At 70.4% G+C, this 57,671-nt stretch carries 40 protein-coding genes and 2 rRNA genes (1 of these 42 running past the window's edge); 20 read left to right on the top strand and 22 right to left on the bottom strand.

What is annotated here, in order from left to right; genetic code table 11:
* Both prfB and ACIOEW_RS00205 read right to left on the bottom strand, forming a co-directional pair.
* Window positions 1-148 carry the 5' end (the start) of a peptide chain release factor 2 gene (gene prfB, locus ACIOEW_RS00210; protein WP_362543498.1) on the bottom strand. It extends 962 nt beyond the left edge of the window, so 148 of the gene's 1,110 nt are visible here — the first part of the coding sequence; the start codon lies at window positions 146-148; its stop codon lies off the left edge, out of view.
* 148 nt (window positions 149-296) lie between these two features.
* On the bottom strand, window positions 297-743 hold the full coding sequence (locus ACIOEW_RS00205) for a hypothetical protein (RefSeq protein WP_401960022.1): 447 nt from the start codon (window positions 741-743) through the stop codon (window positions 297-299).
* Here ACIOEW_RS00205 and ACIOEW_RS00200 point away from each other — a divergent pair.
* From ACIOEW_RS00200 to ACIOEW_RS00185, 4 genes are all read left to right on the top strand, one after another.
* The gene (locus ACIOEW_RS00200; protein WP_401960019.1) at window positions 742-1,827 is read left to right on the top strand and encodes a hypothetical protein; all 1,086 of its coding nucleotides are present in this window, start codon (window positions 742-744) and stop codon (window positions 1,825-1,827) included. The two genes, ACIOEW_RS00205 and ACIOEW_RS00200, sit on opposite strands and share 2 nt — an antisense overlap.
* 1,044 nt (window positions 1,828-2,871) lie before the next feature.
* On the top strand, window positions 2,872-4,569 hold the full coding sequence (locus ACIOEW_RS00195; RefSeq protein ID WP_401960017.1) for an RHS repeat-associated core domain-containing protein: 1,698 nt from the start codon (window positions 2,872-2,874) through the stop codon (window positions 4,567-4,569).
* Complete coding sequence (locus ACIOEW_RS00190; protein ID WP_401960014.1) at window positions 4,566-4,997, top strand: DUF6896 domain-containing protein; 432 nt, start codon at window positions 4,566-4,568, stop codon at window positions 4,995-4,997. The genes ACIOEW_RS00195 and ACIOEW_RS00190 overlap by 4 nt, the downstream gene beginning before the upstream one ends.
* Before the next feature lie 103 nt (window positions 4,998-5,100).
* On the top strand, window positions 5,101-5,244 hold the full coding sequence (locus tag ACIOEW_RS00185; protein ID WP_401960012.1) for a hypothetical protein: 144 nt from the start codon (window positions 5,101-5,103) through the stop codon (window positions 5,242-5,244).
* 60 nt (window positions 5,245-5,304) lie between these two features.
* Here ACIOEW_RS00185 and ACIOEW_RS00180 read toward each other — a convergent pair whose 3' ends face one another.
* Both ACIOEW_RS00180 and ACIOEW_RS00175 read right to left on the bottom strand, forming a co-directional pair.
* On the bottom strand, window positions 5,305-6,558 hold the full coding sequence (locus ACIOEW_RS00180) for a serine/threonine-protein kinase (RefSeq protein WP_401960009.1): 1,254 nt from the start codon (window positions 6,556-6,558) through the stop codon (window positions 5,305-5,307).
* A gap of 194 nt (window positions 6,559-6,752) precedes the next feature.
* Window positions 6,753-8,447: a serine/threonine-protein kinase gene (locus ACIOEW_RS00175; protein WP_401960006.1), complete on the bottom strand. Its 1,695-nt coding sequence runs from the start codon at window positions 8,445-8,447 to the stop codon at window positions 6,753-6,755.
* A gap of 606 nt (window positions 8,448-9,053) precedes the next feature.
* Between ACIOEW_RS00175 and ACIOEW_RS00170 the strand changes: the two genes are divergently transcribed.
* The 5 genes from ACIOEW_RS00170 (at window position 9,054) to ACIOEW_RS00150 (ending at window position 19,416) form a co-directional block, all read left to right on the top strand.
* A complete protein-coding gene (locus ACIOEW_RS00170) occupies window positions 9,054-13,001 on the top strand; it encodes an FHA domain-containing protein (RefSeq protein ID WP_401960003.1) in 3,948 nt (1,315 codons plus the stop codon).
* A gap of 243 nt (window positions 13,002-13,244) precedes the next feature.
* Window positions 13,245-14,618 carry an ABC transporter substrate-binding protein gene (locus tag ACIOEW_RS00165; RefSeq protein ID WP_401960000.1) on the top strand — a complete coding sequence of 458 codons (1,374 nt, stop codon included), beginning with the start codon at window positions 13,245-13,247 and terminating at the stop codon, window positions 14,616-14,618.
* Window positions 14,619-14,811: 193 nt separating this feature from the next.
* Complete coding sequence (locus ACIOEW_RS00160; protein WP_401961458.1) at window positions 14,812-16,098, top strand: carbohydrate ABC transporter permease; 1,287 nt, start codon at window positions 14,812-14,814, stop codon at window positions 16,096-16,098.
* Window positions 16,095-17,018: a carbohydrate ABC transporter permease gene (locus ACIOEW_RS00155; protein WP_401959997.1), complete on the top strand. Its 924-nt coding sequence runs from the start codon at window positions 16,095-16,097 to the stop codon at window positions 17,016-17,018. Before ACIOEW_RS00160 ends, ACIOEW_RS00155 begins: the two co-directional genes overlap by 4 nt.
* 229 nt (window positions 17,019-17,247) lie before the next feature.
* Window positions 17,248-19,416: a CDP-glycerol glycerophosphotransferase family protein gene (locus ACIOEW_RS00150; RefSeq protein WP_401959996.1), complete on the top strand. Its 2,169-nt coding sequence runs from the start codon at window positions 17,248-17,250 to the stop codon at window positions 19,414-19,416.
* A gap of 64 nt (window positions 19,417-19,480) precedes the next feature.
* On the opposite strand, the gene ACIOEW_RS00145 is transcribed toward ACIOEW_RS00150, so the two are convergent.
* The 5 genes from ACIOEW_RS00145 to ACIOEW_RS00125 all read right to left on the bottom strand — a co-directional run bounded on the left by ACIOEW_RS00145 (window position 19,481) and on the right by ACIOEW_RS00125 (window position 27,449).
* Window positions 19,481-19,855, bottom strand: a complete 375-nt coding sequence (locus tag ACIOEW_RS00145; RefSeq protein ID WP_401959994.1) for a hypothetical protein — start codon at window positions 19,853-19,855, stop codon at window positions 19,481-19,483.
* 70 nt (window positions 19,856-19,925) lie between these two features.
* Window positions 19,926-21,440, bottom strand: a complete 1,515-nt coding sequence (locus ACIOEW_RS00140; RefSeq protein ID WP_401959992.1) for a methyltransferase domain-containing protein — start codon at window positions 21,438-21,440, stop codon at window positions 19,926-19,928.
* 93 nt (window positions 21,441-21,533) lie between these two features.
* A complete protein-coding gene (locus ACIOEW_RS00135) occupies window positions 21,534-22,775 on the bottom strand; it encodes a glycosyltransferase family 39 protein (protein ID WP_401959990.1) in 1,242 nt (413 codons plus the stop codon).
* 257 nt (window positions 22,776-23,032) lie between these two features.
* Entirely contained in the window at window positions 23,033-26,704 is a 3,672-nt protein-coding gene (locus tag ACIOEW_RS00130; RefSeq protein WP_401959987.1) for a CDP-glycerol glycerophosphotransferase family protein, read from the bottom strand.
* Window positions 26,705-26,843: 139 nt separating this feature from the next.
* Window positions 26,844-27,449, bottom strand: coding sequence for a TetR/AcrR family transcriptional regulator (locus ACIOEW_RS00125; protein ID WP_351002091.1), 606 nt, complete (start codon window positions 27,447-27,449; stop codon window positions 26,844-26,846).
* A gap of 163 nt (window positions 27,450-27,612) precedes the next feature.
* On the opposite strand from ACIOEW_RS00125, the gene ACIOEW_RS00120 reads away from it, so the two are divergent.
* Window positions 27,613-28,551 carry an ABC transporter permease gene (locus ACIOEW_RS00120; protein WP_401959985.1) on the top strand — a complete coding sequence of 313 codons (939 nt, stop codon included), beginning with the start codon at window positions 27,613-27,615 and terminating at the stop codon, window positions 28,549-28,551.
* On the top strand, window positions 28,544-29,323 hold the full coding sequence (locus ACIOEW_RS00115; protein ID WP_401959982.1) for an ABC transporter ATP-binding protein: 780 nt from the start codon (window positions 28,544-28,546) through the stop codon (window positions 29,321-29,323). Before ACIOEW_RS00120 ends, ACIOEW_RS00115 begins: the two co-directional genes overlap by 8 nt.
* A 179-nt stretch (window positions 29,324-29,502) precedes the next feature.
* On the opposite strand, the gene ACIOEW_RS00110 is transcribed toward ACIOEW_RS00115, so the two are convergent.
* Window positions 29,503-34,539 (bottom strand): NAD-glutamate dehydrogenase, encoded by a 5,037-nt coding sequence (locus ACIOEW_RS00110; protein ID WP_401959980.1) that lies wholly within the window; start codon window positions 34,537-34,539, stop codon window positions 29,503-29,505.
* Window positions 34,540-34,937: 398 nt separating this feature from the next.
* Here ACIOEW_RS00110 and ACIOEW_RS00105 point away from each other — a divergent pair, with 398 nt between their 5' ends.
* Entirely contained in the window at window positions 34,938-35,516 is a 579-nt protein-coding gene (locus ACIOEW_RS00105; protein ID WP_362543548.1) for a DJ-1/PfpI family protein, read from the top strand.
* A 61-nt stretch (window positions 35,517-35,577) separates the two neighbouring features.
* On the opposite strand, the gene ACIOEW_RS00100 is transcribed toward ACIOEW_RS00105, so the two are convergent.
* Together ACIOEW_RS00100 and ACIOEW_RS00095 are read right to left on the bottom strand one after the other, a co-directional pair.
* The gene (locus ACIOEW_RS00100; protein WP_362543551.1) at window positions 35,578-36,249 is read right to left on the bottom strand and encodes an HAD family hydrolase; all 672 of its coding nucleotides are present in this window, start codon (window positions 36,247-36,249) and stop codon (window positions 35,578-35,580) included.
* Between the two features lie 70 nt (window positions 36,250-36,319).
* Window positions 36,320-36,826, bottom strand: coding sequence for a DUF6912 family protein (locus ACIOEW_RS00095; RefSeq protein ID WP_401959978.1), 507 nt, complete (start codon window positions 36,824-36,826; stop codon window positions 36,320-36,322).
* 290 nt (window positions 36,827-37,116) lie between these two features.
* Here ACIOEW_RS00095 and ACIOEW_RS00090 point away from each other — a divergent pair, with 290 nt between their 5' ends.
* A complete protein-coding gene (locus ACIOEW_RS00090; protein ID WP_362543557.1) occupies window positions 37,117-37,536 on the top strand; it encodes an Rv3235 family protein in 420 nt (139 codons plus the stop codon).
* 682 nt (window positions 37,537-38,218) lie between these two features.
* Here the strand turns inward: ACIOEW_RS00090 and secA are convergent.
* A complete protein-coding gene (gene secA / locus ACIOEW_RS00085) occupies window positions 38,219-41,035 on the bottom strand; it encodes a preprotein translocase subunit SecA (RefSeq protein ID WP_362543560.1) in 2,817 nt (938 codons plus the stop codon).
* Between the two features lie 240 nt (window positions 41,036-41,275).
* Here secA and ACIOEW_RS00080 point away from each other — a divergent pair, with 240 nt between their 5' ends.
* Both ACIOEW_RS00080 and ACIOEW_RS00075 read left to right on the top strand, forming a co-directional pair.
* Window positions 41,276-41,863, top strand: a complete 588-nt coding sequence (locus ACIOEW_RS00080; protein WP_362543563.1) for a GNAT family N-acetyltransferase — start codon at window positions 41,276-41,278, stop codon at window positions 41,861-41,863.
* Between the two features lie 48 nt (window positions 41,864-41,911).
* Complete coding sequence (locus ACIOEW_RS00075; protein ID WP_362543566.1) at window positions 41,912-43,087, top strand: DNA glycosylase AlkZ-like family protein; 1,176 nt, start codon at window positions 41,912-41,914, stop codon at window positions 43,085-43,087.
* Between the two features lie 34 nt (window positions 43,088-43,121).
* Here ACIOEW_RS00075 and ACIOEW_RS00070 read toward each other — a convergent pair whose 3' ends face one another.
* The 7 genes from ACIOEW_RS00070 to mtnA all read right to left on the bottom strand — a co-directional run bounded on the left by ACIOEW_RS00070 (window position 43,122) and on the right by mtnA (window position 51,622).
* Window positions 43,122-43,877: a response regulator gene (locus ACIOEW_RS00070; RefSeq protein WP_401959974.1), complete on the bottom strand. Its 756-nt coding sequence runs from the start codon at window positions 43,875-43,877 to the stop codon at window positions 43,122-43,124.
* Window positions 43,878-44,062: 185 nt separating this feature from the next.
* A complete protein-coding gene (hpf, locus tag ACIOEW_RS00065; protein WP_326661614.1) occupies window positions 44,063-44,752 on the bottom strand; it encodes a ribosome hibernation-promoting factor, HPF/YfiA family in 690 nt (229 codons plus the stop codon).
* Window positions 44,753-45,073: 321 nt separating this feature from the next.
* Window positions 45,074-45,802, bottom strand: coding sequence for a ComF family protein (locus tag ACIOEW_RS00060; protein WP_401959972.1), 729 nt, complete (start codon window positions 45,800-45,802; stop codon window positions 45,074-45,076).
* Window positions 45,803-45,901: 99 nt separating this feature from the next.
* The gene (locus tag ACIOEW_RS00055) at window positions 45,902-47,674 is read right to left on the bottom strand and encodes an LpqB family beta-propeller domain-containing protein (RefSeq protein WP_362543627.1); all 1,773 of its coding nucleotides are present in this window, start codon (window positions 47,672-47,674) and stop codon (window positions 45,902-45,904) included.
* An 85-nt stretch (window positions 47,675-47,759) separates the two neighbouring features.
* On the bottom strand, window positions 47,760-49,784 hold the full coding sequence (gene mtrB, locus ACIOEW_RS00050; RefSeq protein ID WP_401959970.1) for an MtrAB system histidine kinase MtrB: 2,025 nt from the start codon (window positions 49,782-49,784) through the stop codon (window positions 47,760-47,762).
* 1 nt (window position 49,785) lies between these two features.
* Complete coding sequence (gene mtrA / locus ACIOEW_RS00045) at window positions 49,786-50,475, bottom strand: two-component system response regulator MtrA (RefSeq protein ID WP_187740742.1); 690 nt, start codon at window positions 50,473-50,475, stop codon at window positions 49,786-49,788.
* Between the two features lie 4 nt (window positions 50,476-50,479).
* Window positions 50,480-51,622 carry an S-methyl-5-thioribose-1-phosphate isomerase gene (gene mtnA, locus ACIOEW_RS00040; RefSeq protein ID WP_401959968.1) on the bottom strand — a complete coding sequence of 381 codons (1,143 nt, stop codon included), beginning with the start codon at window positions 51,620-51,622 and terminating at the stop codon, window positions 50,480-50,482.
* A 140-nt stretch (window positions 51,623-51,762) separates the two neighbouring features.
* On the opposite strand from mtnA, the gene ACIOEW_RS00035 reads away from it, so the two are divergent.
* The 5 genes from ACIOEW_RS00035 to ACIOEW_RS00015 are packed head-to-tail and all read left to right on the top strand — an operon-like array spanning window position 51,763 to window position 57,250.
* Window positions 51,763-52,998: a glycerophosphoryl diester phosphodiesterase membrane domain-containing protein gene (locus ACIOEW_RS00035; protein ID WP_362543581.1), complete on the top strand. Its 1,236-nt coding sequence runs from the start codon at window positions 51,763-51,765 to the stop codon at window positions 52,996-52,998.
* 4 nt (window positions 52,999-53,002) lie between these two features.
* A complete protein-coding gene (locus tag ACIOEW_RS00030) occupies window positions 53,003-53,698 on the top strand; it encodes a DUF4129 domain-containing protein (RefSeq protein ID WP_401959967.1) in 696 nt (231 codons plus the stop codon).
* Window positions 53,695-54,921: a DUF4350 domain-containing protein gene (locus tag ACIOEW_RS00025; protein WP_401959965.1), complete on the top strand. Its 1,227-nt coding sequence runs from the start codon at window positions 53,695-53,697 to the stop codon at window positions 54,919-54,921. Before ACIOEW_RS00030 ends, ACIOEW_RS00025 begins: the two co-directional genes overlap by 4 nt.
* Entirely contained in the window at window positions 54,918-55,928 is a 1,011-nt protein-coding gene (locus ACIOEW_RS00020) for a MoxR family ATPase (RefSeq protein WP_362543589.1), read from the top strand. Before ACIOEW_RS00025 ends, ACIOEW_RS00020 begins: the two co-directional genes overlap by 4 nt.
* Before the next feature lie 11 nt (window positions 55,929-55,939).
* Window positions 55,940-57,250: a DUF58 domain-containing protein gene (locus tag ACIOEW_RS00015; RefSeq protein ID WP_401961456.1), complete on the top strand. Its 1,311-nt coding sequence runs from the start codon at window positions 55,940-55,942 to the stop codon at window positions 57,248-57,250.
* Window positions 57,251-57,402: 152 nt separating this feature from the next.
* Here the strand turns inward: ACIOEW_RS00015 and rrf are convergent.
* Together rrf and ACIOEW_RS00005 are read right to left on the bottom strand one after the other, a co-directional pair.
* Window positions 57,403-57,519 (bottom strand): 5S ribosomal RNA (rrf, locus tag ACIOEW_RS00010).
* Window positions 57,520-57,598: 79 nt separating this feature from the next.
* Window positions 57,599-57,671 (bottom strand): 23S ribosomal RNA (locus tag ACIOEW_RS00005); the annotation flags it as partial.

The following is a 57,671-nucleotide window of genomic DNA, read 5'->3' as shown; positions in this document are numbered from 1 at the left end:
CCGGGTCGTCCCACAGGGACGGAGCGGCAGCCTGCTCCTCGAGCACGGCGATGTCACCCCTCAGCGCATCCAGGTCCAGGACGGCCTCGATCGACCCCATGGTCGAGGAGAGGGACTTCAGCTCTTCGGAAATATCGACGACTGCCACGGGTCCAGCGTAACGGCTGTCGGCGCGGGCGTTCCTCGGACTGCATGATCACGATCGCGTACGGGCGGGCAGTGCCCCTCCCGGACCCCGTCGAACGGGGGCCGGGAGGGACGGGACAGCTAGTCCGGGACGACCGCCCCTCCCGGCACTAGCCGCCCGGGAGGACGTCCGGCACCAGGACCGAAGGCCCGAAGGCGGTGGTCGCCGCGCCATATCCGTTTCGGGTGAGGTTCACGTGATCGCCGGCGTCGAAGTCGGCCGGCGCTGCGCCGTTGCCGAGAAGCAGGGGAGGCGGATCCAGCGGACTCGTCGCATCCGGTACTGCGACTGCCGACTCCATATCCACGGTGTCGACATACGGAGCGGTGAAGCCCTGCTGCTCCGAAATCCAGCCGTTGACGTTCACACGGTTGGCGTCCACGACTGTCGTAACGGGGTGCACCCCATTACAGCGAGTCAGCGTCTCCGACGTCACGAGCACGACGTACACGGCCGCCACCGCGACCACGCCGGCCAGCACCAAGGTCACCCAGCCGAAGGTCACCGGCCAGACCGCGGGCTTCGCCACCACGACGACGTCGGATCCGCGCGGCATGCCGTTGAAGACGACGGACGCCGCCGGCTACTCGACGACCAGCTCGTACGACGCGCTCGGCCGCCTCGGCTCGGTCTGGAACCCGGGCTTCCCCACCACCAACGGCCCGAACACCAAGTACGCCTACAGCCTGTCGCGGACCGTCCCGTCGACCGTCACCACGCAGACCCTGAACGACGACGGCGGCTACCGCACCTCGATCACCCTGTACGACGCCATGCTCCGCGAGCGCGAGACGCAGGCGGAGACGGCCGACGGGGGCCGGGTCGTCGCCGACGCCGTGTACGACTCACACGGCTGGCCGGTGAAGTCGGCCGGCCCGTACTACAACACGGGCACGCCGAACGGCACGCTGGTCTACGCCCCTGACAACCAGGTGCCGACGCAGACCGGCACGTTCTACGACGGCGGCGGCCGGGTCACCGACGCGGTGGCGTACACCCGGGCGACCGAGACCTGGCGGACCAGGACCGTGTACGCCGGTGTGGACCGTACGGACGTGGTCCCGCCCGCCGGTGCGACCCCGACGAGCACGGTCACCGACGCCCGGGGCAACACGACCCAGCTGATCCGTTACCACGGCAGCACCGCGTCGGGCGCCTCCGACTCCGTCTCGTACGGCTATGACGCCGAGGGCCGGCAGATCCGTCAGGACGACGGCCAGGGCCACATCTGGACCAGCACCTACGACCTGCTGGGGCGCAAGACCGACCAGGTGGACCCGGACACCGGGGCGTCGCACTCCGAGTTCGACGCCGCCGGCCGTGTGACCTCCGCGACCGACGCCCGCAAGAGGACCCTCTCCTACTCCTACGACGAACTCGGCCGGCAGACCGCGAAGTACGACACCACCGGCGGCGTGGAGAAGTCGGACGCCAACCCCTTACCCCCACGGACTGTGCCGTTACGGTCATTGGGGGCAGGGACGCGACGTCAGGGCGTCGTGGGCGTACGACTCGCTGAAGAAGGGGCTGCCGACCTCGTCGACGAGCTACTCGGGAGGTGCCGCGTACGTCAGCAAGGTGCTGGGCTACGACTCGCACGGCTGGCCGCAGGCGTCCGCGCTGGTCATCCCGGCCGATGAGGGCAAGCTCCAGGGCACATACCTCACGCAGAACCAGTACAACTCGACGGGCACCCTGCACTCGTACACGGACACCGCGGCGGGGTACCTGCCGCAGGAGACCTTCACCTACGACTACGACAAGTTCGGCCGCCAGAAGAGCGTCGGTTCCGGGTCGCTGCTGGCGGGGCTCACATACACGCAGTTCGACGAGCCGCAGCAGTTCACGTACGGCACGTCCGGCAACTTCGCGCAGCAGACCCTCGTGTACGAGGAGCAGACGCACCGCCTGAAGTCGTCCTTCACGGTCACCGCGTCGGGCGCGAAGGTCACCGACCGCACCTCGTACGCGTACGAGCCTGCGGGCAACGTCACCGAGGTCGCTGACCTGTTGGGCGACGGACAGACCGACACCCAGTGCTTCGGCTACGACTGGGCGCAGCATCTGAGCACGGCGTGGACCGCGACGGACGACTGCTCGGCCCGGCCGACGGCCGGTGCGGCGTCGACGGTCGGCGGTCCGGCCGCGTACTGGCAGTCGTGGACGTACGACGCGACGGGCAACCGCAGGACGCAGACCGACCACGACCTGGCGGGCGTCGCGGCGGGCGACACGGTCTCCACGTACAGCACCCCCGCGGCGGCCCAGGGCCCGGCCCACGCGCTGGCGAGCGTCGTGAAGGACGCGCCGGGCGGCGCCGACACGGACACGACGACCGACTACACCTACGACGCCTCCGGCAACGTCGACACCCGCACCTCGCGCAACGGTACGGACGACTTCACGTACGACTCCGAGGGCAAGCTGACCCAACTGGCCACCACCGGCACGGCCGATCCCACGAAGTACGTCTACGACGCCTCGGGGAACCTGCTGATCCGGCGGGACGCGGGGGCGACGGTCCTGTTCACCGGTGACCAGGAGCTGACGCTCAAGGCGGGCGCGGACCAGGCGGAGGGCAGCCGGTACGTCGCGCTGGGCGGGCAGCAGATCGCCGTCCACACGGCGGACGCCAAGGGCGACCGGTCGACTACGTCGTCTCCGACCGCCAGAACACCGGCCAGTTGCAGATCGACGCGGGCACGCAGGCCGTCACGCGTCGCCAGTACAAGCCGTTCGGCGAGGTACGGACAGCGGCGGCCGACTGGCAGGGCACGAAAGGGTACGTCGGCGGTCAGCAGGACGACGCGACGGGTCTGACGAACCTGGGAGCACGGGAGTACGACCCGTCGGTGGGCCGCTTCCTGAACCCGGACCCGCTGATCAGCGCGGGCGACCCGGAGAGCTGGAACGCGTACGCGTACGCCAACAACAGCCCCGTCACCCTGAGCGACCCGTCGGGCCTGTGCCCGGCGGACCTGTGCGGCATCGGCACACCGTACGGCGACGGCTCCGGCCGGATCATCACGGACGGGCCGGTCGATCCCGGCGGCCCCAACCGCACCACCTGCCACAAGGGTCGGTGCTCCGACGGCCTCGCGGTCGGCGACGACAACGGCGGCCGGGGCCACATCGGCAACACGACGCAGAACGTGCAGGCGGAGGCGGCCAAGGCAGCCCAGGAGGTGAAGACGGCGAGCGCCGTCGCCGCGGCGGCCAAGAAGCAGCGGGAGGGCCTGACCCAGAAGGTCATCAGCCTGGTCGCTGACGTCATCGGCCTCACGGACGCGGTGAACTGCTTCACCAAGGGCGACGTGATGGGCTGCGTCAACACGGCCTTGAACGCCGTGCCCTGGGGCAAGATCGCGAAAGCGATCAAGGCCGGCTGGAAGGCGTTCAAGATCTGGCGGGCCGTAAAGAAGGCCGACAAGCTGGTCAAGGAGGCCGAGGACCTGGTCCGGGCGGCCGAAGCCTCGGCGAAGGTGGCCAGCTCCCAGGTCAAGGCCATGGAATCGGCTGCGGCCGCCTGCACGAAGCACAGCTTCAGGGGCGATACGCCCGTCCTGCTGGCAGACGGCACGACGAAACCCATCGCGGATCTGAGACCGGGCGACGAGGTCACCTCGACGGACCCGCAGACGGAGGTCACGGCTGCCGAGAAGGTCGAACGCCACATCGTCACGAAGGACGACAAGGAGTTCACGGACCTCGTCCTGACACCAGGACCGGCCGCCTCGCACGCAGTCGGGCCGGTAGCGGCTCCCACTGCCGGCGCCGCCACCCCTCGCCCCGTCAAGCTCACGACCACGTGGCACCACCCGTTCTGGGACGCCACCCACCACCGCTGGACCGACGCCAGGAACCTGAAGCCTGGCACGGAACTCCGACGGCCGGGCGGGGCGAACGGGGCAACGTCGGCGGTGTCGGCGGTGTCGGCGGTGCGGAATTACCGGGCGTCGGGGGTCACTTACGACCTGACGGTCGGGGTTGTGCATACGTACTATGTGCTGACGGGGGATACGCCGGCACTTGTTCACAATTGCAATACCGCCGACCCGCACTCATTGAAGCCCACTCATGAGATCGAGGGGAATGCATCAACCAAGAAGGTCAAGACCTATCGTGATGCCATGCGTAATGGTGACTTCGACTGGGAGCAGAGTCCGATCTCGGTCGTGACGCACGAAGATGGGACACAGTACGTCGTGGATGGCCATCACAGGCTTGCGGCTGCCCGCATGGCGAATGTCGATGCCGTAGGCATCCGGGATGTAACCGGCCAATTGAACGATGGCGGATTTCTCGGCTACAAGGATATGGATGATGTGGTCGAGTCGGCATCGACGTTCTTGGGGAATCGACTGAACAGGAGAAAGTTGTGATCGAGCTCAGCGCGACTCTCCTTCAGGGGGCCTTGGTGCACTTCTCCGAGGCTCGAGACGCCATGAGGCGTACCTTTTCGAGGGAAACTGCACTCGAAATAGTGTCGGCCGTGCGCCGTGACGAAATTCCCCGAAAAGGTGTATGTGTCAACGGGTGCGAGTATTTTGTCCATGGTGCCGGATATACGGTTGTGCTGCCTTCGGGCGGGCAAGTGCATATTGATGGCGATCCGGAGGGCGACTTCTTCACCTCGTATGACATCTCCTTCCTCTTGGAGAGTTCCGGTGGCGCGCGCTATGGGAATTCTGACGTGAGGGCTGCGTGTGAGGATTTCGCCGATCAGGGTATTCTTCGGAGAGTAGGCGTAGGTTACTCTCTTGCATCGCCAGGGGGCCCACCTTCTGTGGATCAAGCTCCTGACGTGTAGGTTCGCAAATTTGAAGCCGCATCATTGTGGCTGATGGGGCTTCAGAGGCGCTTGACGGCAGTAGTTGACGGCAACGGCGGCGGACACCTGGTGTCGGCCGCCGTTGCCGTCCGTCGTCGTCGCCGACCCCGAGACCGGAAAGACCAGGGTCCGCGCAGTCGCCGGCACTATCGTCACCGGGGACGACAAGCACTTCGTCGAACTCATCCTCAAGACCGAGGAGTACGGGGGTTGCAGCAGCGGCTGAAACCGCGTCAACGGATCAGGGCGTGGAAAACGGCGGGTCACACACCTCTCGCCACGCCCCCTACGGCGCCGCCGGCGCCGAGTTCTTCGTGTCCTGGGGGGACTGGGACCCCGCGTCGTGGCCGCTCAAGGCCACGTAGCCGCCCACCCCCACCGCCGCGACCAGCACCAGGGCCGCTGCGCTCAGGGTGAGGCGGCGTTTGCGGATGGCTGCCGACTTGTTGCGGGCCGAGCCGGGGCGGGGTTTGCCCGGGGCGCGGGGGGCTCGGGCGGTGCCGCGGGGGCCGCCGGAGAGTTCGTCGGGGGCCGGGACGCGCATGCTCGTGTGGGTGTCCCGGTTGGAGTCGGGGGACGATCCGGGGACCAGCGGGACCGCGCCGCGGCGGCGCGGCTCCTCGGTGGTGGGGGTGTACTGCTGCTCGTCGTAGGCCTGGCCGTGTGCGTCGGACTCGGACTCGTCGTCCGGTTCGTCCACGTCCAGGGGCGGTATCCCGGCCAGGTGCGGGAGCTGCTCGCGCAGCCGGGCCGCCAGTTCGGAGGCGCGCAGCCGGGAGGCCGGAGCCTTGGCGAGGCACTGGACCAGCAGTTGCCAGAGCTCGTCGGGGATGCCGGGCAGCGGGACGACGGTCTCGGTGACGTGGCGGCGCAGGACGGCGCCGGGGTGACCGCCGCCGAAGGGCGTGAAGCCCGCGAGGAGCTCGTACAGCACAGTTGCCAGGGCGTAGATGTCGACGGCGGCGCGTGGCGGGAGGCCCTCCACGATCTCGGGGGCCAGGTAGTCCGGCGTGCCGATGATCTTGGTGGCCTTGGTGCGGCGCGGGGTGTCGATCAGCTTGGCCACACCGAAGTCGGTGAGCAGCGCGGGGTGGGAGTTGCCGGGGCCGAGCGGGCCCTCCATGTCGAGCAGGATGTTCTCCGGCTTGACGTCGCGGTGGACCACCCCGGCGGCGTGCGCCGCCGCGAGGCCGTCGGCGACGTCGGCGACGATCGCGACGGCGGCCTCGGGGGCCAGCCGGCGCTCGCGGTCGAGCCGGGTGCGCAGATCCGTGCCGCGGACCAGGTCCATGACCAGGGCCAGGTCGTTGCCGTCCACCACGAGGTCGCGGACCGCGACGACGTGCGGATGGTCGAGCTTGAGCAACGCGGTGCGCTCCTGGACGAAGCGGCCCACGAGTTCCTGGTCGGACGCGAGGTCCTCGCGGAGCAGCTTGATGGCGACGGGCCCCTCGGGGCCGTCGCCGAGCCACACCGTGCCGGCGCTGCCGCGCCCCAGAATCTGGTGGGCGGTGTACCGGCTGCCGATATTCCGTGCCAAGACTGCTCCCTCAGCGGCTGGCGATGGACCCTCGCACAACAACCCCCGGTCGACAAAGTTACGCGGCGATCGGGGGGTTGCGTGCCCTGGATGGCGCCAACCTTCACTTCTGCGGGCGAATTGCCTCGGAATTGGTCCGCAGAAGTCGATATAGCTACAGAGTCCGGTCGGGTGCCCGGTTGTCCGGGGGCCCGTCAGGTTGCGCTGCCGCCGCTGTCGCCACTGTCGCCGCCGAGCTTCGAGATCCAGCCGGTGACGGTGTCGAAGGCGTCGGTGATCGCGTGCCAGTAGCTCTGCCCCTGGCCGATCCAGTCCTTCAGCGGGGTGAGCTCCCAGATCAGCCAGCTCGCGACGAAGAGCAGCACCAGCGTGAACAGGCAGCCCTTCAGGCAGCCGAGGCCGGGGATCTTCATCGGGTTGGCGTTGCGCTGCCTCGGCTCGCGGGGCGCGCGCTGGGCCGGCTGCTGCGGCTGCTGGGGCTGCTGCGGCGGCGCGTACTGCTGGCGCTGTTGCTGCGGCTGGTACTGCTGCTGCTGAGGCTGTGGCTGGTACTGCTGCTGGGGTTGCTGGCGGTACTGCTGCTGTTGCTGCTGCTGCTGGGGGTATTGCTGCTGCTGGCGCGGCTGTTGCTGCTGGTGCGGCTGTTGCTGCGGCTGCTGGCGCTGGGGGCGGCGGCGCAGCGGGTCCTGGCTCGGGTCGAGGTACTGGACCTGCGTCTGCTCGTTGCGGTCGCGGGCGGCCTGGAGCTGGGACTGCCACGGGTGCGGTCCGTCGGGCTGCGGGGTCCCCTCGGGGCGCGGCGGGACGGGCGGCATGACCGCCGTCGGGTCGGCGTGACCGCCGCCCGGCCCGGCGTTCTGCTGCATGACGCTGGTAGCCCCGTTGGGGTCGTAGGCGTTCGGGTCGTACGAGCCGGCGTTGCTCGGCAGTACCTGCGTGGGGTCGGCCACTCCCGGCATCTCCGGGACGGCGGTGGGCGCCGGGTCGGGCGCGAGCAGGGCGCCCACCCCGTCGGCTGCCGCGATCTGCGCGGAGTTCGCGTGCACGCCGATGCCGGCGGCGACGGTACGCAGCGCACGGGCGAGGTTCTCGGCGCTGGGCCTGCGGTCCGGGTCCTTGCTCAGGCAGCGCTCTATCACCGTCCACAGCGGGGCGGGGACGGTGCTGGGGCGGCGGGGCTCCTCGCTGAGGTGCCGGTGCAGGACCTCCAGCGCGGTGCCTCCCGCGAACGGCGGACGGCCGGTGACCAGCTCGTACAGCAGGATTCCGGCGCCGTAGATGTCGACGGCGGAGGTCTGCGGGCGGCCCTCGGCCGACTCGGGCGCCACATAGGCCGGCGTCCCGACGAACTCATGGGTCCGGGTCAGGCCCGGGGAGTCGGCGAGGCGGGCGATGCCGAAGTCGGTGAGCATCGGATGCATCTGGCCGTCGCGCTCGTCGAGCAGCACGTTGGCGGGCTTCAGGTCGCGGTGGACGACGCCGTCGGCATGGCTGGCGGCGAGCGCGTCCGCGATCTGCGCGGTGAGCAGCGAGGCGGCGACCGGGGTGAGCGGGCCGTTGTCGCGGAGGTAGCGGTGCAGGTCGGGGCCGTCGATCAGGTCCATGACGAGGGCGAGGAGATCGCCCTCGACGACCAGGTCGCGGGTGCGCACGATGTTCTCGTGCCTCAGCCGCAGCAGCACGGAGCGCTCGCGCAGGAACCGCATCACGACATCCGCGTCGTTGGCGAGCTCCTCCTTGAGGACCTTGATCGCCACGGTCTCGCCGGGCTGGCCTGCGACGGCCGCCTCGGCGCCCGCGGTCTCACGCTGGCGGGCGCGCCAGACGGTGCCCGTGGCGCCGCGTCCCAGCGGCTCCTCGAGCAGGTACTTGCTGCCTACCGGCCGCACGTCATGCGCTCCCTGCTGATCGTGGTGCTTGCGGTCCCCCGGATCCGTCCGGAGTTCCGGCCCACTCTAGTGGGGCGGCCGGAGTGGACGGCCGGGTCGGGAAGGTTACCTTTTTGTCCGCATTCCCCGTAATCCCCGGAGTCCCCCGGAGTTCCCGGTAGTCCCCCGCAGTTCCCCTGAGGAGTGCGGTCTGCCCGCCGCCCCGGCGCACCGGCTACGGAGGAAGACGCTCGTCCCGGGCCGATGGTTGCCGTGGGAAAGTCCGCCGGAACGGCTCCGGACCACGGTCCGGATCAACGTCTGGATCACCGTCCGGACCGCGGTCCGGATCACGCCGAGTGCAGCCCGGGTCTCTTGCGAGCTGCCAGAGGAACCGGCAAAGCAGGCACTTTTGGGCGCACAGCCGACGTTTCAAGATCACTTAGCGGTGACCCCCGGGCGTGTTGTCAGTGGCAGGTGCGAGGATGCCTCCAGCACGGAACTGTGGGGTCGGGAGCCCTGCGGTACGTGACGAACCTGTACCGGACGACGCGTCCGTGCCGGGTGGGGGGAATCACAGAGCGTCTCCCCTGCCGGTACTGCGCGCAGAAGGGACCGCTGACGGCGATGCAGATCCGGCTGACCGTCCTCGCGCCGCGCAGCGGCCAGACCCCGGCGCGCGCCTGCGATGTGCTGGTCACCGCCCCCGCGGGGACGGCGCTGGCCACCGTGGCATCCAACCTGGCCGCGTCCGTTTCCGGACCCGACGGCTCCCTCGGCAGCGGCGCGGTCGTGCTGTTCGCCGGGCGGGAGCGGCTCGACGCGCAGCGGTGCGCGCTCGGCGAGCCGCCCCTGGTCGACGGGGCGGTGCTCTCGCTCCAGGTCCCGGGCGAGGACGAGACGGCGGATGACGCCGTCCCGGCCCAGCTGCACGTGATCGCGGGGCCGGACGCGGGCGGGGTCCACCTGCTGCACGGCGGGCAGATCCGGATCGGCCGCTCGGCCGACGCCGACGTCCCGCTCGACGACCCCGATGTGTCCCGGCTGCACTGCGCGGTGACCGTCTCCGCGGACGGCCGGGTCTCCGTCGCTGACCTCGGATCCACCAACGGCACCTCGCTGGACGGCACGGACGTCCGCGACCGTCCCGTCCGGCTGAACCCCGGCGCGCTGCTCCGGCTCGGCGAATCCACGCTCCGGCTCACCTCCGGTGCGCGGACACCGACGCTGGGGACGGCACCGGACGGCGAGGGCCATCTGCGGGTGGCCTCGGCGCCGGCCACCACCCCCCAGCCCCCGGACCACGGCTACGGCCCGGCGTACGGCGAACCGGAGGAACACGACGGGCCGGACGCCGCACATGAACACGAGCGCTCGGCCGGCCCCGACGGACGGTCCCCGGCGCGGCCGCGTGCCGGCCGGGTGCCGGACGACGGGGCGCCCCGTCGCGGCGGCATAGGCGCCTGGGCCCGTCGGCTCACGGGCGGCAAGGGAGACCCGGTGCACGAGAGCGTGCCCGACGAGGCCGGTCCCCCGGCTCCCGCCGCGACGTTCACCGCGCTGCCCACCGCTCCCGAGGGCACCTGGCCGGATCCGGCCGCCGTCCTGCTGACCGCGCTCGGCCCGGGCCCCCGGCTGTGGGAGCGCGACACCGCGCACCCGGAGGCGCTGGTGGTCCGGCTGGGCACGACCGACCGGGCCGACCTGCCCGCCGTGCCGGTGACGGTGGGGCTGCGGGAGGCCGGTTCGCTGGGGCTCGCCGGGCCTAGGGAGCGGCTGGCGGGGCTCGCCCGCTCCGCCGTGGCCCAGCTGGCCGCGCTGCACTCCCCAGCCGATCTGGAGATCGTGCTGATCAGCACGGACCGGGCGCGCGGCACGGATGAGCGGCGGCGTGAGTGGGCCTGGCTCGGCTGGCTGCCTCATCTGCGGCCGATGCACGGTCAGGACTGCCGGCTGCTGCTGGCGTACGACCGTGAGCAGGCGGTCGTCCGGACGACGGAGCTGGTGCGCCGCCTGGACGAGGGCCCGCTCGGACCCGGCTGGGCGAGCCTCGATCCCGGTACGGTCGCCGAGGCCGCCCGGCACTACGAGGGCCCGTTCACCGTGGTGATCGTCGACGGCGACCCCGGTTCCGCGGTGCTGCGCGAGAACACCGCCAGGCTGGCAGCGGCGGGTGCGGCGGCGGGCATCCATCTGATCTGTCTGGCGGAGACCCCGGCCGCCACCCCCACCTCGCCGGTCGCCGCGACGTACGAAGCGGCCTGTCATGCCTCGATCGCCTTCCGCGAATGCGGGGCCGTGGCCATACTCAGTGGTGATGTGGCGACGGCCATACGGTTGCTGCGCACCGCGGGCGGCCAGGCGGCCGGTCACGGCACGATGGCCGCGGTGGACGCGGTGTCGGCGCACTGGGCCGAGCGGTTCGCGCGGGCCCTGGCCCCGCTGCGCGCCGAGGGTTCGACCGCGCTGCCGGGCCACCGCGCCGCGGTGGCACTCCCGCCGTCCGCCCGCCTCCTGGACGAGCTGGGCCTGGCCCGCGCCACCCCGGCCTCACTGATGGCCCGCTGGGCCTCGGCAGCTGACGACCAGCCGGGGGCGACGGTCCGCGGCGCGGGCACCTGGACGGGCGGTACGGGAGCGGCGGCCGACGACACCCGCGGCTCGGCCCGCACCCCCCACCCGGGCGCCACAGGCCCCCGCGTGGGCGCCCAGCGCACCCCCACCGACCCGCCGCACACGGGCGCACCACGCGACTCGGACGACGACAGCCGCGCCCGGGGCTCCGGCCGCACTCCATACCCCGGCACGACGGCCGCCCCCGACTCCGGCCGCACGCCGTACCCGGGCAGCGCAGACGCCCCGGGGTCCGGCCGCACGCCGTACCCCGGCACGACGGACAACCGCGACTCCGGCCGCACGCTCTACCCCGGCAGCGGGCCCGCCACCGGTTCCGGCCGCCCCCCGTACCCGGGCGGCAACGACACCCACGCGGGCGTGCCGCGCCACACCTCCGCCCGTGGCGACGCGTACGACGACACGAGCTCCGGCCGCACCCCGTACCCCGGCAGCACCGGCTCCGGGAGCACCGGCTCCGGGAGCACCGGCTCCGGGAGCACCGGCTCCGGGAGCACCGGCTCCGGGAGCACGCCCTACCCGGGCAGCAGGGGATCGGCCCGCACCCCGTACCCCGGCAGCTCCGGCTCCGGCTCCGGCCGCACGCCCTACCCCGGCGCCGGCGACTCCCCCGGATCCGGCCGCACCCCTCACCCCCGCGTCGGTGCGCAGCGTTACGACGGGGGGGCCGGGGACAAGCCGAGTTCCCGCACCCTGCCGGGCTCCGACACCCGTTCCTGGGACGGGGCCGGAGACGTGACGGGCGCCGACAGCCTGCGCACCGCCGGATCAGGTCGCTCCTCGAACCGGGTCAGCGGGCCGCGCCAGGGAGACGCGCCCCAGGTCGCCGCGCGCGGTGCCGAGTCGGGGCGGGCGCCCACGCCCGCTCCCCGGGCCGCCGCCACCGAGGGCGTCCCGGCCGGGGCGGCCGGGCGACCCGTCGTGGTGCTCGGGGCCGGGCCCCGGGGACCGGTGAGTGTGGATCTCTCCGACGAGGGGCCGCACCTGCTCATCGAGGGGCCCGGCGGCAGCGGGCGTACCGAACTGCTGAGGGCGGTCGCCGCCTCGCTGGCCGCCGCCGACCGGCCCGACCGGCTCGGCATCCTGCTGGTCGACGGGGCGGGCGGCGAGCGCGGCGAGAGCCTGCGCCCCTGCACCGAACTCCCGCACGCGTTCACGCACTTGGTGGCCTCCGATCCGGTCCGGATGCGGGAGTTCGCCCAGGCGCTCGGCGGTGAGGTGAAGAGGCGGGCCGAGCTCCTCGGCGGGCTCGACTTCGCCGACTGGCACAGTCGGCACGAGGAGGCGCAGCGCATGGCCGGGCAGCGGCCGTCCGGCCCGTCCGAGCAGCGCGGTGACGTCGAGTCCGCGATGAGCGGCACTTTGCGGCTGCGGACCACCTCGGCGCGGGCGACGGACCCGGGGCCCTCGCCGCTGCCCAGGCTCGTGGTGCTCGTCGACGACTTCGACGCGCTGATCGCCCCGGCGCTGGGCAGCCCGGGCCGGCCGGCCGCGGGTTCGGTCGTACGGGCGCTGGAGGCCGTGGCCAGGGAAGGCGGCCGGCTCGGCATCCACCTGGTCGCCACGTCCGCCCGCCCGGACCGCACGGAGGACACGGATCTGGCCCGCGGGGCGCGGTTGCGCGTCGTGCTCGATCCGCCCGTGCTGCCGCCGTCGCCGGACGAGCCGGCGCCGGGCCGTGGGCGGCTGGGCCATCCCGACGGGCGGGTGACACCGTTCCAGGGCGGCCGGGTGACCGGCCGTATCCCGCGCACGGCGACGCTGCGGCCCACGGTCGTACCGCTGGAGTGGGAGCGGATGGGCGATCCGCCCACCCGTCGCCCGGTCCGCGAGCTGGGCAACGGGCCGACGGACCTGGCGCTGCTGGCCAGTGCGCTGGAGCGGGCGGCCCGTTCGGTGAACGCCGAGCCGCTGCCACCGCTGCCGCCCGCACACTCCTGAACGGCGGTGGGCCCACCGAGGTGGGCCCACCCGGGGGGCCCACCGTCCGCAATACCCTCATACCTGCCCTGACCTCACGTCACGAGCCCATCACGATCAAGGAGTTGGGCCCTCTGACGGTATTGCGGCGCCCGGGTACCGGGCGTAGGACTGTGCGCACAGGACGACGAGATAAATGACCGGCACCATCGGAAGTCCGACGGTTGCCGGTCCGTGCAAGCGCACAGAAGAGACGGGGCAGGGATGCGCACAACGGTTCGGATTCGCAGGGCCGCCATGGTGTTCACCGCCATCGGCGCACTGGCCCTCACCGGCTGCGGCGACGACGGTGACGGCGGAAAGAAGGGCACGAAGGACGGGGACAGCTCGTCCAAGGGCAAGGAGAACGCGTCGAGCGTCGCCTTACCGAAACTGGACGGCGAGAAGATCTCGGTCGCCGCGGTCTGGACCGGGCCCGAGCAGGCCAACTTCGTCAAGGTTCTGAAGGAGTTCGAGAAGCGCACGGGCGCGACGGTGACCTTCGTCCCGGCGCAGGACCCGATCGTGAACTTCCTCGGGACGAAGATCGCGGGCGGCCAGCCGCCGGACGTCGCGATGATCCCGCAGGTCGGCGCCATCAAGCAGGCCGCCGAGAAGAAGTGGGCGAAGCCGGTCGGAGCCGAGGCGAAGGCCCAGCTCGCCAAGAACTACTCCAAGGTCTGGCAGGACCTCGGCGCGGTCGACGGCACCCAGTACGGCGTGTACTTCAAGGCCGCCAACAAGTCCCTGATCTGGTACAACGCCAAGGCGTTCGAGAACGCGGGCGCGAGTGAGCCGAAGACCTGGAAGGACTTCCTGGCGACCGCGGAGACGGTGTCCGCCTCGGGTATCACCCCGGTCTCGGTCGCCGGCGCGGACGGCTGGACGCTCACCGACTGGTTCGAGAACATCTATCTCTCCCAGGCGGGCCCGGAGAAGTACGACCAGCTGGCCCAGCACAAGATCAAGTGGACGGATCCGTCCGTCAAGGACGCGCTGACCACGCTGGCGCAGCTCTTCGGGAAGCCCGCCCTGATCGCGGGCGGCGCCGATGGCGCGCTGCAGACGGAGTTCCCGGCCTCGGTCACCCAGACCTTCACCGGCGGTGACCAGCCCAAGGGCGCCATGGTCTTCGAGGGCGACTTCGTCGGCGTCAACATCGCGCAGACGAAGGCCAAGATCGGTACGGACGCCAAGGTGTTCCCGTTCCCCGCGGTCGGCGCCGAGTCGCCCGTGGTGACCGGTGGCGACGCGGCGGTGGCCCTGAAGGACAGCAAGGGCGCCCAGGCCCTGCTGACCTGGCTGGCCTCCACCGACGCGGCGAAGATCTGGGCCGAGCAGGGTGGGTTCATCTCACCGAACAAGGCCCTGGAGGCCACCTCGTACCCCAACGAGGTGCAGCGCACGATGGCGAAGGCGCTGATCGCGGCCGGTGACGCCGTCCGGTTCGACATGTCCGACCAGGCTCCGCAGTCGTTCGGCGGGACGCCCGGAAAGGGCGAGTGGAAGACCCTCCAGGACTTCCTGAAGAACCCGAAGGACATCGCGGGGACCCAGGCGAAACTGGAGTCCGACGCGGCCAAGGCGTACAAGAGCTGACGCGATGACGACAGCCGCAGCGGGGGGCGCCGACGAGGCGCTCCCCGCCGACAAGCAATCGCCCGGCGGGACTTCGGTACCCGCCGGCAAGCAACCGACCGGCGGGACCTCGGTACCCGCCCCCAGGGAGCCCGTGCCCGGGGAGCCCGTGCGCGGGCAGCCGCCCCTCCGTAAGGTGCCCACCCGCAGGAGCGTGACCGGCACCCGCAGGATCATCGCGGCGCTCTTCCTGCTGCCCGCGCTGGTGCTGCTCGGCGCGCTCGTGGTGTATCCGATCGTGTACTCCGTCTACCGGTCGTTCTTCGACCAGGCGGGCACCGGATTCGCCGGGTTCGACAACTACAAGGCGCTGTTCACGGACGACACCATCCGTACGGCGGTCAAGAACAACGCGATCTGGGTGGTCTTCGCCCCGACCGTCGCCACCGCACTCGGTCTGATCTTCGCGGTACTGACGGAACGGATCCGCTGGGGAACGGCGTTCAAGCTGATCGTCTTCATGCCGATGGCGATCTCGATGCTCGCCGCCGGCATCATCTTCCGGCTGGTGTACGACCAGGCACCGGAGCGCGGGGTCGCCAACGCCGTATGGGTGGGCGTGCACGACACGTTCGCCGAGTCGGCGGGCTTCCCCAAGGCCCACCCGCTGCCCGTCCATCCGCTGAAGGCGGCGGGCGGCGGTTCCTTCGTGACGAAGGTGCCGGTACGGGCCGGGGAGCCGGTCCAGCTGCCGCTGGTCGGGGTGCTGCCCGCGAAGATGCCCACCGACGCGAAACCGGCCCGCGCCCCGCAGACCGGCGGGGACGGGAAGATCACCGGCACCGCATGGCTGGACTTCACCAAGGGCGGCGGGGGCAAACCCAATGTCATCGACGCCAAGGAGCTGGGGCTCAAGGGCATCAAGGTGGAGGCCGTCAAGGACGGCAAGGTGGTCGCCTCCGCCACGGCCGGCGCCGACGGGGTGTTCACCCTGCCCGCCTCCGCGGACGGGGCCGAACTCCGGCTCCCGGCCTCGAACTTCAAGGAGCCGTACAACGGGGTGGAATGGCTCGGCCCGTCGTTCGTGACGCCCGGCATCATCGGGAGTTACGTCTGGATGTGGGCCGGCTTCGCCATGGTGCTGATCGCGGCCGGCCTGGCGGGCCTGCCGCGCGAACTCCTGGAAGCGGCCCGGGTGGACGGGGCCAACGAGTGGCAGGTGTTCCACCGGATCACCGTACCGATGCTCGCCCCGGTCCTCGCGGTGGTGCTGGTGACGCTGATGATCAACGTCCTGAAGGTCTTCGACCTGGTCTTCATCATCGCGCCGGGCTCCTCGCAGGACGACGCGAACGTGCTGGCGCTCCAGCTGTACCGGTCGTCGTTCGGCACGGACGCGGATCTGGGGATCGGCAGCGCCATCGCCGTACTGCTCCTGCTGCTGGTCGTCCCGGTGATGCTCTTCAACATCAGGCGGATACGGAAGGAGGGGCGCCGATGACGACACCCTCGACCACGGCCGCGCCCGCCGGTACGGGCGACGCCCCGGACACCGGCACGGCGAAGGCCGGGCGGCCCCTCGGCACACGGATCGCGGCCCTGGCGGGCGGCGGTGTGATGCGGGTCGTCCTGATCCTGGTGGCCTTGTTCTGGCTGATGCCGACCGTCGGACTGTTCCTGTCCTCGCTGCGCAGCGCGGACAAGATCGCGGCGACCGGGTGGTGGAAGATCTTCACCGTCCCGTCCGAGCTGACCTTCGACAACTACTCCCGGCTGCTGGACAATCCGACCTTCACCGACTCGCTGCTCAGCACGGTCCTGATCACCGTCCCTTCGACGGTCCTGGTCGTGGTGATCGGTTCGCTCGCCGGATACGCGTTCGCCTGGATGGAGTTCCCGGGCCGCGACTGGTGGTTCCTGCTGGTCGTGGGGCTGCTGGTGGTCCCGGTGCAGGTCGCCCTGATCCCGGTCTCCAAGCTCTTCGGCGTGGTCGGGATCTTCGAGACGACCTTCGGCGTGATCATCTTCCACACGGCCTTCGGTCTGCCCTTCGCGATCTTCCTGCTGCGCAACTTCTTCGCGGAGATCCCGCGGGAGCTGCTGGAGGCCGCGCGGCTCGACGGGGCGGGCGAGATCCGGCTCTTCACCCGGGTCGTGATGCCGCTGGGCGGGCCGGCGATCGCCTCGCTCGGGATCTTCCAGTTCCTCTGGGTGTGGAACGACATGCTGGTCGCACTGATCTTCGCGGACTCCGGTTCCCCGCCGATCACCGTGGCGCTCCAGCAGCAGGTACGGCAGTTCGGCAACAACATCGACGTACTGGCGCCCGGCGCCTTCATGTCGATGGTGATTCCGCTCGCGGTGTTCTTCGCCTTCCAGCGCCAGTTCGTCTCCGGCGTGATGGCGGGCGCGGTCAAGTAACCGCACCACCGCACGAGTCGCACATACGCACGTCAATCAGGGGCAGTCCTGCTTACTCCAACAGGACTGCCCCTGCTTGGCGTTTCGCGTGGCCGCAGGGGCCCGGCGTAACCCCGTCACTCCATCGGGCGTTTACGGAGTACCCGCCCCCACTGTCGGCGCGCGCATCCGGATGCGCAGCGCCCCGGCCCCTGCTGCTCCGCCCGCCCGTGTCCGAGAGAGAGTCCGTATGCCTCGCCTCAGTGTCATCGTCCCCGTCCGCCGCGCCCGGGGAAGTCTGCGCGAATGCCTGGAGTCGGTGCTCTCCCAGTCGTTCACGGACATCGAGGTGATCGGCGTCGACGACGGGGCGCCGGACGGTTCGGGGCTGCTGCTCGACGAGTTCGCCGCCCGGGACAGCAGGGTGCAGGCCATCCACCTCCCGGACGGCGCGGGTCCGGACGGGTGCCGCAACGCCGGGGCCGAGCGGGCCGTCGGGGACTATCTGATGTTCCTGGAGGCCCACTTCGTCCTCCTGCCGGACGCGCTGTCGGCCGTGGCCGACCGGATCGGGACGGCCGGCGACCCCGATCTGCTGCTGTTCGGCCATCACAAGCGGCCGTTCCGCGGGCGTTCCCGGCCCAGCAGGTCCCTGGAGCTGCTGGGCGAGCTGTCCGACGGCCCGCTGGCCGCGTCCGGACAGTCCGCGCTGCTCGACCTCGCCCCGGTGTCCTGGAACCGGGCGGTGCGCCGCACCCTCCACGAGGGCGAGAAGCTGACCTTCGGGCCCGGACGGCACGGGGAGCGGATGTACGCCCTCCAGACGCTCGCCGCGGCCGATTCCGTGGCCGTCCTGCCCGCCGCCCTGGTGGAGCACCGCCAGCAGCGCTACCTGCCCGGCCTCGACGACGAGGCGACGCCGGACGCGGCCCCCGCCGAGCTCGTGGACGCGTACGCCGGGCTGATGGAGTTCGTCCGCGAGCGCCCCCGGCTGCTCGCGGTGCAGCCGATGCTCTTCGAACGGGCCGTCCAGGAGCTGCTGTCCGGCTACCCCACGGTGACGCGCCGGCGCAGGCGCTACGTACGCGCCGTCGCCGCCTTCCACCGCGCGTACCGGCCCGACGGGCACCGCTTCCCGGGCGGCGCGCGAGGGCTGCGTCCCCGGCTGATCGGCGGCGGCCGGTACGCCGTGCTCGGCGGCCTCGACACGGTCCTGGCCCTGCGCCGCGGACTGCGGGCAGCGCCGGACGCGGTGCGGGACCGGGCCAAGCGCAGTCTGAGCAAGCGCTACTACTGGTGGCAGCGCAAGCTCCCGCTGGACCGCGGGCTCGCCGTCTACGCCGCGTACTGGAACCGCGGGGTCAGCTGCAATCCGGAGGCCGTCTTCCGCAAGGCCCGGGAGCTCGCACCGGGGGTGCGCGGGGTGTGGGTGGTCTCCAGGAACCAGGTGGAGTCCCTGCCGGAGGGCATCGACCACGTGGTGCCCGGCACCCGCCGCTACTGGGCGACCGTGGCCCGCGCCACGTACTTCTTCAACAACGTCAACTTCCCCGACCACGTCGTCAAGCGCCCCGGCCAGGTGCATGTGATGACGCATCACGGCACCCCCCTGAAGATCATGGGCCTGGACCAGCAGGACTATCCGGCGGCGGCCCAGGGGCTGAACTTCGACCGGTTGCTCAAGCGTGTCGACCGGTGGGACTGGAGCGTCTCCGCCAATCCGCACTCCACCGAGGTGTGGGCGCGCGCCTTCCCGGGCGCCGCACGGAGCCTGGAGACGGGATACCCGCGCAACGACGTCCTCACCTCGGCGACCGCCGAACAGGTCCTGGCGGTCCGCGAGGGCCTCGGTATCCGGCCCGGGCAGCGCGCCCTGCTGTACGCACCCACCCACCGCGACTACGAGGCGGCCTTCACCAGCCGCCTGGACCTGGAGCGGTTCTGCGCCGCGGTCGGGCCGGACACCGTGGTCATGGTGCGTGCGCACTACTTCTACGGGGGCGCGGGGCTGCCCGAGAACCCGTCGGTCATCGACGTCAGCGACCACCCGCGGATCGAGGACCTCTGTCTGGCGGCCGACGCGCTGATCACGGACTACTCGTCGGTGATGTTCGACTACGCGCACCTGAACCGCCCGATCGTGGTGCACGCCCCGGACTGGGAGACGTACCGCACGGTCCGCGGCGTCGTCTTCGACCTGCTGTCCGGCAAGCCCGGCGAGACCCCGGGCGCCGTGGCCACGACCACGGACGAGCTGGCGCGGCTGTTCAACGACGGCAGCTGGGACGGTCCGGCGAGCAAGGAACTGCTGACGGCCTTCCGTGCCCGCTTCTGCCCGTACGACGACGGCCGGGCCGCCGAGCGTGTGGTGCGCCGGGTGCTGCTGGGCGAGGAACCCGCCCCGGCCACGACGGTCTGACCGACGGCATACGCCGAAGGGCCCGCCACCGGGTGGCGGGCCCTTCGGCGTATGCCGGCCGGTCTCAGCGTTGCTGGCCCGCCATGACCGTGGCGAGGCCCACCACCACGAGCAGCGAACCGCCCCAGGTCCACATCGAGGTCCGCTCGTGCAGCACCGTGGCCCCGGCCCCCACGATCAGCAGGTAGCCGAGAGCGTTGAACGGATAGGCGATGGAGAGCGGCACCTTGGCCAGCGCCGACATCCAGGCGAGTGCGGACACCGCGAAGACGACCAGACCGAGTACGACCCATGGGCTGGTGGCGGCGCGCAGCGCAACCGAGCCGCCGTCCCGCCCGGCGGTGGCGACGGCGCCCTTCATCCCGTGCTTGAGCATGATCTGGCCACCCGCCGACGAGAACACGGCGAACAGCAGCAGGATCAGACTGGGGAGGGTCAAGGCCTTGCTCCTGACTGCGGCGGCCCGGGACTCGGATGCCGGGGCGGGGGTGGGTTCGGGGATCGTCGCCTCAGACGCCGACCCGGTCGGCAGGGACGTACTGTCGGTTGAGGATGTCCTGTACATCGACGTGCTCTCCAGCGATGATCGTCTCGGCCGCATGCGGGGTGAGCAGTGCGACGTGCTGATAGCCGAACAAGGTCGGCCGGATTCTGGTCAGCAGCCTCGACACCCCGCCGAGTACGGCGGCGAGCGGCCCACGGCCCAGGAGCGACCAGAACGGCGCCCCGGTCGAGGCGATGTCCAGGACGTCGTAGCCCGCGGCCCGTACGGTGCGGCGCAGGCTGGACCGGGTGAAGAAGCGCAGATGCGTTTCGTCGAGGATGCCGCGGCGGTCGTAGTCGAAGGCCCCGACGGCGACCCGCAGCCTTGAGTACCAGTGGCTGAAGTTCGGCACGGAGAGCAGTACCTCGCCGCCGGGCCGCAGCACGGTGGCGACCTCGGCGAGCACCCGTTCGGGGCGGGAGAGGTGCTCGATGACGTCCCCGGCCACCACGTAGTCGAAGCCGGTGCCGATCCCGTCCGGCAGCCCCTCCTCAAGGTTGGCGAGATGGAAGTGGGTGCACTTCTCACGCACACCGGGCACCTCGACGTAGTCGACCCCGGTCACCTCGTGGCCGAGCGCTTCGAGGCGCTGTGCGAACAGCCCGCCGGAACAGCCGAGGTCCAGGACCCGGCCGGGGGGCATCTTCCGCATCTTCTCCAGGATGACCGCGTGCGAGGAGCCGTCGCCCTCCTTGAAGGCGTACTCGACGGGCTTGGGGATCCAGGCACAGGTGCCGAACCCCTTGACGGCCAGGCGGTATTCGAGGACGTCCTTGACGACGTCCTTCGCGTACTTCATGCCGTTGACGTAGCAGATCTCGTCGCCGTAGTACGTGGGAACCGGGATCTCCTTGATCCGCATTCCCGCGTTCAGCAGCTGGACGATGATCTGGGTGTCGAAGTCGAACGCGTCCGTGTTCCGGTCGATGGGCAGCTTCTTCAGCGCCTCGACGCTGTAGGCGCGGTACCCCGAGTGGAATTCGGTGAGCTTCGATCCGAGCAGTCCGTTCTCCAGCCGGGTGAGAATACGGTTGCCCAGCCACTTGTACATCGGCATGCCACCCTTGAGGGCGCTGCCTGATTTCATCATCCGCGACCCGAACACGGCTTCGCATTCACCGCGTTCGATCGGGGCGACCATTTCGGGAAGCAGTTCGGGGGCGTACTGTCCGTCGCCGTGCAGCAGCACGATGATGTCGAGTCCGTGCGCGGCCGCCAGCGCGTATCCGGCTTTCTGGTTCCCCCCGTAACCGAGGTTCTTGGTGTGCCGCATCACCACGGTGCGCGGCATTCCCTCGGCCTGCGACCAGCGGCAGCCGGCGGTGAACGTCGCGTCATGACTCGCGTCGTCGAGAATGAGAATCTCGTCGACCCGGGACCGGAAATCCTCCGGAATCCGGTCGAGGGTCTTCTCCAGCGTGTTCTCCGCGTTGTACGCGACCACCAGGATGCCGATCCTGGGACTCGGGCTTTCCTTCACGGGGCGTTCTCCAGTTGCACTCGGTGCTCGTGACTGTGATCAGGGAGGGGACGGTGACGGGCGCCGCTCCGGCGCGGCGCTCCGGCGCGGCGGTCAGGTGACGGCGGAACCGGAGGGCTGGGAGGTACGGGGCGCGGAGACCTCCGCCCGGCCGGAACGGCCGGGCGGGTCCGCGCCCGGCCGCGCGGTGAGAAGTCGGTGGGCGCCGGTGGCCAGTCCGGCCGCGAGGACGATCCAGCCGGCGGCGCCCAGGTACAGCACCGGCTCGCTCCAGCGCACGGCGGAGCGTCCGCTGTAGCCGAGAACGGCGGTCAGTCCGAGCACACAGCTGTACGCGAACCCCTCCCAGAACCCGAGGGCGAACATTCCGGCAGCCGCCCAGGTCAGGTACTGCAGTCCGGAGGCGGTGGACAGAAGGAGCAGCAGGCCGAGCGTGACGGCGACGATGCCGGGCAACTGCGCGGGCCGCAGCCACGCGAGCCGGACGCCTGCGGCCACGCACAGCAGGACGAAGAGGAAATGGCCGCCGCCCTGCATGAAGGTGATGACGGAATCCGGCAGGCCGAACACGTCGGCGAACCGGACCAGCCCCCAGAAGCGGTAGCTGCCGCCCGCATACTCCAGGACGTTCCGCTGGAGGTCCTGCGGCACGGTCGCGAGGACCGGCCCCCAGACCAGCGCGGACACGGCGGTGAACCCCGCGGCGAAGCGGACCAGCACCGGCCGGCCCGCCCGCAGCGCGGCGACGAACAGCACCGGGATCGCCACGACCGGGACGAACTTGACGCTGATCGAGAGCGCCGCGGCCACCCCCGCGGCGAGCGGGGACCTGCGGTCGGCCAGCAGGTGGGCGGCGGCCAGGGCGAACATGACGGCGACCGCGTCGGTGTTGCCGTGATAGCCGGAGGTGGCGATCAGCACCGGGCTGAGGGCCACCCCGACCGCGCACAGCACCGCCGTACGCAGCGCTGTACGCCTGCGGACAATTTCGAACACGAGCAGGACACAGAGGAAATCGGCAATCGAGGCGGGCCACCTGATCAGCGTGGCGAACGACATTCCGAATTCCGAAAGGCTGTTCAGTCCGAGCAGCATCCAGCCGGCCAGCGGCGGATGGTTGTAGACGGGCAGTCCGGGCAGTGACTGCTCATAGATTCGAATGGGGCCGTGCACGGCGACGGCCTTGGCGAAGCCCTGGAAGAAGCGCACATCGGCGGGTCCCGGGGAATTCGCCGCGATGACCATGCGGACGAGAAGGCCGGCCGCCGCAGCAACGAGTACAGCAGCTCTGGCCCGTCGCACATCCAAGGTTTCGCACCACATTCGGATACCCATGAAAACAAAACGTAGCAACCCGAGGACGCCGCGTGACGCACCGATGAGCATATTTGTCCGGACCACGGCTCGGATTCCCTGCACGTCCGCGCAAACGCCACATTCTCCGAATCACTCGAACGGTTCATGCAGTTCGGACAGTTCGTGCGTCAATTCAAGTTCACCACCGCATCGACCCACACTTCACCGCGCAGTTCACCCCGCATCCGCACCGGTCCGGGTGCGGTGCGGGTGCGGGTGCGGCACAGGGGTGCGGACTACAGCATCCGGTCGGCCACCCGGGCGGCAGCCCGGCCGTCGTCGAGGTCGCAGAAGTCCCGCCGGAACGCCTCGTACGCCCCCGCGTGTCCCGCGGTCGCCCGGACCGGGTCACGCAGCGCCTCGACGAGATCCGCGGAGTCCGGGATCAGCGGGCCGGGGGCCCGCGACTCGAAGTCGAAGGCGAACCCGCGCAGCGTGTCGCGGTAGTGCTCCAGGTCGTAGGTGTGGAACAGCATCGGGCGGCCGGTCTGCGCGAAGTCGAACATCATCGAGGAGTAGTCGGTCACCAGCGCGTCGCTGATCAGCATCAGCTCTCCGACCTCCGGATAGCGCGAGACGTCGCGGACGAATCCCGTACCGCTGTCCGGGAGCCGGTCGGCGACCAGGTAGTGACGGCGCACCAGCAGGACGGTGTCCGCACCCAGTTCGCGCTCGGCGGCGGCGAGGTCGAGCCGCAGGTCCATGGTGTAGCGGCCGCGGTTCTTCGGCTGGTCGTCGCGCCAGGTCGGCGCGTAGAGCACGACCTGCTTGCCGTCGGGAATCCCGAGGGTCTCCCGTACCGCAGCGGCGATCTTGGTCCGGTCCGGGGCGTGGAAGAGGTCGCTGCGGGGATATCCGCATTCCAGGACCTCGCCCTCGAAGCCGAAGGAGCGGCGGAGCACGGGGGTGGAGTACGTGTTCGGGGAGACCAGGAAGCTCCACTGCCGGGCGCGCTGTTCGAGGGTGGCGATGTAGGCGGGGTTCGCCTGGGCGGTGCCGGCGAGATCGAGTCCGATGCGCTTGAGCGGGGTGCCGTGCCAGGTCTGGACGACGGTCTGGCCCTCGCGCCGCTCGAACCACTCGGGCAGCTGGGTGTTGGTGACGATGTGCCTGCTACGGGCCAGTGCCTCGTGCCAGGCCGCCGAGCCGTGCTCCACGGCGGTGGCCCCGGCCGGGATGCGCGCCTGTCCGTCGCTCACCACCCACAGATGTTCCAGACCGGTCCCCCGCCGGGTCAGCTCCTCGTGGACGGCACGCGGGGAATCCGAGTACTGACGGCCGTCGAAGCTGCTGAACAGCACCGTCTCGCGCAGCGCCGCGGTGCGCTGTGCCGCGTAGGCCCTGCTGAGCTGCCGCCTGGCGCGGAGGCCGCGCTCCGCAACGTCGAGCGGGGGTGCGCAGCTCAGCAGCAGCTGGTCGTGGAAGCGCCGCTCGATGGCGTACGAACGGCCCGCCAGGGTGCGGGCCGCGGGCAGGGTGTGATGGGCGGCGGCCGGGAGGCGCAGGGCGGCATCGCGGGTCTCGTCGGCGGCGCCCTTCTCACGCAGGAAGAAGTACCAGTTGCCCTCCCCCAGCGGCAGCTCTCCGCCCCCGCACATCTCGACGGCGTCCGGCCGCAGCTCGGCCGTGAACCGCCTTTCGTCCTGCGGTCCGGTGAACGCGACCGGGAAGACCGCCTCCTCGTGATGGCCGCTGTGCCGGGCCACGAGCTCGACCGGGCGCCCGGGATCCGGGAATCCGCCTTCCAGGAGCAGCTTCCCGTCCTGTGTCCAGGCGGCCAGTTCGACGGTGGGCTGCACGGGGCGGTCGCTGATCAGCAGATTGCCGCGCGCGCTCACGGTGAGGGCGAGCTCGCGGGGTTCACCGGCGGCCGGCGCGAGCGGGTAGCGGCCCGTCGCGACGGGACCCGGCACATCGATGGGGGTCCGGCGGCCGCCGGGGCCGATGAGATGGACGCTGTACGAGATGCCTGTCTGCGCCCCGGTGGATGCCGGCCTGGCGTCGAGGAGTGCGGCGAGGGGAATCCCGGCAGTGAAGCGCCGCCAGCCCGCTGCCGAGGGCGCGGCGTCCTCGTGCACCGTGACCGGGCACTCGAAGACGGTGCCGGAGGGGCGGTGGGTGAGGCCCAGTCGCAGGTCCTGGCCACCGAGCCGGTCCCGGAGCATGCCGTCGACGACGACGGTGGCCGCCCCGTCGCCCGTCCCGCCCGCGCGGTGCGTGCCGTCGTTCGTCCCGCCGCCCACCTGCGCCCCGTCGCCCGTCCCGCCCGCGCGGTGCGTGCCGTCGTTCGTCCCGCCGCCCACCTGCGCCCCGTCGCTCGTCCCGCCCGCGCGGTGCGTCTCGAAGCGCGCGTCGATCCGCTCGGCGTGCAGGACCAGCCGGTCGGCGTCGAAGACCGGCACGATCCGGTGATCGCCGTCCGGGCGGTACACGGGCGGGGCTACGGGGGCCTCGGTGGTGGAGGGTGCGGAACGCCGCAGCAGCCCGTTCCTCGCGACGCCGATCTCCAGGCGCCAGGTGACGTGGTCGGCCGGGCCGTCCGCGGCGATGCGGAGTCTGGCGGGGTCGAGAACCGTCTCGAAGCCGGACCGGTCGTAGTCGTGCAGGCTCTGCCGGGAGCGCGCGGTGGCCTCCGGCTCGCCGGTCCGGCGCAGCCGCAGCGGGACCACCTGCCGTCCGCCCGCCCGCAGCCAGCCGGCCCGGAATTCGGTGGGGCCCGAGGCGACGGGCAGGTTGCGGATGTACGCGTACCCCTTCAGGTGCAGCTTGCCGTCCTGCCAGCGCACCTCTCGCAGCCGGGCGACCAATGGCAGATCGGCGTCGCCGACGCGCAGCACCCGGCCCGGCACCGGCCGGGTCAGCGCCGGGTAGGCGGCCCGCCGACGGCGCACGCCCCGTACGGCGAACGCACCGGGCTCCTGCTTGTCGAAGGCGAGCAGGGCCAGCAGTTCCTCCATGCGGCGCTCGCGCACGAGGTGCCACATCAGCCGCAGCCGCAACGGGAGCCCGTCGAGCACCGCCGGGTCGACCTGGTCCATGAATGCGTTGGTGTGCGTCAGGAAGGCGGCGCGGTACGCCTCGTCGCCTTCGGGCAGGACCTCCATGAAGTACCAGAGGTCGTCGGCGAGGACATGCGCCTCGTAGAGCTTCTTGTCGGCGACCGTGCGGTTCGCCGCCAGGAAGGTGGAGACGCCCTGCACGTGCGAGACCCGGTCGCGGACGCCGCGGACGACGGCCCGGTCGGCGGTGATCGAGCCGGGGCGGTCCCGCCAGTGGTAGACGGGGTCCTTCACGATGTCGACGGAGCCGGCCAGGAAGTGGGCGGGCAGTACGACCGGAGTGTCCTCGTAGAGCACGCCGACAGGGAAGGCGAACGCGTGCTCGTCCCAGAAGGAGCGCCGGAAGACCTTGTTGCAGGCGATCCGGTCACCGGCGAGCTGCCGGTCACGGGAGATGTGGGTGCGCAGCCGCGTCGTCGCCATGGGCCCCCGGAACATGGGCGACTGCTGGAGCCTGCCGCCGGCCCGCAGCCGCAGCACATTGCCGGACGCCAGATCCGAGCCGGTCTTCTCCAGGGCGCCGATCAGCAGCTCGTACGCGCGCGGCGGGACGACGTCGTCGCTGTCGACGAAGGCGAGGTAGCGGGCGGCCGGGTCGCAGTTGCGGACACCGGTGTTCCGGGCGTGCCCAAGTCCGCCGTTCTCCTGACTGACCAGGCGGAAGCGGTCGTCCTGTGCGGCGAACCCGGCGGCCAGGGCCGCGCTGCCGTCGGTGGACCCGTCGTCGACCATCACCACTTCGAGGTCGGTGACGGTCTGCTCCGCGAGGGACTTCAGGCAGTCGGTCAGGAAGGGTTCCACGTTGTAGACGGGGACAACGACACTGAGCCGTGGCGGCATGGTGAGCACGTCCGTTCATCGGGGGCCTGGCTATCCGTATGGCTCAACCCCGTGAACGGCCGGGGGTCACCGGTTACGGTCCCCAACGAGTGACGTCGCGTTCATCCGTGCTGACGCCGGACGCCGGCGCCACGGCCCCGCCCCGCGGTCACCGGGTGAGCGCGGCCACGGCCGAAGCCGCCAGGTCGTCCAGATAGCCCGCGGGCAGCTCGCCCCTGACGACCGCGAGCCGCCAGTAGAGGGGCCCGACGATCAGGTCGAGGGCGCGGTCCGGATCGCTGTCCTGCGGCAGTTCCCCGCGCGCCACGGCGTCGCGTACGACCACCGCGGCGATGCCCTGCTGCGGGTCGAGCAGTGCGGCCTTGATGGTGTCGGAGATCTCCGGGCTGCGGGCCGCCTCGACGAGCAGGTCCGGGATGACCTGGGAGGCGAGCGGGTGGCGCAGGGCGTACGCGGCCAGTTCGAGCACGGCCCGGACGTCCCCGTACAGCGAACCGGTGGCCGGGGCCGGCATGCCCTGCACCGCGACGGCCGAGACCAGGTCCAGGACCAGGTGCAGTTTGGACTTCCAGCGGCGGTAGACGGCGGTCTTGCCGACGCCTGCCCGCCGCGCGATGCCCTCGATCGACATCCGGGCGAAGCCGACCGCGGCCAGCTCCTCGAAGACCGCGGCGCGGATCGCATCGGTCACGTCCTCGCGCAGCACGGCGGCTCCGGCGGGGGCACGGCGGCGGCTTCCCGGGTCGGTGGTCATGGCCGAATCATAGTCCGCGACGACGAAACGGTTGCGTAGCGACGTCAGTGCGTCTTACCCTCGGCGTTGCGACGATACGGTCCCGTTCCGTCGCTCCTGTGATCCATTCCCGCCTTCCCGCCTTCCCGCCTTCCCGCCTTCCCGCCTTCCGTCGAAAGCGATCGTGGTGAGCCAGACAACAGCCCAGGCCCCGGTGGACGCCCCGCCGTCCACCTCCCCGCCCGTGTACGCCCCGGGCGAGCTCGCCGCCCTGGCGGCCCGCCACGAGCTGACCGTGAGTGGAGCCCGTCCGACCCTGCCGGTGTACGTCCGGCAACTGTGGGGGCGGCGGCACTTCATCACCGCGTTCGCCACCGCCAAGCTCACCGCCCAGTACAGCCAGGCGAAGCTCGGCCAGATCTGGCAGATCATGACCCCGCTGCTCAACGCGACGGTCTACTACTTCATCTTCGGCGTCCTGATGAAGACGAAGCACGGCGTCCCGGACTACGTCCCGTTCCTGGTCACCGGCGTCTTCATCTGGACCTTCACCAGCTCGTCGATCACCGTGGGCACCCGTGCGATCAGCGGCAACATCGGGCTCGTACGCGCCCTGCACTTCCCACGCGCCTCGCTGCCGATCGCACTGGCCCTGCAACAGCTCCAGCAGCTGCTCTTCTCGCTGGGTGCGCTGGTCCTGATCCTGCTGGTGTTCGGCCAGTACCCGCAGACCGCCTGGCTGCTGGCGGTGCCGGCCCTGGCCCTGCAGGCCGTGTTCAACACCGGCATCTCGATGGTCATGGCCCGGCTGGCCGCACGGACCCCGGACATCGCCCAGCTGACGCCGTTCATCCTGCGCACCTGGATGTACGCGTCGGGCGTGATGTGGAGCGTCGGCACGATGCTCCAGGGCAATCAGGTCCCGCACCTCGTGAAGCTGGCACTTGAGGTCAATCCGGCCGCCGTCTTCATCAACCTGATGCGGTTCGCCCTCATCGACAGCTTCGGGAGCGATCAGCTGCCCCCGCACGTGTGGGCCATCGCCGCCGGCTGGGCGCTGGTGTGCGGCGTGGGCGGATTCATCTACTTCTGGAAGGCCGAGGAGAGTTACGGACGTGGCTGACCGCACAGACCTCCGGGTCCCGACCGTCGTCGTCGACGACGTCCACATCACGTACAGGGTCAACGGCGCCCGCACCGGGAAGGGCAGCGCCACCTCGGCCCTCAGCCGGCTCACCTCGCGCCGGCAGTCCCCCGGAGTGCGCGAGGTGCACGCCGTGAAGGGGGTCAGCTTCGCCGCGTACAAGGGAGAGGCGATCGGCCTGATCGGATCCAACGGCTCGGGCAAGTCGACGTTGCTGAAGGCGATCGCCGGACTGCTGCCCGCCACGAAGGGCCGCGTCCACACCCAGGGCCAGCCCTCACTGCTCGGCGTGAACGCGGCACTGATGAGCGATCTGACCGGCGAGCGCAACGTCGTGCTCGGCGGGCTCGCGATGGGCATGAGCCGCGAGCAGATCCGCGAACGCTACGACGGCATCGTCGACTTCTCCGGCATCAACGAGAAGGGCGACTTCATCACCCTTCCCATGCGCACGTACTCCTCCGGCATGGGTGCCCGGCTGCGCTTCTCCATCGCCGCCGCCAAGGACCACGACGTGCTGCTGATCGACGAGGCCCTGTCGACCGGCGACGCGAGGTTCCAGCGGCGCAGCAAGGAACGGATCGTCGAACTGCGCAAGCAGGCCGGCACGGTCTTCCTGGTCAGCCACCACAACAAGTCGATCACCGAGACCTGCGACCGGGCGATCTGGCTGGAGGCGGGCACTCTGCGGATGGACGGCCCGGCGCAGGAGGTCGTAGCGGCCTACGAGAAGTTCACGGGCAAGAAGTAGCCGCCCTACCGGCACCGGGGTCCGCCCGCCCACCCCGGCCCGTGTCCGGGGTTTCAAGCCTGCCCGAAGATTCCGGCATCTCAAGTCCGCCCGGCGACTGAGGGCAGAGACAAAGAGGGGCGAGGCGGCACCGGACACACCCGGCACCGCCTCGCCCCTCAACCCTCAACCCTCAATGACTACGCGTGCGTACGCAGCAGCGTCCGCATCGTCCGCATCGCCACCGACAGGTTCGCCAGGTCGAACGCGTCCGACCCCTGGATCTCCTCCAGCGTGGACCGCGACCGCGACAGGATCGCCGCGTTCTTCTCCTCCCACGCCTCGAACCGCTCCTGCGGTGACGAGGTGCCGTTGCCCACGCTCAGCACGTCGCCCGTGAGCGCCGCGTGCGCGGCGTACAGGTCCTCGCGGATCGAGGCACGGGCCATCGACTGCCAGCGGTCGGCCCTCGGCAGCTCGATGATCCGGTCCATCAGCTGGGTGATGCCCAGCCGGTCCGCGAGGTCGTAGTAGACCTCGGCGACGGCCAGCGGTGCCTTGCCCGTGCGGTCGGCGATCGCCACGATGTCGAGCGCCGGGAAGGCCGACGAGAATCCGGCGACGCGCTGCGCCAGCGCGTCCGGGACACCCGCCTCGGTGAGCTCGTCCAGGATTCCCTGGTACCACTCCTGGTCGGCGCCCATCAGCATCTTGGGCAGCTCGGCCCAGACCTGCGCGACACCGTCACGGAAGAAGTCGATCGTGCCGGCGATCTCCAGCGGCTGCGGCCGGTTGCCGAGCAGCCAGCGCGCACCGCGCTCGACGAGCCGGCGCGAGTGCAGCCGGATCCGGGTCTGCACATCGGCGGGGACCTTGTTGTCGAGCGCCTCGACGGCGTCCCACACCTCGCCCATTCCGAAGATCTCCCGGGCCGCGAACTGCGCCCGCACGATCTCCCCGATCGAGGCACCGGTCTCTTCCCGCAGCCGGTGCAGGAAGGTCGAACCACCGGTGTTCACCGTGTCGTTCACCAGGACCGTGGTGATGATCTCGCGCCGCAGCGCGTGCCCGTCGACCGCGTCCGGGTACCGCTCGCGCAGCTGCTGCGGGAAGTAGGCGTACAGCAGCTTCTGGAGATGCGGGTCGTCCGGCAGGCTCGTCCCGATCAGCTCCTGCGCCGCCGTGATCTTCGTGTAGGCGAGCAGCACGGCCAGCTCGGGCTGGCTGAGCCCCTTGCCCGCGCTCAGCAGTTCGCGGATCTGCCGGTCGGTGGGCAGGAACTCCAGGGCCCGGTCGAGGTACCCGTCACGGCCCAGCCGGCGCATGAAGCGCTGTTGGGCGTGGAGGAGGGAGGGCGCCTGGGCGGACGAGTTGGCGAGTGCGGTGTTCTGCGCGTAGTTGTTGCGCAGCACCAGATGGCCGATCTGATCGGTCATCTCGGCGAGCAGCTTGTTGCGCTGCTTGACCGTCATGTCGCCGTCCCGGACAAGGCCGTTGAGCAGGATCTTGATGTTCACCTCGTGGTCGGAGGTGTCCACACCGGCGCTGTTGTCGATCGCGTCGGTGTTGATCCGGCCGCCCGTACGGGCGAACTCGATACGGCCGAGCTGGGTGGCGCCGAGGTTGCCGCCTTCGCCGACGACCTTGGCCCGCAGGTCCTCGCCGTTGACGCGGATCGCGTCGTTGGCCTTGTCCCCGACGTCCACGTTCGACTCGGCGGAGGACTTGATGTACGTACCGATGCCGCCGTTCCACACCAGGTCGACGGGGGCCTTGAGGATGGTCTGCATCAGGTCGGCGGGCGTCATCTTGGTGACTCCGGCCTCGATGCCGAGCGCCTCGCGCATGTGCGCGTTGACCGGAATCGACTTGGCGCTGCGCGGGTGGATGCCGCCGCCCGCGGAGAGCAGCCCCTTGTCGTAGTCGGCCCAGGAGCTGCGCGGCAGGTCGAAGAGGCGGCGCCGCTCGGCGTACGAGGTCGCGGCGTCCGGCTTCGGGTCGATGAAGATGTGCCGGTGGTCGAAGGCGGCGACGAGCCGGATGTGCTCGGAGAGCAGCATCCCGTTGCCGAAGACGTCGCCCGACATGTCGCCGACGCCGACGACGGTGAAGTCCTCGGTCTGCGAGTCGTGGCCGAGCTCCCGGAAGTGCCGCTTGACGGACTCCCAGGCGCCACGGGCGGTGATGCCCATGCCCTTGTGGTCGTAGCCGGCCGAACCGCCGGAGGCGAACGCGTCACCGAGCCAGAAGCCGTACGCGACGGCGACCTCGTTGGCGATGTCGGAGAACTTCGCGGTGCCCTTGTCGGCGGCGACGACCAGGTAGGTGTCGTCCTCGTCGTGCCGGACGACGTCCTTGGGCGGCACGATTTCGCCGGCGACCATGTTGTCGGTGATGTCGAGCAGCGCCGAGATGAAGGTGCGGTACGAGGCGATGCCCTCGGCCATCCAGGCGTCACGGTCGACGGCCGGGTCGGGAAGCTGCTTGGCGACGAAACCGCCCTTGGCCCCGACCGGCACGATGACGGTGTTCTTCACCATCTGCGCCTTGACCAGGCCGAGGACCTCCGTACGGAAGTCCTCGCGCCGGTCGGACCAGCGCAGACCGCCGCGGGCGACCTTGCCGAAGCGCAGGTGGACGCCCTCGACACGCGGCGAGTAGACCCAGATCTCGAACGCCGGGCGGGGCGCCGGGAGATCCGGGATGGACTGCGGGTCGAACTTCATCGACACGTAGCCGTGCGGCTTTCCGCTGTCCGCGCGCTGGAAGAAGCTGGTGCGCAGGGTGGCCTTGATTACGGTGAGGAAGGACCGCAGGATCCGGTCCTCGTCGAGCGAGGCGACCTGGTCCAGGGCACCGTCGAGCTCTTCGAGGAGCCCGTCGGTCAGCTCCGTACCGGCACTCTGACGCTCCGGCGACATCCGGGCCTCGAAGAGCGAGACCAGCAGCCGGGTGGTGTGGACGTTGTTCTGGAGGGTGCTCTCCATGTAGTCCTGGCTGAACGTGGATCCGGCCTGGCGCAGGTACTTGGCGTAGGCGCGCAGCACCATGGCCTGCCGCCAGTTCAGCCCGGCACTCAGCACCAGCGCGTTGAAGCCGTCGTTCTCCGCCTCGCCGGTCCACACGGCGGCGAAGGCCTCCTGGAACCGTTCGCGGGCGTCGTCGGCCAGGTAGCCGCCGTTGGCCGTGGCCTGCGGCATCCGCAGCCCGAAGTCGTAGATCCAGGCGTGCGTACGGTCCGCGCAGCGCAGCTCGTACGGACGCTCGTCGACGACCTCGACACCGAGCCGCTGGAGCGCCGGGAGGACGGCGGACAGGGAGACCTGCTCACCGGTCCGGTAGATCTTGAACCGGCGCTCGCCGGGGACGGCGCCGACCGGCTCGTACAGGCTGAGGGCGAAGTCCTCACCGTGCTCCTTGAGGGCTTCGAGGTGGACCAGGTCGGCCACGGCGGAGCGCGGCGAGTGGTCGGCCTTGTAGCCCTCGGGGAACGAGTGCCCGTAGTGACGCAGCAGCTCGGCGGCGCGTTCCTCACCGCACTCGGCACCCAGCGCTTCCTGGAAGCCGTCGGCCCAGGAACGGGCCGCCTCGACGAGCCGGGCCTCGATGCGGTCGGCCTCGGCGTCGGTGAGGCTGGGCAGTTCGCTGCCCGGGGCCACCCGGACGACGAAGTGCAGCCGGGAGAGGATCGACTCGGTGTTCCAGGCGGTGAAGTCGACGCTGGTGCCGTTCAGCTCCTCCTTGAGGATGTCGATCAGCCGCAGGCGCACACCGGTGGTGTAGCGGTCGCGCGGCAGATAGACGATCGCGGAGTAGTAGCGCCCGTACTCGTCCTGACGCAGGTAGAGCCGGAGGCGTCGCCGCTCCTGGAGGTAGAGCACCGACGTGACGATGGAGCGCAGCTGGTCCGGCGGCGTCTGGAACAGCTCGTCGCGGGGGTACGTCTCCAGGATCTGGAGCAGGTCGCGGCCGTCATGGCTGTTGTACGAGAAGCCCGCGCCCTCCAGCACCTCGGCGACCTTGCGGCGGATGACGGGCACCCGGCGCACGGACTCGGTGTACGCGGCGGACGAGAACAGGCCGAGGAAGCGGCGCTCACCGGTGACGTTGCCGTCGGCGTCGAACTTCTTCACGCCGACGTAGTCGAGGTAGCTGGGGCGGTGCACGGTCGCCCGGCTGTTGGCCTTGGTCAGGATGAGGAGCTTGTGCTCGCGGGCCTTGGCCCGGGCGTCGGCCGGCAGCCGGTCGAAGGAGGGGCTGACCGGGTGCGCCTCGTCCTCGCTGTGGTGCGGGTCGGAGCGCAGGATGCCGAGGCCGGTGCCGGGCACTGCGGCCAGCGCGTCGGTGTCCGTCAGCTCGTACTCGCGGTAGCCGAGGAAGGTGAAGTGGTCGGCGGCGAGCCAGCGCAGCAGCTCCCTGGCCTCGTTCACCTCGTCGTCCGCGAGGTCGTCGAGCGGCTCGCCGGGCAGGTCGTCGGCGATGCGCAGCGCGGCGTCCCGCATCTTCTCCCAGTCCTCGACGGTCTCCCGTACGTCGGACAGGACCCGCAGCAGGTCGGTCTGGATCTGCTTGAGGTCGGCGCGGTCGGTCTCGCGGTCGATCTCGACGTGGATCCAGGACTCGACGACGGCGTCGTGCGGCAGCTCGGCCTTGGCGTCCTTCGCCCCCTTGGCGTTCTTGCGGCCGGCCTGGGGGTCCGTCGAGATGCCGACGCCCTCGGTGAGGACCTCGATCAGTCTGCCGGTCACGTCGCGCCGGACGATGACCTGCGGGTGGATCACGACGTGGATGCCGCGGCCCTGGCGGGACAGCTCGTTGGTGACGGAGTCGACCAGGAACGGCATGTCGTCGGTGACGACCTCGACGACGGAGTGGCTGCAGGTCCAGCCGTTCTCCTCGACGGTCGGGGTGTGCACCCGGACGTTGGCCGTGCCCTGCGGGCGGTTCTCGGCGAGCCGGTAGTGGGAGGAGGCGGCGCCGAAGACGTCGACCGGGTCCCGGCCGGCGATGTCCTCCGGAGCGGTGTGGAGGTAGTAGCGCTGGAGATAGGCGAGCAGTACGTCCTGACGGGGACGCTCCTGCCCGGCCCCGGTGCCGTCGTCGGCCCCGGTGGCCGCGACGACATGCACCCGGGGGGTACCGCCCGGGCCACCGACACCACCGCCCTGGCTGTTGTCAGCTACCTTGGCGGCCCGTGCGAGCAGCTCGGCCTTGGCTTCGTCCAGCTTGGTCTGCATGTCCTCTGGCTCCTGTCGCGCGCCGTTGCGTGACGTAGGTGAAAAAGACGACGTACCGCCACGACACGGGGTTTCCGGTCTGAGTCGACGCTATGCCGCTATGAGAGACGCCCGGGACCTTATTGGCCATTTTTGGCAGTCGGGCCGGGCTGAGGGGATCAGTCATGGCCCGGGTGCTGTGGCACTCCGGGCGCAGGCCGGGGGCTTCGCTGCCCCCGAGGCGTATCGCGCTGATCACGAGGTCCAGGCTATCCCGCCCGCCCCCGTAACCGTCACGAGCCGCATGTGTACAAAAGATGGCTGCGAACTTTGACAGTCTGGACAGCGCACGGGCGCTCGCTGTCGCACTCTGGTTACCGGCAAACGGAACAGGCCGACACCCCGTGGGGAGCCCTGCCATGACACCGAAGATCCTGATCGTCACCGGCGACGCCGCCGAGTCCCTCGAAGTCCTCTACCCGTATCAGCGCTTGCGCGAGGAGGGTTACGAAGTTCACATCGCCGCCCCCTCCCGCAAGACGCTCCGCTTCGTGGTCCACGACTTCGAGCCCGGCTTCGACACCTACACCGAGAAGCCCGGCTACACCTGGCCCGCCGACCTGGCCTTCTCCGAGGTCGACCCCGACGACTACGTGGCCCTCGTCGTCCCGGGCGGGCGCGCTCCCGAGTACCTGCGCAACGACGCCGAGCTCCGGAAGATCCTCTCGGCGTTCTTCGACACGGACCGCCCGGTGGCCCAGATCTGCCACGGCCCGCTGATGACGGCAGCGGTCGGCGCGCTGAAGAACCGCCGGGTCACGGCCTATCCCGCGCTGGAGCCGGACATGGAGACGGCCGGGGCCGACTTCCAGGACACCGAGGTCGTGGTGGACGGCGCCCTGGTCTCGTCCCGCGCCTGGCCGGACCACTCGGCCTGGATGCGTGAATTCCTGACCGTGCTCCGCACCAAGGCCCCGGTCGCCGGCACGGTCACCTGAGACGCGCGCGTCCCACGGGGGACGGTCACCGCAGTCCTCCGGCTGTTGGCTGCTCGCCCGGCTACTCGCCCAGCTGCTGGGCGAGGGCCGCGGCATCGGCCAAGGTGTCCACGACGGGCACCCCTGCCGCCTCCAGGCTGGCCCGGCTGTGCGAACCGCCGGTGAAGAGCACCGCTTTCGCTCCGACATGGGCCGCGGCCACCGCGTCGTCCACGGCGTCACCGATGACCACCGTGTGCTCGGGGGATATCCCGTCCAGCGCCGCGAAGTGGCGCTCCATGTGCTGCGCCTTGCTGCCGCCGGACGGCCCGGTACGCCCGTCGACGCGCACGAAATGCCGCTCGATGCCGTATCCCCGCACGACGGGGACCAGGTGCTCGTGCCCGTACATGCTCAGCAGGGACTGGCTCCGGCCGGCCAGCTGCCACTCCGCGAGCAGCTCGGCGGCCCCCACGGTCAGCCCGCAGGCCTCACGCTGCTCCGTGTAGCTGCGGTGGAAGACCCCGTCCATCCGCTCCCACTCGGCATCCGTGGGCAGCCTGCCCATCAGGCGCTCGTAGAAGCGGGGAATGGGGATGCAGTACATCTCCCGGTACTGCTCCAGGGTGATCGGTGCCAGGCCGATCTCGACGAACGCGGCGTTCGTCGCGCCGACGACCGCGGTGTTGTCGTCGAGCAGAGTGCCGTTCCAGTCCCAGACCAGATGCGTGCGGTGCTTCCCGTGCGTCCCCATGCAAGAAAAATACCCGCTGCCACCGACAGCCGGACGAACAACCCTTCGCACGGCCCTCCCGGGGCCCCGCTCACCCGATCAGATTCGGGATCTCCTGAATACCGAACCACAGCAGCTCGTGGTCCTCGGCGCCGTCGACGGTGAACTGGGCGTCGTCGTCACCGAGGTCCGCCGCTCCCAGGGCTGCCGCGGCCGCCGTGACGTCCTTGTCGGCCTCGTCCGAGTCGACGTGCACGGCTGCGGCCGCGGCCAGCGCGACCGCGGAGGCGATGGTGACCTCGCCGAGCGAGGAGGCGTCCAGGATGTGGTCCGGGTCGGCGACCGCGTCCTTCTCCGGCACGTCGACGGCGACGACGACCCGGCGGCGGGCGGCCGCGGGGTCCCCTGCGACCAACCGCAGCGAAGCGGACGCGGCCCGGTTGAGCGCCGCGTACTCCAGCTCCTCGATGTCGTCCGAGACGTACCACTCCCGCAGCGCGGGGGTCACCGCGTAGGCGGTCAACGGGCCGGGGCCGACCTCGCCGGCCCGGTGCGCCGCTGCGAGCCCGGAGAGGGTCAGGGGGACGTACACGCGCATGGCTGAGGTCGCTTTCGTAGTCGGAACGCCCTCAGGATACGTGGGGCGTCCCCCTTTGGGGTTACGTGTCCGGGCCCTGCCCCGTCCACCCGGCAACCGGCCCTCACCCTGCCCGGCCCGCCCCCGGCCCCCTCACCGGACCGGCCCCACCACCCGGATAGGTGAACCCCGGGCGCTCCACCCCCGGCCTACCGACGCTTGCGGCCGCCTCCGCCGTCCCCGTAGAAGATCACCAGCAGAAGTTACCGCCCGGTATTGATCCGGGCCTCTGAAGCACGGGGGCGACAGCGATGAGCACGAACAGGACCCGGCCTGCCGGCCGGCACGACGCACGCAGGCCCGAAGCCGTACCCGCACAACGCCGCCGGACGCCCCGGCGGATCCGGCCCCACCAGTGGTTCGCGGAACGCCTCCTGGCGGTACTCAGCGGCCAGCGCCCCGTCCACTGGATGCTCGGGCACACGATCGGCGACGCCTACGACCAGCTCGCCGAACTGGCCCCCACCACCCCGCTCAGGAGCCGCGGCGCCCGCCCGGTCATCCGCATGTGCCGAGGCGCCCAGCCGGCTCCGGGCGTCGTGGAGGCCTGCGCGAGCATCGCGGCGGGCGAACAGGTCCGCGCCATGGCCTTCCGCCTGGAACAGGGCCCGGACCTCCGCTGGCGCTGCGCCGCAGTGGAACTGGGCAACACCCCGGTACGCCACCCCTGACCCACCCACGCGGGCACGCACCACCTGCGCGGGCGCACACTCCCCCGCGCGGGGGACACTTCCCCGCGCAGGCACGCACCATCCGCGCGGGCAGACACCCCACCCGCGCGGGCACGCGCCCGCCCCCCGGCCGGGCCACCACCCGGCACCTCCGGCCCTCTACGGCGCCTGCGGCACATCCAGCCCCGACGACGCCTGAGGCGCCCCCACAGCTGCTCGCAAGCGTCTGCGGCGCCCACCGGGTCCCGCCGACGCCCAAGGCACCCCCACAGCCCCACCGGCGTCTCGCGGCACCCACCCCCGGCCTCGCCGACGCCCGAGGCCCACTCCCAGCCTCGCCGACCCCTGAGGCCCACTTCCGGCCTCGCCAACGCCTAAGGCCCACTCACCCCTGAGGCCCACTCCGGCCTCGCCGACGCCAGCGGCGCACCCCCGAGGCCCACTTCCAGCCTCGCCGGCGTTTGAGGCGCGGGGTCCGGGGCGGAGCCCCGGTTACGGGAAGGGGCGGGTAGGGGACAGGGCCCGCCGCAGGCGCACCCCACCCCGCACCCACCCACACGCAGCACCCGCACCCGCACCCGCACACGCACACGCACCCGCACCCGCACCCGCACCCGCACAACGGCCGGGGCCGGACACCCAACGGTGCCCGGCCCCGGCCGACAACAGCAATCAGCGAACGCTACTTCTTGCGGCGCCGCCCACCACCGCCACCGCTCTTCTGCGCCTTGCGCCGCTCCGCCCGGGTGAGCCCGTCGGACTCAGCGGAACCAGCACCGTCACCGTTGGAGAAGTCGCCCTCGACGACACCGCCCTCCCCGTCCACCGTGGGAGCGGAGAAGTGCAGCCGGTCCGGACGCTGCGGAGCGTCGAGGCCCTTGGCCCGGATCTCCGGACGCGCCGCCGGAACGGCGTCCTCCTTGGACAGCGACGTCGCCGCGTCCTGCACAGGAACCTCCTCGACCTGCTGCTCCACCTGGACCTCCAGGTTGAACAGGTAGCCGACGGACTCCTCCTTGATGCCCTCCATCATGGCGTTGAACATGTCGAAGCCCTCGCGCTGGTACTCGACCAGCGGGTCCTTCTGCGCCATGGCCCGCAGGCCGATGCCCTCCTGGAGATAGTCCATCTCGTAGAGGTGCTCACGCCACTTGCGGTCCAGGACGGACAGCACCACACGCCGCTCAAGCTCACGCATGATGTCGGAGCCGAGCGTCTTCTCACGCTCGTCGTACTGCTCGTGGATGTCGCCCTTGACGGACTCGGCGATGAACTCGGCGGTGACACCGGCGAGATCCCCGGCGGCTTCCTCCAGCTCGGCGACCGTGACCTTCACCGGGTAGAGCTGCTTGAACGCGCCCCACAGCCGGTCCAGGTCCCACTCCTCGGCGAACCCCTCCGCCGTCTCCTGGCCGATGTAGTCGTCGATCGTGTCGTCCATGAAGTGGCGGATCTGGTCCTGCAGGTCCTCACCTTCCAGGACCCGGCGCCTCTCTCCGTAGATGACCTCGCGCTGCCGGTTGAGCACCTCGTCGTACTTCAGGACGTTCTTACGCGTCTCGAAGTTCTGCTGCTCGACCTGCGACTGCGCCGACGCGATCGCCCGCGTCACCATCTTGTTCTCGATCGGCACGTCGTCGGGCACATTGGCCATCGACATGACGCGCTCGACCATCTGCGCCTTGAACAGACGCATCAGGTCGTCGCCGAGGGAGAGGTAGAAACGGGACTCGCCCGGGTCGCCCTGACGGCCGGAACGGCCACGCAGCTGGTTGTCGATACGACGCGACTCGTGCCGCTCGGTACCGAGGACGTACAGCCCGCCGAGGTCCTTGACCTCGTCGTGCTCGGCCTTCACGGCCTGTTCGGCCTTCTCCAGCGCCGCGGGCAGCGCGGCCGCCCACTCCTCGACGTGCTCGACCGGGTCGAGTCCGCGCTGACGCAGATCCGCCTCGGCCAGGTCGTCGGGGTTACCGCCCAGCTTGATGTCCGTACCGCGGCCCGCCATGTTCGTCGCGACCGTGACGGCGCCCTTACGGCCGGCCTGCGCGATGATCGGCGCCTCCCGGTCGTGCTGCTTGGCGTTGAGGACCTCGTGCTGCACACCGCGCTTGGAAAGCTGCTGCGAGAGGTACTCGGACTTCTCGACCGAGGTGGTGCCGACCAGGATCGGCTGGCCCTTCTCGTGCTTCTCGGCGATGTCGTCGACGACGGCGGCGAACTTCGCGACCTCGGTGCGGTAGATCAGGTCCGACTGGTCGGCCCGGACCATCGGCCGGTTGGTCGGGATCGGCACCACGCCGAGCTTGTAGATCTGGTGGAACTCGGCGGCCTCGGTCATCGCCGTACCGGTCATGCCGGAGAGCTTGCCGTAGAGGCGGAAGAAGTTCTGCAGGGTGATCGTGGCAAGGGTCTGGTTCTCGTCCTTGATGTCCACCCCTTCCTTCGCCTCGATCGCCTGGTGCATGCCCTCGTTGTAGCGGCGGCCGGCGAGGATGCGGCCGGTGTGCTCGTCGACGATCATGACTTCGCCGTCGATGACGACGTAGTCCTTGTCCTTCTTGAAGAGTTCCTTGGCCTTGATGGCGTTGTTGAGGTACCCGACGAGGGGGGTGTTCACCGACTCGTAGAGGTTCTCGATGCCGAGCCAGTCCTCGACCTTCGCGACACCGGGCTCGTGGATCGCGACGGTCCGCTTCTTCTCGTCGACCTCGTAGTCGCCGGTCTCCTCGATGCCCTTGAGCGGGTTGCCCGCCTCACCCTTGGCCAGGCGCGTCACCAGCTTGGCGAAGTCGCCGTACCACTTGGTGGCCTGGTCGGCCGGGCCGGAGATGATCAGCGGCGTACGGGCCTCGTCGACCAGGATCGAGTCGACCTCGTCGACGATCGCGAAGTTGTGGCCGCGCTGGACGAGCTCGTCCTGCGCCCAGGCCATGTTGTCGCGGAGGTAGTCGAAACCGAACTCGTTGTTCGTTCCGTACGTGATGTCGCAGCCGTACTGCTCGCGGCGCTGGGCCGGAGTCATGTTGGCGATGATGCAGCCGACGCTCAGGCCGAGGAACTTGTGGACCCGGCCCATCATCTCCGAGTCACGCTCGGCCAGATAGTCGTTGACCGTGATCAGGTGCACACCCTTGCCCGAGAGCGCGTTGAGATACGCGGGCAGGGTGCCGACGAGGGTCTTGCCCTCGCCGGTCTTCATCTCGGCCACATAACCGAGGTGCAGGGCTGCGCCGCCCATCATCTGGACGTCGTAGTGGCGCTGTCCGAGAACCCGCTTCGCGGCCTCACGGACGGTCGCGAATGCCTCGGGAAGCAGGTCGTCCAGGCTCTCGCCGTCCGCGTACCGTTCCTTGTACTCGTCGGTGAGCGCCCGCAGCTCGGCGTCGGAGAGGTTGACGAAGTCCTCTTCGATGGAGCTGACCTGGTCCGCGATGCGGTGCAGTTTGCGCAGGATCTTGCCTTCGCCTGCACGCATGAGCTTGTTGAAGACGGACACTGAGGCTGGTCTCCTTGCCGGTCGGGCCTGGCACTGGGTCGTGTTATGGACTCTGGCGCGGGCACGGCAGGTGGGCCCCACCGCAACGGCCATCGTAAGCGAGGACCCCGCCGCGCCGGGAGGGCTGCCACTGCGTTGACCCCGCAGCACCCTCTTGAGTCAACGGCCGAAGGGCGCGGAAGGTGCCGGGAAGCCCGAAAAGTGCTCGCCCCGCAGCCGCCGGCTCAGCAGAATCCGTACATGGAGCCGATCACTCTCACCACCGACCGCCTGCTGCTGCGCCCCTTCGTCCCGGGCGACGCGGAGGATCTGCACGCGGCCTGTCAGGACCCCGACATCCAGCGCTGGACGGTCGTCCCCTCGCCGTACGGCCGCGCGGACGCGGAGTTCTTCGCCCGGCAGCTCTCGCCCGGCGGCTGGCAGGACGACTCCATGTACAACTTCGCCGTGGTGGTGCGCGACGGCGGCGCCCTGGCCGGTGCGCTCGGCATCAACCGGCGCACCGTGCCGGGCACGTACGAGGTCGGGTTCTGGACCGCCAGGGAACACCGCGGACTCGGCTACACGACGGAGGCGGTCCTCTGCGCGGCCCGCTGGACCTTCGCCTCGCTCGGCGGGGACCGGCTGGAGTGGCGGGCCGAGACCGGCAACCTCGCCTCGCGGGCCGTCGCGCTTCGTGCCGGATTCCGGATGGAGGGCGACCAGCGCTCCGGGGTGCTCAACAAGGGTGTGCGCCGCGACGCGTGGATCGGCGGTCTGCTCCCGTCCGACCTCGGCCTGCCCGGCACCGACGCGTATCTCCCGGCCGATGCCCCCGCCCGCCCATGAGGGACGGTCCCGGTCTGGATGTCAGTGTCGCCCTCTAGGGTGCGAGGTATGACGTCTGTGCAGCCTCCCGCAGCCGAACTCTCCGCCGACCAGGCCCGCAGGATCGCCCTGCGCGCCCAGGGCTTCCTCGGCGCCCCGGACCGCCGGGGCGGGGCGCCCGGGGTCCTGCGGCACCTCGGAGCCGTACAGCTCGACACGATCTCGGTGCTCGCGCGGTCGCACGAACTGATTCCTTACGCACGCCTGGGCGCGGTCGGGCGGCGCACGATCGAGGAGGCGTACTGGTCGGGTGGCCGCGCCTTCGAGTACTGGTCGCACGCGGCCTGCATCCTGCCGGTCGAGGAGTGGCCGCACTTCGCCTTCCGCCGCCGCGCCTACCGCGCGCGCCCGCAGTGGCATCACGACCTGCCGGACGGCGCCTACGACACCGTCATCAAGCAGCTGCGCGCCGAGGGCCCCCTGACGGCGACGGAACTAGGCGGCGCCAAGAACGGCGGGGAGTGGTGGGACTGGTCCGCCTCGAAGGTGGCCGTCGAGCGGGCTCTGATGTACGGCGAGGTGGTGTGCACCGAGCGGCGCGGCTGGAAGCGGGTCTACGACCTCGCGGAGCGCGCCCTGCCCGATGCCGTGCTCCACGACGATCTGGACGACGCCGAGTGCCTGCGCCGGCTGGTGGCACTCGCGGGGCAGTCGCTGGGCGTCGGTACCCGTGCGGACATCGCCGACTACCACCGTCTCAAGGGCGAGCAGTTCGACGCCGTGGTGGCGGACTCCGGACTGGTCCCGGTCACGGTGCAGGGCTGGGCGAAGCCGGCCTGGGCGGATCCGGCCGCTCTGGCCTCCGAGCCGCGCGGACGCCACCGAACGACGCTGCTGTCGCCGTTCGACTCGCTGGTCTGGGAGCGCGCGCGGACCGAGCGGATCTTCGGCTTCACCCACCGCCTGGAGGCCTACGTCCCCAAGCCCAAGCGGATCCACGGCTACTTCGCGATGCCACTGCTGGCGGGCGGCAGGCTGCGGGGCCGGGTCGACCCGGCCCGCGAGGGCACGACGCTGGTCGCCCGCCAGGTGTCCCTGGCGGACGCGAAGGCCGTGGTGCCGATGGCGCAGGCGTTGGTGGAAGCCGCCTCCTGGGTCGGTTGCACGGAGGTCCGGGTGGAACGGGTGGACGCGCCGGAGCTGCGCGGGCCGCTCACCCGGGAAATCGCCCGCGTCCTGGCGTGACCGCACATTCCCGGGGCTTTACCCCAGGGCCCGGTCACCTGATCTCGAGGATCTTCTCCCGCATGGCATAGACCACGGCTTCCATCCGCGAGTGCAGCTGGAGCTTCTCCAGAATGTTGCGGACGTGGTTCTTCACGGTGTTCTCGGAAATGAAGAGTTCCTTGGCGATATCCCGATTGTTCATGCCCGTAGCAACCAGCTTGAGCACTTCGAGCTCACGTTCCGTGAGCCGGGGCGCCGGGACCAGCCGGCGCTCGTCGGTCCGCTGGATCATCGACTTGAACTCGGTGAGCAGCTTGGACGCCATGGACGGGCTGATCTGGGACTGCCCGTCGGCGACCGCGCGAATCGCGGTGGCGACCTCGTCCGTGGAGATCTCCTTGAGGAGATACCCGGTGGCACCCGCCTTGATGGCTTCGTAGAGATCCGCTTCCTCGTCGCTGATCGTCAGCATGATGATCTTCGCGCTGGGTGCCACCTCCTTGATGGAGGTGCAGGCCTCGATACCGCCCCGCTTGGGCATGCGTACGTCCATCAGGACGATGTCGGGCAGCAGGTCGGCCGCCTTGTCGACCGCCTCCGCCCCGTCGCCCGCCTCACCGACGACCTGGATGTCCTCCTCCTGCGCGAGGACGATCTCCAGGCCTCGTCGGAACAGAGCGTGGTCATCGACCACAAGGACTCGGATCGGCTCCTTGCGGGAACCGTTGTCGTCGTCCGCGCCGGCATGGGCACCGGCAGCGTCGTCGGCATCATTCGCATCGCGCACGGGCCCGAAGGTGTCCGCCATCGTTCCTCCCCCTGAAGGCCACGGCCTGAAGTTCACACATGTCCGCCAACGGCAGTTCACAGAGCACCGATTGGCTTGGGACGGCCATGATTTCATGCCTGGACGTCAGAGCGGTGATCCTGAGGTCGCACGCGGGTGCCCCTGGGGGCGCACAGGCGCTCCAGGGGCACCACGAAATGGTGGCGTCAGCCGCCGAGCGCACCGCCCGCGCCGCCCGCCTCGTCGGCGGCCAGAGGGTCGGTCCTCAGATGGATGACACCGTAGTCGTAGGCATGCCGCCGGTAGACGACACTGGGTTCCTTCGTTTCGGAGTCGACGAACAGATAGAAGTCGTGACCGACCAGCTCCATCTCGTAGAGCGCCTGGTCCAGCGACATGGGTGCCGCGACGTGCGTCTTCTCGCGCATCACCAGCGGTCCTTCGCCCTGTACCTCGAGCGAGCCGATCCTGGTGGTGGGTACCGGCTGTGCCGTTTCGTCGGCGACCAGCTCGCCGTCGCCGTTGAACGACGCCGCGTCCGGCACCATTTCACCGACCTCCGCAGCGGGGATGCGACCCGTGCCGCGGCGGCTGTAGCGCTTGTCGTGCTGCTTGCGCAGCCGCGCCTCCAGCTTGCCTGTGGCCAGGTCCAGCGCTGCGTACGGGTCGCCTGCGGCCGCTTCTGCCCTGATGACCGGTCCACGCGAGCGGAGCGTGATCTCCACTCGGTCGGAGCGGTCTGCCTGACGAGGATTCGGCTCCTTGGACACCTCCACGTCGAGGCTGATCACCTTGCCGTCGAACTTCTGGATCTTGTCCAGCTTCAGCTTCTCGGCCACGTGCTTGCGGAACCGCTCGGGCACCTCGGTCTTGCGGCCCTTGACGACGATGTCCACGCAGAACTCCGTTCCCGGATCGCTCCGCTCAGCGGCGGAGCATCTCCCTTTTGCACCAGGCTCCGGTGATCGCCGGAGCCGCGGACTCGGTGACTTCCACCTCCTCCTCCCCCGTCGGCGAGGTCTCCACCCCACCGAATTCCCGGTTTCCGAACTCCGGTGGGTCACCTGCCCGAAACCTGGTGATGCATTCGCCGAGGCCTGGCATTCACCATTCCTCACAACCGAACATAGCCTGCCCGGGCGGATGTCGGCACCCGCTACTCGCGCGTACCTCCGTTCAGGTCCTTTTACCCACTCACTACCTGCAACGATGCAAGTTCAGTTCCAGTTCCGGTTTATTTCGAAGGCGGACGGAGATGCTGCCACAACGGCCGCGTGACGCACCCCGGAACCAGCGCTCTGCCACCCGTCGGCCCCGTCGATCGCCCGCGCCGCTTCGGCCAGTGAGGCACCCGTCGTCAACAGGTCGTCCACCAGCACCACCCGACCGGCGGCAAGCAGACGCTCACCACCGGCCACGACCCCCAGCGCGCCCGCCAGATTCGCCCGTCGCTCCCGGGCGCCGAGCCCCGACTGGTCGGCCACCGGACGTCGCTGCCGCAACACCCCGGCCACGCGGGCGGACGTGCCCGCACGCCGCAGTTCCGCCGCGGCCGCCAGCGCGATCCGACGGGCAGGATCATGCCCGCGCGCGGCGACGGCCCGCCGCGCCGACGGTACGGGCACCAGCAACAGCGGCCCCGCGCCTGGCGATGATCCCGCCCCGGCCCTCACGGCACCCGCCAGCGCCCTGCCGGCGGCTCCTGCGAGGCCAAGTGCACCCCGCTCCTTGTGGGCCAGCAGCACCGCCCGTACCGCGTTCTCGTATCCGGCGGCCGCGTGCACCACGGGCAGGCCCTCCGGCTCGGGATCGGGTCTCACCCGGCGCGGTACCCCGCCGTACAACTGCGCGCAACACTCCTCGCACAGCTCGGTCCGCGGCCTGCCACAGCCTCCGCAGTCGACCGGCAGGACCAGTCCGGAGATCTCCCGCCACCACCCGCGCATGGCTCCACTGTGCAGGCGTCGCGGCAGCCCGGCCACCCCTGTGGACAACCGCCCGGCCAAACCCGGGACAACGCCCGTCCACCATCCCGTCTGCGGGCGTCAGCCCGGATAGACGAGTGCCGAACCTGCCTTCAGGACGGTCTGCCAGTTGTCTCCGGGCAGCAGTTTCACTATCCCGTCGCCGACCGTGTCCGCCATCAGCGGCAGCTGTTCGTCGTCCGCCGCGGCGATGGCCAGCACCTGGTTGACTCCGGGCAGCACGCCCGAGGAGGGTGTCGAACCGTCCGCCTGCACATAGCGGACCTGCTGCACCCCTCCCTGCTCCTTGCCGACCACCACGAGGCGGCTGCCGCCCGACCACGACATCGCGGTCACATCGGCCAGCTGCGGTGCGGCCTGCCGCAGATCCACCACCGAGACCTGCTCCTGGCTCTGCGTGCTCTGCCTCTCGATCCGGCCGATCTTCAGCGTCGTCGTCCCGTCGTCCCGCGTCAGCAGCAGTGCGATACGCACCCCGTCCGAGGACAGGCGCAGTGCCGTGATCCGGCCGCCGCCCAAGCTCGGCACGGTGACCTCCTGGGGCTTGCCCGTGCCGCCGGCCAGCCGCAGCAGCCGTGGGTCGCGGGGGTCGCGGTCGGCGACCCAGAGGTCGCCCCGGCCGTCCCAGCTGGGCGCCGTCAGCCGGTCCTTGGACTTGCCGGCCTTGCTCGTCACCACCGGGACGGGAAGCTCGCCGTCCGCGGCGATGGAGGAGACGTAGAGCGCGTCCCCGTGCTGCGAGAGCGCTGCCGCCGACTGCTCGTCCCGGGCCACGCCGACCGCGCTCACCCGCAGCGAGCCACTGCCGAACGGGCCGGCCACCGGCTCCGGCTCACCGCTGCCCCGGGTGCTCCCCGGAATGCGCTCCACGTGTCCCTTGCCATTGACGAAGTACTGGCTGTCGGGCCCGCCCGACGAACCGTCGGGGGCGTACTCCTCGGCCTGGTCCGCCCCCAGCACACAGAGCGCCGAACCGTCGGAACGCTGCAGCTCCACCTGCTCGACGCGTGCGGAGGTCAGGTCCCGGAGAGTGAAGAGCACCTGCGAGGCCATCATCCGGCAGGAGCGCTGCCCGACCCCGTCGGCCTTCTTGTCGAGCGGCACCTTCAGCACGTTGCGGTCGTCGGGAGTCAGGGACGTGACGCCCTTCCGCAGCCCGGTACCAGCGGGAAAGCGGGAGGCGACCACGGGCCGCAGCCAGTCGGTGGGGCCCCTCAGGAGGCTGCGGACGGCCTGCGTCACCGTGTCCATGCCGGTGGCCGGATCGGTCCGGTTACGGATGTAGACGGGGTCGGCGACCAGGGTGGACTGCGCCTCGGTCCGCCCGGTGGCGAAGTAGAACTTGTTGACGGAACGGTAGAGCCGCTTGAAGTCGGACTGCCCGAGTACCAGGCCGTCCGGCACGCTGCCGATGCGCCATTCGCTGCCGTCCGGACCCTTCTGCCGCACCAGGTGAAGGGTGCGGGAGTAGTCGGTCGGCGCGAGCGGCTGATAGGCGTTCTGGTCATCGACCGTTGCCACCTCCTCACCCGTAAGGGTGTAGGTGACCTCGTTGGTACTGCGGTCGCTCTCGTGGACCGGCCGGTCGCTCCGGTTCGGCGCCTTGGCCAGCACCGTGGTGAGCGCGCCCGGCTTCCAGCTGCTCGACGCCTTCTTCGTGAGGTACTGGCGCGTGGTCCTGAAATCGGAGTCGTCACTGGTCATCGACTCCAGGAAGCCGTCGACCACCTCGTTCGGAGTGGCGCCGTCACGCGGAGCGACTGCGTACACCTGCACCTGGGAGTCGCCGGGCTGCGAGGCGTCCACGGCCTTGACGTCCCCCGAGACGGGCATCGAGCCGCATGCGGACAGCAGCAGGACGCCGCACCCGAGCAGCACGGTCACCCCCGCCGCACGTCCACGGCCGTCCTGACGACGGTCAGTGACCACGAGTCGTGTCCTCCCGCCCCGGATCCTGCCCCGGAGAGTCGTTGTGACGGCCCGGCCGCGGCTCGGCGGGACGCGGCACCACACGCGCGCCGTTGCCCGGCAGGGCCGCCGGATGCACCGAAGCCGGTGCGGTCCGGGCCGGCATGGGTGCGCGGGCCGGTACGGGCAGCGCTGCCCGGTCCGTACCGGCCGGCTGCGAGGGCACCGCCACCAGCCGGTGATCGCTGCCCTGCGCGGGAGCAGCCGCGGCCCGCTCCCGGTTCTCACGGTTGCGCCGCGAGTCCTCGGGCTCCAGCGGTATCGGCGAACCACGCAGCGGTTCGTCCGCCGTACGCGGCAGCGTCAGCCGGAACTGCGAACCCCCACCGGGCTCGCCCCAGGCCTGCAGCCAGCCGCCGTGCAGCCGCGCGTCCTCGACGGCGATGGACAGTCCGAGGCCGGTGCCGCCCGTCGTACGGGCGCGGGCCGGGTCGGCCCGCCAGAAGCGGTTGAACACCCGGGTCGCCTCGCCGGGCTTCAGCCCCACGCCGTAGTCCCGGACGGCCACGGCGACCGCTCCGCCCGCCACTCCCATCCGCACCACGACATCGCGTCCCTCGCCGTGCTCGACGGCGTTGACGACCAGGTTGCGCAGGACCCTCTCGACCCGGCGCGCGTCGGCCTCGGCGATCACCGGCTGCTCGTCGCCGACCACCCGGATCAGAGTTCCCTTGCGCTCGGCCAGCGGCTCGGCGCCACCGATCACCCGTCGCACGACCTGCCGCAGATCGATCGGCTCCGCCTCCAGAGCCGCGGCTCCCGCGTCGAACCGGCTGATCTCCAGCAGATCGGACAACAGTGACTCGAAGCGGTCGAGCTGGTCCCCGAGCAGTTCCGCGGAACGCGCCGTGACCGGGTCGAAGTCGACGCGTGCCTCGTGAATCACATCGGCTGCCATCCGCACAGTCGTCAGCGGCGTCCGCAGCTCGTGCGAGACGTCCGAGACGAAGCGCCGCTGCATCCGGGAGAGCTCCTCCAGCTGCTGGATCTTCAGCTGAAGGTTCTGCGCCATCTTGTTGAAGGCCTCGCCGAGCCGGGCGATGTCGTCCTCGCCGGTGACCTTCATCCGCTCCTGGAGCCGGCCCGCCGAGAGCCGTTCGGCGATCCCCGCCGCCATGCGTACGGGAGTGACGACCTGGCGCACCACAAACCACGCGATGGCCCCGAGGAGCACGACCACGAACAGACCCGCGGTCGCCAGCGTGCCCCTGACCAGCGTCAGGGACTTCTCCTCCTGAGTCAGCGGGAAGACGTAGTAGAGCTGGTACGGATTGCGGTCGATGTCGTAGAGCCGCTTGCCCACGACCAGCCCGGGCTGCGATTCCTGCCCGTTCGCGTACTTGATCTGCGAGTACGTCTGGAACGCTCCCGGGCCCTTGTTCACCGACTCGCGCAGCTTCTGCGGAATACTCGCGGCCTCGACACTGCCCGAGCCGCGCGGCGCACGGGACCCTTCGTCGGCGCTGAGCGCCACCACGTTGAACGCGTTCTTCCCACCACTGGCGAGCTGATCGACGAGCTCGGTCCGCCAGGAGTTGTTGGCAGTCGTGCCATCTGCGGCGTCCCCGCCCTGCCCACCGGGGGTGAGCGGAGCGTTCGCCTTCTCCTGGGCGGCCGCGAACCCGCCGGCGGCCTGTGTCTGGGCAGCCTTGCCCTTCGCGTCCAGCAGGCCGTTGCGCACCTGCCCCATCACGACGAGGCCGAGCAGCAGCACCACACCGAGTGACATCAGCAGTGTGCCTGCGACGACCCGCAGCTGGAGGTTGCGCCGCCACAGCCGCACGGCGGGCAGAAGCGGACCCCGCACCCATCGCATCAGCAGCCGCGGCACCGGCCCGCCGGGCGCCCGGTCATGGAACAACCGGCCGCCCCGCAGGAAACGCCCGACCGGAGATGACGTGTGCCCTGAACCGGCAGCCCGCTCCGTACGGACTCCCGGCTCCCCGGGCTTCGGAGCAGTGCTACCCAGGGACATGTCAGCTCGGTCCGGCCTTGTAACCGACACCTCGGACGGTCACGACGATCTCCGGCCGCTCCGGGTCCTTCTCGACCTTGGAGCGGAGCCGCTGCACGTGCACATTCACCAGACGGGTGTCAGCGGCGTGGCGGTATCCCCAGACCTGCTCGAGGAGTACCTCACGGGTGAAGACCTGCCACGGCTTGCGGGCGAGCGCGACCAGCAGGTCGAACTCAAGCGGGGTCAGGGCAATGGACTGCCCGTCCCGCTTCACCGAGTGCCCGGCCACATCTATGACCAGGTCCCCGATGGTCAGCTGCTCCGGTGCCGGTTCCTCGGACCTGCGCAAACGTGCCCTGATCCGGGCAACCAACTCCTTAGGTTTGAACGGCTTGACGATGTAGTCGTCGGCCCCGGACTCCAGGCCCACCACCACGTCAACCGTGTCGCTCTTGGCAGTGAGCATGACGATCGGCACACCGGACTCGGCCCTGATCAACCTGCAGACCTCGATGCCGTCCCTACCGGGCAGCATGAGATCCAGCAGAACCAGGTCCGGCTTTGCCTCACGAAATGCAGCAAGTGCCTTGTCGCCGTCCGCTACGAACGACGGCTCGAACCCCTCACCACGCAGCACAATCCCGAGCATCTCGGCCAGTGCAGTGTCGTCGTCGACGACAAGGACGCGTCCCTTCATAATCGACATCATCCCATTAGCTAATCGTTACCTGCGATGACCTGGCACACAGCTCTGCCAGTCCGACCCCTGTGACCGGGGAGATTACGCCCTCCTCCGTGACGATCGCCGTGACCAGCTCCGGCGGTGTGATGTCGAACGCGGGGTTGTACGCCGGTGTTCCCACCGGGGCCACGAGCACTCCGGCACCTCTTCCGTCGACCCTCAGCTGCGGCGATGTGAGCTCGGTCACTTCGCTCGCCGGCCGCTGCTCCACCGTGATGGACGCCCCGTCCGCGGTGTGCAGATCCACGGTCGTGGTCGGTGCCACCACGATGAACGGTACGTGGTGATACTTCGCGAGCACCGCGAGCGGATAGCTCCCCACCTTGTTGGCCACCGATCCGTCCGCAGAGATGCGGTCCGCCCCGATGAGCACGGCGTCCACCTCTCCCGCGGCGAACAGCGATCCTGCGGCATTGTCCGTGAGCAAGCGGTACGGCATGCCGTTGCGCGCCGCCTCGTACGCGGTCAGCCGGGCGCCCTGCAGCAGCGGGCGGGTCTCGTCCACCCACAGCCGCCTGAGCCTGCCCGCCCGGTGCGCCCCGAGCGCGACCGCGAAAGCCGTTCCCTCGCCCCCGGAGACCAGGGCCCCGGTGTTGCAGTGGGTCAGCAACCGGTGACCGCCACCGGGAAGCAGCTCATTCAGGAGAGCAAGCCCGAACCGGGCCATGTGCCCGCTGGCCACGGCGTCCTCCCGGTGCAGCGCCCGGGCCTCGTCCAGGGCCACCGCCGCCGCCTGCTCCGCACCGGCGCCCTTCTCGACGGCCGCCCAGTAGGCCGCGGCGGCACGCCGAACGCCGTACCCGAGGTTCACCGCGGTGGGCCGCGCCTGCTCCAGCAGGCCCGCGGCCTCCGCCACGTCGTATCCCCGCACGGCGGCGAGAGCCACCCCGTAGGCGCCAGCGATGCCCAGCAGGGGCGCTCCGCGCACCGCCAGCGTCCGGATCGCCTCCACCAGCGCGGGAACGTCGGTACACGCCAGTTCGGCCTCCTCTGCCGGCAGCCTCGTCTGGTCGAGAAGCACCAGCACAGGACCTTCCGGAGGCTCGTCCCAGCGAAGTACGGGAAGCGCGGCAGGCTCAAAGCCCACCGGCGATTGCGCGTCCTGATCAGCCATCCGTCCAGTCTGCCCCGTGAGCCGCCCGAGCATGAAGGAACGAAGGAGATACAGGGCCAGGCCCGGACGGGGCAAACGCGTGGCACGATGGCTGCCAACCTGACGCCCCGATGCGCGGACAGGACCGTGAAGGAGCGAGAATGAACGACACTCCGGGCTGGGCCTCGCCCGGATCTGCCCCCTCCGACGGCCAGGAGGCAGGCGCCCCCCGCCCCTCGGACGGCCAGGAGGCCGGCGTCCCCCGCCCCTCCGAGCCCGTCGACGGCAGCGGGTCTGCGGGAAACTGGTCTTCCACGCAGCCGCCCGCAGGGCAGTGGTCCCCGCCGAGCACTTCCGGCACCGGCCCCGGCACGCCGCCCCCCTACCCTGGTTGGGGCGTTCCCCCGCAGGGCCCCGGGTGGGGACGCCCACCGGCTGCGGCCAAGCCCGGCGTCATCCCCCTCCGGCCTCTGGGTATCGGCGAGATCCTGGACGGTGCCGTATCCACCATGCGTGCGCACTGGCGCACGGTCCTCGGCATCTCTCTCGCCGTCTCCGTGGTCGCCCAGATCGCCGACCTGCTCGTGCAGCGGTATCTGCTGCCCGACCCCCCGTCGATCGACCGGAACGCCACGGGCTCGGAGGCCCTGCGCCAGGCCACCGATTCGCTCCGCTCCAGCCTGCTGAACACCGCCCCGCCCCTGCTCATCTCGATGCTCGCCACGATCTTCATCACCGCGGTACTGACCGTGGTGATCAGCCGCTCGGTGCTGGGCCGCCCTGTCACGCTCTCCGACGCCTGGGCAGAGGCCCGACCCCGGCTGTTCCCGCTCCTGGGCCTGACCCTCCTGCTGACCCTGATGGCCGCGGCCATCATGGCGGTAGGAATCCTCCCGGGCTTCCTGATCGGCGGCACAGCAGGGGTCGGCCTCTCCTTCATCGGACTGCTCGCCGCAGGTGGTGTGCTCCTCTGGCTCCTGGTCCGTTTCTGGCTCGCCTCCCCGGCACTGATGCTGGAACGGCAGTCGATCACCGCATCCATGCGGCGTTCCGCCAAACTGGTCCGCGGGGCCTGGTGGCGAACGTTCGGCGTCCTCGCGCTCACCTCGCTGCTGACGCTCATCGTGACGTTGGTGATCGGCATCCCGTTCGGCCTCATCGCGATGGCCGTGGACGACGGCGGCCTGAGCTCCTTCCTCACCGAAGGAGCCACCAGTTTCGGCTGGCCGTTCCTGATCGTCTCCGCCATCGGTGACGTGGTCGTCGCGACGATCATCTATCCGCTGTCCGCCGGCGTCACCGCCCTTCTCTACGTGGACCAGCGCATCCGACGCGAGGCACTCGACCTCGACCTCGCCCGGGCAGCCGGCCTGCCGGGTTACGACAACAGGAGCTGACACCGTGTCGGGGGCGGGTGGCACAACGGCAGCGGCGGCAGAGCTGCTGATCCGGTCGAGCGGCGACATACCCGTGGACATTCCACGGGTGCCCGCCCGCGAGGCCGCACGGCACGAATTGTCCGAACCGATGTACCACGAGAACGATCCGAACCCGCTCCAGCGCGCTCTGGACCACCTGTGGAGCTGGGTAGGCGACCTCCTCTCGTCCGCCTCCGACGCCGCCCCGGGCGGGCCTGCGGGACTGGTCGTACTCGTGCTGATCGTCATCGCTCTGACCGCCGCGCTCCTGTGGCGTCTGGGCACCCCGCAGCGCAGCGCGCTCATCACGGAAGCCCTCTTCGAGAGCGGCCCCCGCAGCTCTCCGGAACACCGCGCCACGGCCGAGGCCAACGCCGCCGCCGGCCGGTGGAGCCAAGCCGTCCAGGAGCGGATGCGCGCCATCGTCCGTTCCCTGGAGGAACGCACCCTGCTCGACGCCCGCCCCGGACGCACCGCCGACGAAGCCGCAGCCGAAGCGGGCAGCACACTTCCTGCCCACGCCGCACGGCTCCGGGCTGCAGCCCAGGTGTTCGACGACGTCACATACGGCGGGCGTTCTGCCGACCGGCAGGCGTATCTGACCGTGCTCGCCCTGGACCTCGACCTCGAGTCCGCTACACCGCAACTGTCCGGCATGCTCCCGGGGGCTGCCGAATGACCACGGCCACCACTCGCCCCACGTCCACCTCTCCCACTCCGCGCCAGGTCTGGATCCGCACGCGCGGGCTCCTGCTCGCCCTCCTCGTGCTCGCCGCCGCGGGCATCGCCCTGGCGGCCGCCCGCTCCGGAGACCAGCACGGCCGGCTCGACCCCCGTTCCGCAGACCGATACGGCAGCAGGGCCGTGGCCGAACTCCTCAAGGATCGTGGCGTTTCCGTCCGCGTCGTCACCACGCTCCAGGCCGCCACGTCCGCCGCCGGCCCCGACGCCACGCTGCTCGTTGCCGCCCCCAATCTTCTGACACAGTCTCAGCGGAGCACCCTCCACGCGATGACCACAGATGCGGGCGGCCGGACGGTGCTCCTCGCCCCGGGCCCGGCATCGGTCGGCACGTTGGCCCCCGGTGTCCACGTCGAGTCCTCCGCACCGGTCTCCACACGGGCCCCGCAGTGTTCCCTGGCTGCCGCGCGCCAGGCCGGCGACGCCGATACAGGGGGCTTCCGCTACACATCGGACGACCTCGAAGCCCTCGCTTGCTACCCGGCCGGCGGCCTTCCCACTCTGCTCATGGTGGAGCAACCGGCATCGGGTGACACCGCCCTGCTCGGCTCCCCCGACCTCCTCTACAACGACCGTCTGGACAAGGCGGGCAACGCCTCTCTGGCCCTTCAACTCCTCGGCTCGCGCCCGCATCTGATCTGGTACCTCCCCTCACTCAGTGATCCCTCCGCCGCGGACAGAGACGGGGGCAAGGACACCAGCACGGACCGCGACAGCGCGGAAAGCGAAAGCAGCTTCATCGATCTCATCCCCTCGGGCTGGCTCTGGGGGGCCCTGCAACTCGCCCTCGCCGCCGTACTTGCCGCCATCTGGCGTGCCCGGCGCCTGGGTCCCGTAGTCGCCGAACAGCTGCCCGTGGCCATCCGCGCCTCCGAATCCACGGAGGGCCGCGCCCGCCTCCAGCGCAAAGCCAACGCCCGCGACCGGGCCGCCGACGCGCTGCGCAGCGCCACTCGTACCCGCATCGCTCCCCTTGTCGGCGTCTCCCCGCGCGACGCGCACTCCCCCGCGACACTCCTCCCCGCCGTGTCCGCGCGCCGCAACCCTGGCGACACCGGCCTCCACCAACTGCTCTTCGGTTCGGCCCCCTCCGACGACAGTGCTCTCGTCCTTCTGGCAGACCAACTCGACACCCTCGAAAGAGAGGTCCGTACCTCATGAGCGCCCCGCCCTCCATTCCCGCCGGGACAACCGGGACAACCGGGACCGTCAGCAGCGACGCCGCGGCCCGTGCCTCCCTGGAAGCGCTGCGCTCCGAGATCGCCAAGGCCGTGGTCGGCCAGGACGCGGCGGTCACCGGGCTCGTCGTCGCGCTGCTCTGCCGTGGCCATGTCCTGCTCGAAGGCGTCCCTGGCGTGGCCAAGACCCTCCTGGTCAGGGCGCTCGCAGCGTCGCTCGAACTCGGCACCAAGCGTGTCCAGTTCACCCCCGACCTGATGCCCAGTGACGTCACTGGCTCACTCGTCTACGACGCCCGCACCGCCGAGTTCTCCTTCCAGCCCGGGCCGGTGTTCACCAACCTCCTGCTCGCCGACGAGATCAACCGGACCCCTCCCAAGACGCAGTCCTCCCTTCTGGAGGCCATGGAAGAACGCCAGGTCACCGTCGACGGAATCCCGCGCCCCCTGCCGGACCCGTTCCTCGTCGCGGCCACCCAGAACCCAGTGGAGTACGAGGGCACATACCCTCTCCCTGAAGCCCAGTTGGACCGGTTCCTACTCAAACTCACCGTCCCACTGCCGACCCGCGACGACGAGATCAACGTCCTGACCCGGCACGCCGACGGCTTCAACCCTCGCGACCTGCAGGCGGCGGGTATACGCCCGGTCGCAGGGCCGGCCGATCTGGAGGCGGCACGCACCGCTGTCGCCCGGACCACCGTCTCACCTGAGATCGCTGGCTACGTCGTAGATATCTGTCGTGCCACGCGCGAATCCCCCTCGCTCGCCCTCGGTGTCTCGCCCCGAGGTGCCACAGCTCTTCTGTCCACTGCCCGGGCCTGGGCCTGGCTGACCGGCCGCGACTACGTCACCCCCGATGACGTCAAAGCCCTCGCGCTCCCCACGCTCCGGCACCGCATCCAGCTGCGGCCCGAGGCGGAGATGGAGGGAGTCACCCCGGACTCCGTCATCACCGCGGTCCTCGCCCACGTCCCCGTACCCCGTTGAGGCGGTAGATGGTGGCCCTTACCGGACGCACTGCTCTGCTCGCCGCTCTGGGGTCACTCCCTGTAGGCATTCTGGCCCCGAGCTGGACGGGCATGCTCGCGGTCAACGCCCCGCTCTCTCTAGCCATTCTGTGCGACTACGCCCTGGCAGCGCCAGTGCGTCCGCTTCAGTTCACTCGATCCGGCGATACAAGCGTTCGACTCGGTGACGGCGCCGAGGTGCAACTCACCGTAGTCAATCCTTCCCGCCGTCGCCTGCGGGCACACCTCCGTGACGCATGGCCCCCCAGCAGCTGGCTCCCGGGCACGGACCAGACCGCGTCCCGCCACAAACTGGATGTCCCGCCCGGTGAGCGTCGCCGTGTCACCACACTTCTGCGCCCCACCCGCCGCGGCGACCGCCAGGCCGAGCAGATCACCGTCCGGTCCTATGGCCCGCTGGGGCTCGCGGCACGCCAGGGCAGTCATCATGCCCCGTGGAAAGTACGTGTCCTGCCACCCTTCACGAGTCGCAAGCACCTACCGTCCCGCCTCGCCAGGCTGCGCGAACTCGACGGCCGCACAAGTGTCCTCACCCGGGGCGAGGGCACGGAATTCGACAGCCTGCGCCCCTACGTTCCCGGAGATGACACCCGCTCGATCGACTGGAGGGCCACCGCACGCCAGTCCGCAGTGGCTGTACGGACCTGGCGCCCCGAGCGCGACCGTCACCTCCTCATCGTCCTCGATACCGGCCGAACGTCGGCGGGCCGCGTCGGCGATGTCCCCCGTCTCGACGCGTCGATGGACGCGGCACTGCTCCTCACCGCCCTTGCCACCCGCGCCGGCGACCGTGTGGATCTCCTCGCCTACGACCGTCGTGTACGTGCCCAGGTCCGGGGCCGGGCCGCGGGAGACATCCTGTCGGCGATGGTCGACGCCATGGCGCCGCTGGAACCGGAACTGGTGGAAACCGACGCACGCGGTCTGAGCGCCGCCGCACTGGCCAACGCTCCACGACGCTCTTTGATCGTGCTCCTGACCAGCCTTGACGCAGCGCCTGTCGAAGAGGGCCTGCTGCGCGTCCTTCCGCGTCTCACTCAGCGACACACCGTGCTGCTGGCGGCCGTGAGAGACCCGCACGTCGAGGACATGGCAGGCGCGAGAGGATCAGTGGACGCGATCTACGAGGCCGCCGCCGGAGCCCAGGCTCAGGCTCGTCGGCGTCGGACTGCGGATCAGCTCCAGCGTCATGGCGTGGTCGTCGTGGACGCCACCCCCGACAACCTCGCGCCGGCCCTCGCGGATGCCTATTTGGCTCTCAAGGCAGCGGGGCGACTGTAGCGTCACCGGCAGGCCGGCCCCCAAACGAATCAGCGGGCACACCAAGATGTGTCAGGTCGTGCCCGCTGACATCCGTCCGTTCCGGTTCGTTCTGGTCCGGAACGCAGAAAAGCCCCGTGCCACAAGGGCACGGGGCTTAACTATCAAAAGGAGTTCGGCGGCGTCCTACTCTCCCACAGGGTCCCCCCTGCAGTACCATCGGCGCTGAAAGGCTTAGCTTCCGGGTTCGGAATGTAACCGGGCGTTTCCCTAACGCAATGACCACCGAAACACTATGAAATTAACCAACACCGGAACAAAACACGGCCGTTCGTTATTTCAGAACTAACACAGTGGACGCGAGCAACTGAGGACAAGCCCTCGGCCTATTAGTACCAGTCAGCTCCACCCGTTACCGGGCTTCCACATCTGGCCTATCAAC

Origin of the sequence: Streptomyces sp. NPDC087901, assembly GCF_044742205.1 — a bacterium.
GTDB lineage: Bacteria > Actinomycetota > Actinomycetes > Streptomycetales > Streptomycetaceae > Streptomyces.
This window is presented reverse-complemented; position numbering and strand designations above follow the sequence as displayed.

Coding starts and splice junctions, on each gene's coding strand:
- ACIOEW_RS00105 (WP_362543548.1), top strand. CDS start 34,938: ATGACACCGAAGATCCTGATCGTCACCGGCGACGCCGCCGAGTCCCTC.
- ACIOEW_RS00035 (WP_362543581.1), top strand. CDS start 51,763: ATGAACGACACTCCGGGCTGGGCCTCGCCCGGATCTGCCCCCTCCGAC.
- ACIOEW_RS00200 (WP_401960019.1), top strand. CDS start 742: ATGCCGTTGAAGACGACGGACGCCGCCGGCTACTCGACGACCAGCTCG.
- ACIOEW_RS00150 (WP_401959996.1), top strand. CDS start 17,248: ATGCCTCGCCTCAGTGTCATCGTCCCCGTCCGCCGCGCCCGGGGAAGT.
- mtrB (WP_401959970.1), bottom strand. CDS start 49,784: ATGTCCCTGGGTAGCACTGCTCCGAAGCCCGGGGAGCCGGGAGTCCGT.
- mtrA (WP_187740742.1), bottom strand. CDS start 50,475: ATGATGTCGATTATGAAGGGACGCGTCCTTGTCGTCGACGACGACACT.
- ACIOEW_RS00095 (WP_401959978.1), bottom strand. CDS start 36,826: ATGCGCGTGTACGTCCCCCTGACCCTCTCCGGGCTCGCAGCGGCGCAC.
- mtnA (WP_401959968.1), bottom strand. CDS start 51,622: ATGGCTGATCAGGACGCGCAATCGCCGGTGGGCTTTGAGCCTGCCGCG.
- ACIOEW_RS00090 (WP_362543557.1), top strand. CDS start 37,117: ATGAGCACGAACAGGACCCGGCCTGCCGGCCGGCACGACGCACGCAGG.
- ACIOEW_RS00055 (WP_362543627.1), bottom strand. CDS start 47,674: ATGCCCGTCTCGGGGGACGTCAAGGCCGTGGACGCCTCGCAGCCCGGC.
- ACIOEW_RS00205 (WP_401960022.1), bottom strand. CDS start 743: ATGCCGCGCGGATCCGACGTCGTCGTGGTGGCGAAGCCCGCGGTCTGG.
- ACIOEW_RS00155 (WP_401959997.1), top strand. CDS start 16,095: ATGACGACACCCTCGACCACGGCCGCGCCCGCCGGTACGGGCGACGCC.
- ACIOEW_RS00100 (WP_362543551.1), bottom strand. CDS start 36,249: ATGGGGACGCACGGGAAGCACCGCACGCATCTGGTCTGGGACTGGAAC.
- ACIOEW_RS00170 (WP_401960003.1), top strand. CDS start 9,054: ATGCAGATCCGGCTGACCGTCCTCGCGCCGCGCAGCGGCCAGACCCCG.
- ACIOEW_RS00135 (WP_401959990.1), bottom strand. CDS start 22,775: ATGGGTATCCGAATGTGGTGCGAAACCTTGGATGTGCGACGGGCCAGA.
- ACIOEW_RS00110 (WP_401959980.1), bottom strand. CDS start 34,539: ATGCAGACCAAGCTGGACGAAGCCAAGGCCGAGCTGCTCGCACGGGCC.
- ACIOEW_RS00020 (WP_362543589.1), top strand. CDS start 54,918: ATGAGCGCCCCGCCCTCCATTCCCGCCGGGACAACCGGGACAACCGGG.
- ACIOEW_RS00060 (WP_401959972.1), bottom strand. CDS start 45,802: ATGCGCGGGTGGTGGCGGGAGATCTCCGGACTGGTCCTGCCGGTCGAC.
- ACIOEW_RS00070 (WP_401959974.1), bottom strand. CDS start 43,877: ATGGCGGACACCTTCGGGCCCGTGCGCGATGCGAATGATGCCGACGAC.
- ACIOEW_RS00025 (WP_401959965.1), top strand. CDS start 53,695: ATGACCACGGCCACCACTCGCCCCACGTCCACCTCTCCCACTCCGCGC.
- ACIOEW_RS00080 (WP_362543563.1), top strand. CDS start 41,276: ATGGAGCCGATCACTCTCACCACCGACCGCCTGCTGCTGCGCCCCTTC.
- ACIOEW_RS00075 (WP_362543566.1), top strand. CDS start 41,912: ATGACGTCTGTGCAGCCTCCCGCAGCCGAACTCTCCGCCGACCAGGCC.
- ACIOEW_RS00125 (WP_351002091.1), bottom strand. CDS start 27,449: ATGACCACCGACCCGGGAAGCCGCCGCCGTGCCCCCGCCGGAGCCGCC.
- ACIOEW_RS00165 (WP_401960000.1), top strand. CDS start 13,245: ATGCGCACAACGGTTCGGATTCGCAGGGCCGCCATGGTGTTCACCGCC.